This is a genomic window from Nocardioides abyssi (assembly GCF_030412915.1).
Lineage (GTDB): Bacteria > Actinomycetota > Actinomycetes > Propionibacteriales > Nocardioidaceae > Nocardioides > Nocardioides abyssi.
The window spans coordinates 226,988-284,658 of sequence record NZ_JAUHJR010000003.1 but is presented as its reverse complement, the minus strand read 5'-3'; the positions used below and the strand labels follow the sequence as shown (position 1 = coordinate 284,658).

Sequence of the window (57,671 nt, the reverse complement as noted above, 5' to 3'; positions counted from 1 at the left end):
CGCAGGTGCAACGAGGGCCCCGGCGATGCCGGGGCCCTCGTGCTCGTGCGCTGGGCTCGAGCCCTACGCGCTCCTGTGGATCAGATGTCGTAGTACAGCTCGAACTCGTGCGGGTGAGGACGGGCCTGGACCGGCGCGATCTCCTGCGTCCGCTTGAAGTCGATCCAGGTCTCGATCAGGTCCGGCGTGAAGACGTTGCCGGCGGTGAGGAACTCGTGGTCGGCCTCGAGGGAGTCGAGGACCGTGTCCAGGCGCGTGGGCACCTGGGCGATGTCGGCCATCTCGTCCGGCGGGAGCTCGTAGATGTCCTTGTCGATCGGGGCCGCGGGCTCGATCTTGTTCTTGATGCCGTCGAGGCCGGCGAGCAGCAGCGCCGAGAAGGCGAGGTACGGGTTCGCCGACGGGTCGGGGCAGCGGAACTCGATGCGCTTGGCCTTCGGGTTCGAGCCGGTGATCGGGATGCGCACGCAGGCCGACCGGTTGCGCTGGGAGTAGACCAGCGAGATCGGGGCCTCGAAGCCCGGGACCAGGCGGTGGTAGGAGTTCACCGTCGGGTTCGTGAACGCGAGCAGCGACGGCGCGTGCTTGAGGATGCCGCCGATGTAGTAGCGCGCCATGTCCGAGAGGCCGGCGTACCCGGTCTCGTCGTAGAAGAGCGGCTCGCCGTTGTTCCAGATCGACTGGTGGCAGTGCATGCCCGAGCCGTTGTCACCGAAGATCGGCTTCGGCATGAAGGTCGCGGACTTGCCGTTGCGCCAGGCGACGTTCTTGACGATGTACTTGAACTTCATGACGTCGTCGGCGGCCTGGAGCAGCTCGCTGAAGCGGTAGTTGATCTCCGCCTGGCCGGCGGTGCCGACCTCGTGGTGGGCGCGCTCGACCTGCAGGCCGGCCCGCTCCATCTCGATGACCATCTCGTCGCGCAGCTCGCCGAAGTGGTCGGTCGGGGCGACCGGGAAGTAGCCGCCCTTGTACTTGACCTTGTAGCCACGGTTGTCGTTCTCGAACGCGTCACCGGTGTTCCAGGCGCCGGCCGAGGAGTTGATCTCGTAGTAGCCGGCATTGGCCTTGGTCTCGAAGCGCACGTTGTCGAAGACGTAGAACTCCGCCTCGGGAGCGAAGTACGCCGTGTCGCCGATGCCCGTGGTCGCGAGGTAGGCCATCGCCTTGCGCGCGATGTTGCGCGGGTCGCGGGAGTAGGCCTCACCGGTGAGCGGGTCGTGGATGAAGAAGTTCACGACCAGCGTCTTCGCGGTGCGGAACGGGTCGAGGTAGGCGGTGGTCGGGTCCGGGAACAGCGACATGTCGGACTCGTGGATGGCCTGGAAGCCGCGGATCGAGGAGCCGTCGAAGCTGAGGCCGTCCTCGAAGACGCTCTGGTCGAAGGCCCCGGCCGGCACGGTGAAGTGCTGCATGATGCCGGGCAGGTCGCAGAAGCGGACGTCGATCATCTCGACGCCCTCGTCCTTGATGTACGCGAGCAGCTCGTCGCTGTTCTGGAACATTCGTCCTCCTGTGGCTGCGACGTGGGCCGCCAGCCGGCGAAATCTCTCGGGTCGTGACGGCCGGGGCGGCACTGCACCGGACGACTGCCGCCACCCTCGTCGGGGGCGGTTTCTCGACCATATCCAGATTGTTTCAGCCGTGTAACAGGTGTCCCGCGGTCCAGCCCACCGCCGTCGCCACCTAGGCTCGCACCGTGACGAGCGCACCCGCGGGCATCCCGTTCGAGACCGCGTCGTGGGCGCGCCGCATCGCCGCGCTGCTGGTCGACTGGCTCGCCTCGACGCTCGTCGTCATCGCCTTCATCGGCCTCGACGACTACGCCGCCACGGGCAGCCCCGCGCCGGCGTACGTCCTGGGCGTGTACGTCGTGGAGTCGGCGCTGCTGACCTGGGCGGCGGGCGGCAGCTTCGGCAAGCTCGCGACCCGGCTGCGCGTGGTGCGTGCCGACCTGCGCACGACGCCGCTGAACCCGCTCGTGCTGCTGGCCCGCCAGGTCGGCATCGCCCTGGTGATCCCGCCGCTGGTCTACCGCGCCGACGGCCGCGGCCTGCACGACGTCCTCGCCGGCACCGCCACCGTCACGCTGCAGACCTACCGCTCGCTGGGCCGCTGACCCGGACCCGGACCCGCGATCCGCGGGCGTGACCGGGTCGTGACCCACGGGCAGGTTTGCGGGCCCGGTGCCGGGGGTCATCCTGGGAGGGACAGCTTCCCACCCGAAAGGCACCTCGTGACCCGTCGTCCCCGCACCCGCCGCCTGCTCGCCGCCGTCGCGGTGGCCCCGCTCCTCTCCGCCGCCCTCGTCGCCTGCGGCGGTGACGGCGACAGCGGCGAGGCCAGCGACCCGGCCGTCGAGAGCAGCGCCACCACCGACGCCGACGAGGCCGCCGAGACCGAGGGCGACGCCGACGCCGGCGACCTCGAGGAGGGCCAGGAGGTCACCGCCGAGGAGTTCGTCGCCATCGTCACCGCCGGCGTGGAGGAGTCCACGACCGCCACGGTGACGACGAGCACGACGTTCGGCGGCACCGAGCTCTCCGGCACCGGCGTCATCGACTACACCCAGACCCCGGTCGCCATCGAGATGGACCAGGACCTCGGCGGCAGCAGCACCAAGGTGATCTCCGTCGACGGCATTGCCTACATCAACCTCGGCGAGCTCAGCCAGGGCAAGTTCTGGAAGGTCGACCCCTCCGACCCCGACGGCCCGTTCGCGGCCCTCGGCATGGGCGAGGTGCTCCAGCAGAGCGACCCGGTCGCCTCGCTCCAGGCGATGGAGGACGGCATCGAGAAGGTCACCTACGTCGGCGAGGAGGACGTCGACGGCCGCGACCTCGACCACTTCGAGATGACCGTCGACCTCGCCTCGGCCATGAAGAACCTCGGCAGCGACATCCCGAAGTCCGCGACGAAGGGCATGCCCGAGGCCCTGACGTACGACGTGTGGCTCGACGAGGAGGGCCGCTTCGGTCGCATGGTGATGGACATGCCCGTCATGGGGCAGTCCTCGCGCACCGAGATGACCATCGACGACTGGGGCAGCGACGTCAGCATCGAGGCCCCGCCGGCCAGCGAGGTCACCGACATGCCCGACCCGAGCCAGATGATGGGCCAGATGGCGCCGTCGCCGACCGCCTGACGGCTGCGCGACGAAGGCCCTCCCGCTGGTGCGCCTGTTCGGCTTTTAGTGTGGGTTCACGGCGCGCCTGTGGCGCATCGAAGCGCCCCCCGGTCCGATCGGACCGGGGGGCGCTTTCGCGTCTGCGCCTCCGAGCCGATGGCTCCAGCCTGCACGCGATGGGCGGAGCTCGGGGGCAGGTAGCGGTCGGGCGGCGTGTCGGCGAGCGCTACTCGAGCGTGACCGGCGCGCGGAGGAGCGTTCTCCTGTCGAGGGTGACGGCGACTAGGCCCGCGCTACCTGCACGTGCTCGACCGCTGGCCAGGCGAAGCATCAGAGCCCGAAGGCTCCGCCGCTGTAGAGGATGACCAGGCCCAGGCCGATGAGGACGACCGGGAACAGGATGTGCTCCCAGCGTTCGAGGACTTCGTCGATTCCTGGTCGGGTGGCGACGAACCTGGCTGCGACCACCAAGGCGGCGACGAGGACGAGGAAGACGACGCAGTAGGCGGCTGTCGCGGCGGGGCCCACGTTCAAGAAGACGGGGACGTAGACGCCGATGTTGTCGCCGCCGTTGGCGAAGGTGACGGCGGCGACGGTCCACACTGCGACGGCCTTGCCGGCGACTTTGGCGTCGTCGTCATCATCATCATCGCGCCATGCCTGCCATGCAGCCCAGAGGCCGAGGACGAGCGGGATGAGGCCGAAGTAGGGGATCGCGGCCTCGGGCAGGAAGGCTCCGGCGCCGAGCGACACGAGCACTGCCGCGGCGAGGATGCCGGCGAACCCCAGGTACTGCCCAGCCAGGATGCGCGACGTGGTTCCGGGCCGTCCAGCTCCTCGGGCGAAGAACAGCGACAGCACGATGATGTCGTCGATGTTGGTGGCGATGAACAGGCCGATGGCCTGCGCTGCGGAGGTCAGCATCAGGCGCCGGCCCCTTGGGTGCCACACCCGGGCAGGACACATTGCTGGTCGATGCAGGGTGCGCTCTCGTCGACGGCGAGGGTGACGTCGATGAGCGCAGTGAGAGCCCGGGTGAGGTGCGGGTCAGCGACGGCGTAGCGCGTGTGTCGGCCTTCGGGTTCGGCTACGACGATGCCGCAGTCGCGCAGGCACGCGAGGTGGTTCGACACGTTGGACCGGGTCAGGTCTAGGTCGCGGGCGAGGTCGCCGGGGTAGGCGGGGCCCTCCAGAAGGGCCATGAGTAGGCGGGAGCGCGTGGGGTCGGCCATCGCCCGACCCAACCTGTTCATCACGTCAAGACGGCTAGCAGTGGTCAGCATGTGCTGAATAGTACAGCGTGCGCTGAACATTTCTTTCATCGCGGTGGGAGAACGGGGGCGCGCGCTTCAACGCCGGCTGGGATGTCCGACTGGTTCGTCCATCAGCGCGGCAGGTAGGGGTTCGGGTTCACGCGCCCTTCGGGGCGGGCGAGGCGCCGGTGGGTGATGGTGCGCGGCTGCTGGGCCCGGGCGGTGGCGACCGCGGCCTGCTCGTGCCAGGTCATCCACAGTTCGAGCTCATCGTAGGCCGGGTCGGTCGTGCGGCCGGCGAGCACCGTCCCCGCGGCCTCCTTCGCTGCGGTCAGCCCGCGGGTCTCCGCGATCGACTGGCACGCGATCCGGGCCAGCCGCGGCTCGTGCAGGTGGAGGTCCTTGCTCATCGCGGCGGCGAGGTAGTCGTTCGCGGCGAGGACCCGGTCCTCCTCGACGGTGAAGGTGAACACCATCCAAGCCATGTACGCGGTCTCGCGCGGGTGGGTCGGTGACCAGCGGTTGATGCGACGGTCCTCGCGCTTGCCGAAGAGGCGGTCTCGGATGCCGGTCTTGGTGAGCCTGCCCTGCTCGCCGAGCACCGCGATCCGGGTCACCGGCTGGTACAGCGTGTCGCGGGGGCAACCGTGACCTTCCCAGCAGTCGGGGCAGGAGGGAGACCCGGACGGCTCGCACGGGGTGGAGGCTTCGACCTGGGGCCGCTGCTTGGCCCACCAGCGCAGCGCCCGGGTGTGCGCGAGCGCGGGCGCGGCCGCGGGCGGGTCGGCACCAGGGCTGGAGGCGGTGATGAGCGCGGCGACGGCGCCGAGCAGGGTGCCTGCCTGGCCGGGCTCGGTGACGGTGGCCAGCAGCGCGACGAGTGGGTCGAACAGCGCGGCGCCGTTCTCCTGGGCGGCGAGGGTGGCTTCGGTGCGCAGGTGCGGGCAGCGCAGCCGCACGCACTCCACGGCCAGCTCCAACCACGCCTGCTGCTCGGCCGGAGTGCCCGCGTGGGTGAGCGGGGAGTCGTGGCGGACCAGGTGCTCGGTCGGGACGACGGGCGCTTCGCGGCGGCTGCGGATGTAGCCAGGAAGCTTCGGGTCGTGGGTAGTGCCCCGGGCGTGATCTTCGAGCAGCGCCTCGAGGCTGTCGTAGGCGAACGCCCCGGCGGCGTGAAGGAGCAGCTTGACCAGGGCGTCGGCGGTGGCGCGGGCGTCCGCGCGGGCGTGGTGCGCCTCGGCGTTGGCGACCCCGACGAGCTGGCACAAGGTGGCGAGGCTGACGACGCCGCGCTGACCGACGCCGGGCAGCCGGAGCAGTCGCGGCAGGAGGCTGGTGTCGATGATGGGCAGCTCGGGCAGCTGCTCGAGGCCGACGGTCACCGTCGCGTCCCCGGTTGCCCTCGCCTCGTCGAGCCGCTCCAACTCGCGGCGCAGCACCCGGATGTCGCTGCCGGTGTGGCAGACCAGCACCGCGTCGGGGACGGTGAGGGCGTCGAGCACCGCGGGCGCGTAGTAGCCGAAGCGGCGCTTGCGGGCCACGGCCTCGGTGGTGAAGCCGTGCACCGCGGTGGAGCGGGGGTCGACGGGCACGCCGGGATTCATCTCGACGTACAGCTCGCCGTCGCGAACCCGTTTCCCGCCGACAACCGGGGTGATGGCCAGGGAGATGATGCGGTCGCCATCCCCGTCGGGGTCGCGGGTGTACTCGGTGTCGAGCACGAGGAAGGTGCGGGCGGTGAGGTGCTGGAACAGCTCGAAGCCGGCGTCGGTGAGCGTCACGGTCGCCCTCCGCTCTGCTGCCCGCCCTGCTGCCGAACGGGTGGTTGGGTGAGCCGCTGCTCGGCGAGCGCGGCGACCAGCAGCGGGTTCAACAGCGAGGAGTACACCGGTGGCGGCTCACCCTCGGCGCGCGGTGGCGGTTGAGCGTCGGCGAGGGTGCGCGGGGCGGGTGCCCACCCGCCGGCGGCCTCGTTGTCTTCGCGCAGCAGCCGGGTGACCTCGTCGAGGTCGGTGAACGCGCCCTGGGCCCGGGCGACCGCGAGATCGAGCAGGAAGTTCGTCCGGGCGAGGTTGCGGTACAGCTGCTTGCGGTTGTCCAGGAACGGCTCAAGCGCGTGCCGGATCCGGTTCTCGACCGCGGCGTTGGACGCCGGCAGCTGCGGCTGTCGGGCCAGGATGGGCAGCGCGGCCGCGACCCGGGGTTCGTAGATGCGGCGCTGCTCCAGCACTCCGGTCACGGGCGCCGGCAGCGTGGCGACGGCTCCGATGAGGTCGTCCCACCACCGTGTCCAGTCGGCGGGGCCGAGGTTGAGCAGCTCGTCGCGAGCGAGCACGTCGAGGTGCTTGGCCAGTTCGGGGACCAGCACGGTGCGCCCCTCGAGCTTGGTGGTCGCCCCTGGCAGCTTCCTCAGTGCGTCGCGGAGGTTGCGCTGGATGTGGAACAGGCTCGGGACCAGTCCGACGACCCCTGCGCCGTACTGCTTCGTCACCGCGTTGCTGATGGCTTCGGCGTTGTCGGCGACGATGAAGTCCGGGCGTTCGCCGAGCTCGTCCAGCACCAGCCGCCACGCCTGTTCGTTCGCGCGCGGGTAGGCGCGCGCCAGCCGGAGCCGGTACTCCCGACGCGGGTAGCTCATCGGGTCCTCGGCCGGGTGCCAGCGGACCTCGACGACCACCAGCAAGCTCCACTGGTTCCGCTCCAGGCGCCGCTGCTGGCCGCGCCGGCGACGGCCGGACAAAATGACCGGCTGCTCGTCGAGCAGCCAGGTGATGGGGGTGGCGAGCGCGGCGTTCGGTGCAGCGGCGAGCTGCTGGTCGTTCGCGGCGCGCTGCTGCCGGTCGCGGTCGCGCATCTGCTGCTCGACGGGGCGCCACAGCAGCGGTGCGTACTGCTCCACCAGGTCGGCGGCGAGGTGCCAGGCGGACTTGCCCTGCGCGGCGGTGTACGACTGCGCGGCCCCGGTCGCCTGCCCGTCGAGCAGCGCGCCGCCGCCATGGTGCTCGAGCAGGTGGCGGCTGGCTCGGTCGCGGTACTCGCGCATCATCAGCGACACCGCCGCGTAGCTGGCGCCCATCGAGAGCTCGTTCAGCGCCCGGGCGTACAACGCGAGCGTCCACGGGGTGTGCCGGGCGCCGGTGAGCGCGCCGCGGTGCGGGGAGAGCAGTTCGTCGCAAGTCGTGCAGCTCTCGACACCGACCTCGACGGCCTCCCGTGCCAGTGGCGGGGTGAAGGTGTGTGGCGCCGTGCCGTCGGCGGGGACACAGCGGTAGCGCTGCCGCTTCGTGGCGCCGCGGCCGTACACGCCCTGCCGGGTCACCTTCGAGACCGCGTGCTCGGGGCACCCCGGCGGGCGGTCGAGCGAGGTGAGCTGGGTGCCGGCCGCCGAGGCGAGCACCTGGAAGAAGTGCGAGCTGCCGTCGGGCCGGGTGCACCGGAACCGCCGCCAGGTGCCCGCCTTCGTCGTGCGCGTGCCTCGTCCCTGGACCCGGGCGTCGGCGTGCCACGGGTCAGGGCACCGCTGCCTCGGTGAGCGTCCAGCCTCGACCGCTCCGGCGGCCGGGGTGGTGAAGAAGTGCCGCTTTCCGGTCTCGGGCAGGCACTCGAACCGCTGCCGCGTGCCGGCCGCGGAGGCCCTGAGCCCACGGCGGCGCACCCGGCTCCCCGCGTGTGACGGGTCCGGGCACTGCGGTGCTGCTGCGTCGGTCAGTTGTCCTCCTGGCGGGACGTCTCCGCCAGACAGCGTGCCGGCGCCGGTCCCACCGGCAGTGCCGTCCTCGAGGTCGCGGGCGGCAACCACCAGCGACCCCCTCCGAACGCGAACCGGCCCTCCCGGGCCCTGACCGAAGGGTCAAGGCTACCGGGAGGGCCGGACAAGGCGCGCCCAAAACCACACTAAAAGCCGAACAGGGCTGGTGCGGGAGGGCCTTTCGTCGTCGTGGGGGTCGTGCGGCCGCTGGCGCGGCGGGCACTGGCAGGTCAGCGGGTCAGCGACCGCGCAGGTTGCCGCGCATGCCCTTCATCGAGGTCGGGACCGGGCCCTTGGGCAGCGGGATGTTCGAGCGGGTGGCGTCGAGCGCCTTGAGCCGGCTGATCACGTCGGTCATCTGGGCGGGCTTGACGTTGCGGCCGAGCTTCTGGACGTGGCGCACCAGCTTCGGCAGCGGCACCTGGCCCTCGCCGTTGCCGCAGACGACCTCGTGGATCGGCACCTCGGAGGCGACGCGCTCGTGCTTGCGGTGCTCGTTGACGAGCAGCTGCTTGATCCGGGTCGGGCTGGTGCCCTCGCCGATGAGCACGATGCCCGGAGGGCCGACGACCCGGTGGACGACGTCCTGGTTCTTGTTGAACGCGATGACCGGGTCGGACTTCCAGCCGCGGCGCAGCATGCGCAGCGCGGCCGCGGCCGCGCCGGGCTGCCCCTCCATCTGGCGGTACGCCGCGGTCTGGGCGCGGCGGCCGAAGACGATCATCGCGGCGAGCGAGCCGGCGAGCAGCGAGCCGACGACGGCGAGGATCCAGCCGATGACGCCGGAGCCGGGCAGCACCCAGAAGACGAGGAAGCCGAGCGCACCGGCGACGAGCGCGGCACCGAAGGTGAGCAGCCCGACCTTCGGGTCGTTGCGCCGCGTCATCTTGTAGGTCTCGACCAGCTGCTGCCGACGGTTCATGTCGGCGGTCGCGACCGGAGCCTTCGCGGCGTCCTTTGCGGCGTTCTTGGAAGCGTCCTTGGCCATGGGGGAGGTTCGTGCCCTTTGCTGTCGTGCCGAGGTGAGGGAGCCGCCGGTCAGGCGGTCGCGACGCCTGCGCGGGCGTCCATGGCCTGACGGTACAGCCGCCCGGCGCGGTAGGACGAACGCACCAGCGGGCCCGAGAGGACGCCGGAGAAGCCGATCTCCTCGGCCTCGGCGGCCAGCTCGACGAACTCCTCGGGCTTGACCCAGCGCTCGACGGGGTGGTGGCGCACCGAGGGGCGGAGGTACTGGGTGATGGTGATCAGCTCGCAGCCCGCCGCGTGCAGGTCGCGCAGCGCCTGGCTGACCTCGTCGCGGGTCTCGCCCATGCCGAGGATGAGGTTCGACTTGGTGACCAGGCCGAAGTCGCGGGCCTGGGTGATGACGTCGAGGGAGCGCTCGTAGCGGAACGCGGGGCGGATCCGCTTGAAGATCCGCGGCACGGTCTCGACGTTGTGGGCCAGCACCTCGGGCCGCGACTCGAAGACCTCGGTCAGCAGGTCGGCCTTGCCGTTGAAGTCGGGGATGAGGTTCTCGACGCCCGTGTCGGGGTTGAGCTCGTGGATCGCGCGCACGGTCTCGGCGTACAGCCAGGCGCCGCCGTCGGGCAGGTCGTCGCGGGCGACGCCGGTGATCGTGGCGTAGCGCAGCCCCATGGTCTGGACGGACTCCGCGACGCGACGCGGCTCGTCGCGGTCGAGCGCCTGCGGCTTGCCGGTGTCGATCTGGCAGAAGTCGCAGCGGCGCGTGCACTGGTCACCGCCGATGAGGAAGGTGGCCTCGCGGTCCTCCCAGCACTCGAAGATGTTGGGGCAGCCGGCCTCCTGGCAGACCGTGTGGAGTCCCTCGGACTTCACCAGGCTCTGCAGGTGCTTGTACTCCGGGCCCATCTTCGCCCGGGTCTTGATCCACTCCGGCTTGCGCTCGATGGGGGTCTCGGCATTGCGGACCTCGAGGCGGAGGAGCTTTCTTCCTTCGGGAGCGGGAGCCTGCGTCACGTCGTTCACTGTACGCCGCGGGGGTGCGGCGCCCCGACTCGGCGGCTGGGCCCGTCCGGCACGTGCCGCGGGTGCACCATGGGGCCATGCCCACTCCCACCGGCCGCGTCGTCGGCGGCACGCTGATGCTCACCCGCCACCTCCCGTTGCCCGCCTCGCAGGTGTGGGCGGCGCTGACCGAGCCCGAGCGGCTCGAGCGGTGGATCGGGACGTGGACCGGCGACCCGGCCGAGGGTCGGGTGATGTTCACGATGACCGCCGAGGGCGAGCACGCGCCGGCCGAGCAGATGACGATCACGACCTGCGAGCCGCCGCGGCGCCTCGTGCTGGTCTCCCGGGTCGGCGACGACTGGTGGGACCTGGAGGTCGAGCTCGGGGCGGAGACCGACGGTGGCACGCTGCTGACCTTCAAGCAGCCCGGCCTCGACCCGGCCGCGGCCGCGAGCGTCGGCCCCGGCTGGGAGTACTACCTCGACCGGCTGGTCGCCTCGCTCACCGGCGGCGACGTGGCCGCGATCGACTTCGACCGCGACTACTACCCGGCGATGGCGGGGCACTACGGCGCGCTGGGCTGAGCCCCGCCCGCTCGCCCCCGCCCGCCCGCGCGCGGGTCAGGGCACGTCGCGGCGGCGGAACGAGAGCACGCTCGCGGCGCCGACGAGCACGACCGCGCCGCCGTAGTACGTCGCGCCCCGCCACAGCGGGAGCTCGCGGGTGTCGTCGCACTCGGCGCGCCCCTGGGCGTAGCGCCCGTCGTAGCACGACGGCGGGATGTCGACGTAGTACTCGGTCCCGTCGTTGAGCACCGCGGCGATGTTCTCCAGCGGTTCCCACTGCCCGCTGACCGGCAGCGAGCCACCGAGGACCAGCGTGGCGAAACCGAACGCCAGCACCACGCCCAGGGTGGCGACCGTGCTGCGCAGGAGCATGGTGAGGGCGTAGCAGCCCAGCGCGGCGGCGGCCGCGAGGCCGGCGCCCCGCAGTCCGAACCCGAGCGAGGCGGTCAGCCCGCCGTCGGCCACCGGCAGGTCGCGCGCCTGCATCACGCCCCACAGGGTCAGCCAGTACGCCGTGCTGACGGCGACGGCGGTCAGCAGCGCCACGCCCGTGACGGCGACCGCCTTCGCCGCCCAGACCCGGGCGCGGCGGGGGCGGAACAGCAGCTGGTTGCTCATCGAGCCGCTGTTCCAGTCGTGCCCGGCGAAGGTGGTGGCGGCCAGCATGAGCAGCACCACCAGCGCACCGGCGACGCCGATGCCGGAGCCGGCGCGCTCCCGCGCCAGGCTCAGGTCCTGGCGGCTGGTCTGCCACTCCACGACCAGCTCGGCGCAGCGGGTCTCCGCCCGCGCCGGGGACACGCCGTACTGTCGCGGCCTCCGCTCGCAGCGCGCGATCTCCGGCGCCGCGGTGGCCTGGATCTCCACGATCTCGGCCTCGGAGACGGGGCGCGTGTCCCAGATGGTGCCGGCCGCGATGAGCGCGGGCACGACCACGCAGGCGAGCAGCAGCAGCACGACGGCCCGGCGCCACCGCAGCCGGGTGAGCTCGACCCGGACGAGGGAGGTCATCGGGTGGCCTCCTGGTCGGCCGCGGTCAGGTCGAGGAAGAACGACTCGAGGTCGGCCCGCAGCGGGCTGAGCTCGCTGAGCCAGATGTCGCGGGCGCCCAGCAGGCGGGTGACCGCGACGGGGTCGTCGGTCTCGACGCGCAGCGCCCCGTCCTCCTCGCCCACGGTGAGCCCGGCGGCGGCCAGCGCCTCCCGGGCGGCGGCCTGGTCGGGGACGACCAGGCGGTACGCCGTGCTTCCGCCCAGCAGCTCCTCGACCGTCCCGGAGGCCAGCAGCCGCCCGTGACCGACGATGGTGGCCGAGGTGCACACCTGCTGCACCTCGGCCAGGATGTGCGAGCTGAGCAGCACGGTCACCCCGGACGCCCCGAGGCCGCGGATCGTCTCGCGGATCTCCCGGATGCCCGCCGGGTCGAGCCCGTTGGTCGGCTCGTCGAGGATCAGCAGGTCCGGCTCCTTGAGCAGGGTGGCCGCGATCGCGAGCCGCTGCTTCATGCCGAGCGAGTAGGCCTTGTAGCGGTCGCGGTCCCGGCCGCTAAGCCCGACCGTCTCGACCACCGCGTCGACCCGGGTGTCGGGGACGCCGATGGAGCGGGAGAGCAGCAGCAGGTTCTGCCGACCGGTGAGGTTGGGGGAGAACTTCGGCGACTCCACCACCGCGCCGACCCGGTCGACGACCGCCGGCAGGCGCTCGGGCACGGGTTCGCCGAGCAGTCGCATGGTGCCGCTGGTGGGCCGGGCCAGGCCGAGGAGCATCCGGATCGTCGTGGTCTTGCCCGACCCGTTGGGGCCGAGGAAGCCGTGCACCCCGCCCGCGGGGACGGCGAGGTCGAGGTCGGCCACCGCGACGCGGGTGCCGCGGCGGGTGCGGAACTCCTTGCGGAGCCCCTGGGTCTGGATGGCCAGGTCCGGCATCCGTCGATCCAAGCATCGCCGGCGGTCCCGGGACCGGGGGCGCGCCGGGCGGCTGCTAGCGGGGAGCGAGCACCTCGACGCGGGGGCCGTGGCCGGGCTCGGGCCGGGGGTCGTAGTCCGGCGTGGCGGCGTACGGCTCCCAGGCGAGGTACGTCGTCAGGTGCTGCTCGACGAGCGGCAGCACGTCGGCGGTGGTCACGCGGCGGCCCAGCTCGGCCGTGAGCGTGGTGACGCCGGCGTCGGCGATGCCGCAGGGGACGAACCGGTCGTACCAGCCGAGGTCCACGTCGCAGTTGAGCGAGAAGCCGTGCATCGTCACGCCCCGGCTGACCCGGATGCCGATGGCCGCGATCTTCCGCTCCGGGCCGCGGTCGTCGGCCCGCAGCCACACCCCGCTGCGGCCGGGCACGCGGGCGGTGGTGACGCCGAGCGCGGCGCACACCTGGATGAGCGCCTCCTCGACGCGACGGACGTAGTCGACGACCTTGACGTGGTCGGGCAGCGCGACGATCGGGTAGCCCACCAGCTGCCCGGGCCCGTGGAAAGTGATCTTGCCGCCGCGGTCGACGTCGACGACCTGCGCGCCGCCAGGGTCGAGCGGCCGCTCGTGGGGGTCGGTGCGCTTGCCGGCGGTGTAGACGGGCGGGTGCTCGAGGAGCAGGACGGTCGGCGGCAGGTCACCATCGACGACCTGGGCGTGGACCTCGCGCTGGAGGTCCCAGGCGGCCAGGTAGTCGAGCGCGTCGTCACCGAGGCCGACCGTGCGGAACGTCAGGCTGCTCACGCTCCCGACTGTACCTGCGGGCAACCGGCGCCGACCTCCCCGTGCGGGACGGGAGCGGCTCGTCACCGGGGTGGGCCGAAACTCGATTGGCGGGTGGGACGGCCGTCGTCGAGGATGGCGCCATGAGCGAGCTGCGACTGCGACCCCTGCGAGCCGACGACGAGGCCGAGGCGGTGCAGGCGCACCAGGAGCTGGCCGCGGACGACTTCGAGCTCCTGCTCGGGTGGACGCCGGAGCGGTCGTGGGCCGACCTGCTGGAGCAGTACGAGCGCGAGCGGCGCGGCGTCGACCTGCCCGAGGGGCGGGTCCCCGCGGTGTTCCTCGTCGCGGAGGTCGACGGGGCGCTCGTCGGGCGGGTGTCGATCCGGTTCGCGCTCAACGACTGGCTGGCGGCGTACGGCGGGCACGTGGGGTACGGCGTGCGCCCGGCGCACCGACGTCGCGGCCACGCCACCGAGATGCTGCGCCAGGCGCTCGTCGTCGCCCGCGCCGGCGGGGTGGACCGGGTGCTGGTGACCTGCGACGACGACAACGCGGGGTCGGCGGCGACGATCGAGCGGTGCGGGGGAGTGCTCGACGGGCTCGTCGACGAGCCCGGGCAGACGGTGCCGAAGCGCCGCTACTGGATCGACTAGCGCAGGCCGCTGGCGAGCACGGCCGCGACGTCGCGGTCGCGGAACTCGAAGCCGGCCGCCTCGAGCGCCGCCGGTCGGACGTTGAGCGAGCCGAGCAGCTCGGGTGCCATCGCGCCGGCCCCGGCCCGCAGCGCGAACGACGGCACCGGGAGCACGGCCGGGCGGTGCACGGCCCGGGCCAGGGCCCGGGTGAACTCCGCGTTGGTCGGGGTCTCCGGGCAGGTCAGGTTGACCGGGCCGCTGACCGTGTCGTGCTCGGCGAGGAAGACCACCGCGGCCAGCCAGTCGCGCAGCGAGATCATCGCCATGTGCTGTCGGCCGCTGCCCAGGCGCGCGCCGAGGCCGGCCTTGAAGAGCGGCAGCAGGGTCTTCAGCGGCGCGGCCCGCCGGTCCATCACCGGCGCGGTCCGCAGGTAGCAGACCCGCGCGCCCGCCTCGACCGCCCGCTGCGCCGCCGCCTGCCACTCCCGCGTCACCTCGGTCAGCAGCGCGTGGCCCCGGCTGTCGGAGTCCTCGGTCAGCACCTGGTCGCCGTGGTCGCCGTAGTAGGAGATGCCGTTGCCCGCGAGGTACGCCGGCGGGCTCGCCGCCGCCGCGACCGCCTCGGCGAGGACGCGGGTCGAGGTCACCCGGCTCTCCCGCAGCTCGCGGGCCCAGGCGCTCGAGTGGGGGTTGCCCAGCGTCGGCGACCCGGCCAGGTTCACCACGACGTCCGCGCCGGCGACGACCGAGGCGTCCACCTCGTCCCGCTCCGGCGCCCACGTCGACTCGTCCGGTGCCGCGGACGGCCTCCGTACCAACCGGGTGACGTCGTGACCCCGCTCCCGCAGCGCGTCGACGAGGTGGCTGCCGAGGAAGCCGGACGACCCGGCGATGACGATCCGCATGACCCGAGCCTCGCAGGACGCGCAAGGGCCCCGGACCGAGTCGGTCCGGGGCCCTCGAGGAGCGCTGGCGGTCAGACGTCGAAGACGCCGGCCTCCAGGCGCTTCTTGACGTCCTGCAGGAAGCGGCCCGCGTCGGCGCCGTCGACCAGGCGGTGGTCGTAGGTCAGCGCGAGGTAGACCATGTGGCGCACCGCGATCGTCTCGCCGAGGTTCGGGTCGTCGATGACGACCGGGCGCTTGACGACCGCACCCGGGCCGAGGATCGCGACCTGCGGCTTGTTGATGATCGGGGTGTCCCACAGCGCGCCGACGCTGCCGAGGTTGGTGATCGTGAAGGTGCCGCCGGACAGCTCGTCGGGACCGATCTTGTTGGTCCGGGTGCGCTGTGCGACGTCCGCGATCTTCTTGGCCAGGCCCGCGATCGACAGGTCGCCCGCGTCCTTGATCACCGGGGTGATCAGGCCCTTCTCGGTGTCCACCGCGATGGCGAGGTTCTCGCGGTCGTAGTAGGTGATCTCGCCCGCGTCGGTGTCGATGCCGGCGTTCAGCTTCGGGTGCTGCTTGAGGGCGTCGATGGCCGCCTTGGCGAAGAACGGCAGGTAGGACAGCTTGACGCCCTCGCGGGCCTGGAAGTCGGCCTTCGACGCGTCGCGCAGCCGCGCGATGTTGGTGACGTCGACCTCGATGACCTGGGTCAGCTGCGCACCAGTCTGGAGCGAGTCGACCATCCGCTCGGCGATGATCTTGCGCAGGCGGCTGATCTTCTCCGTCGTCCCGCGCAGCGGCGAGGGAGTGACCGACGGGGCCTGCTGCTGGCCGGCGGCGGGAGCCTGCTGGGCGGCCGGCTGGGCCGGTGCCTGCTGGGACTCCTTGGCCTTCGCGGCAGCCTCGAGCACGTCCTGCTTGCGGATGCGGCCGCCGACGCCGGTGCCCTCGACGGTCGAGAGGTCGACGTCGTGCTGCGCGGCGAGCTTGCGGACCAGCGGGGTGACGTAGCCGGAGCCGTCGGGCGTCTTCTCCGAGCGGGCCTGCTCCTTGTCGCGGCTGCCGCTGTCGCTGCTGCTGCGCTCACCGGTGCTCGGGGACTGCGAGCTGGGGGCCGGGGCGGTCTCCTCGGCCTGCTCGTGGTCCTTCTCCGGCTCGGGCTGCTCGGTCTCCGCCTCGCCCTCGTCGGTCGGCTGGGTCGGCTTGGTCGTCTCCTCGGCCGGGCTCGGCTCGGCTGCCTCGGGCTCGGCCTCGGGCTCGGCGGGCTTCTCCTCCGACGACGACGACGGGGCGGCGCCCTTGTCGCCGATGATCGCCAGCTCGGCGCCGACCTCGACGGTCTCGTCCTCGTCGGCCTTGATCTCGAGCAGGGTGCCGGCCACCGGGGAGGGGATCTCGGTGTCGACCTTGTCGGTCGAGACCTCCAGGAGCGGCTCGTCGACGGCGACCTCGTCGCCGACCGACTTCAGCCACCGGGTGACGGTGCCCTCGGTGACGGACTCGCCGAGCGCGGGCAGCGTGACCGCCGTACCGCCACCACCACCGCCACTGCTGCTGCCACCGCCGGAAGAGGCCGCGGGGGAGTCGGACTTCTCCTTCTCGGGAGTCTCGTCACCGGGAGGCAGGTCGCCGGTCTCGTCGGCGATCTCCTCCTCCTGCTCGGCCTTCTTCTCCGCCTCGGCGTCGTCCTTCGGCTGCGCCTCGGGCTCGGCGGTGTCGTCGGCCGAGTCGTCGGAGCCGCCGCCCTCGCCCTCGTCACCGATGACCGCGAGCACGGCACCGACCTCGACGGTGTCGTCCTCCTCGGCCTTGATCTCGAGCAGCGTGCCCGCGACCGGCGAGGGGATCTCGGTGTCGACCTTGTCGGTCGAGACCTCCAGCAGCGGCTCGTCGACGGCGACCGAGTCACCCACGGACTTCAGCCAGCGGGTGACGGTGCCTTCGGTGACGGATTCGCCGAGGGCCGGGAGGTTGACTTCGGTGGCCATGAGTTCCTTCGCTCTTCGGTGGTTGCGGTGGTCAGGAGTGCGTGTGGAGGGGCTTGCCGGCGAGGGCGAGGTGGGCCTCGCCGAGCGCCTCGTTCTGCGTGGGGTGGGCGTGGACGAGCGGGGCCACGTCCTCCGGGTACCCCTCCCAGCCGTAGATCAATTGGGCCTCGCCGACCAGCTCGCCGACGCGCTCGCCGACGAGGTGGATGCCGACGACCGGGCCGTCCGTGCGACGCACGAGCTTGACGAAGCCCTGCGTCCTCAGGATCTGGCTCTTGCCGTTGCCGCCGAGGTCGTAGGTGACGGTCTCGATGCCGTCCGCGCCGAACCGCTCCGCGGCGGTCCGCTCGTCCAGCCCGACCGATGCGACCTCGGGGGAGGAGTACGTCACCCGCGGGATCGCCGACTCGTCGACCGGGCGCGGGTCGAGCCCGGCGATGTCCTCTGCGACGAAGATGCCCTGCTGGAAGCCGCGGTGGGCCAGCTGCAGGCCGGGGACGATGTCGCCGACGGCGTACACGCCCTCGACGCCGGTGCGGCAGCGCTCGTCGGTGACCACGAACCCGCGGTCCATCGCGATGCCCTGCTCGTCGTAGCCCAGGCCGTCGGTGACGGGACCGCGGCCCACCGCGACGAGCAGGAGCTCGGCCTCGATGGTGTCCTGCTTCCCGTCGCCGTCCTCGACGGTCACGGCGACGCCGCCGTCGGTGTGCGCGACGGACTGGTAGCGGGTGCCGGTGCGGAAGACGATGCCGCGCTTGCGGAACGCCCGCTCGAGCGCCTTGGAGCTGGCCTCGTCCTCGGCCGCGACCAGGCGGGGAAGGGCCTCGACGATCGTCACGTCGGCACCGAAGCTGCGCCAGACGCTGGCGAACTCGCAACCGATCACGCCGCCGCCGAGCACCACGACGCTGCGCGGCACGCGGTCCAGCCGCAGGGCGTGGTCGGAGGTGAGCACCCGCTCGCCGTCGACCTCGAGTCCGGGGAGCGTGCGGGCGTAGGAGCCGGAGGCCAGCACGACGTGCCGGCCGGTGTGCGTGGTGCCGCCGACGGTGACCTCGCGCGGACCGGTCAGCCGGCCCTCGCCCTCGATCACCGTGATGCCGCGGCTCTTGACCAGACCGGTGAGGCCCTTGAAGAGGCGGCCGACCACGCCGTCCTTGTAGCTGTTGACGCCGGCCATGTCGACGCCGTCGAGCGTGGCGCGCACGCCGAACTGCTCGGCGTGGCGGGCGCTGTCGGCGACCTCGGCGGCGTGCAGCAGCGCCTTGGTCGGGATGCAGCCGACGTGCAGGCAGGTGCCGCCGACCTTGCCCTTCTCGACCAGGCCGACCGTCAGCCCCAGCTGGGCCGCGCGCAGTGCGCAGGCGTACCCACCGGAACCCGCGCCGAGGATCAGCACGTCGTAGTCGGCGTCGGCCACCGTGGTCCTTCCTGTCGCCTCGGCACCCCTGGATCGCAGGGGAGCGCCCGACCATCTTTGCACCCTTTCCGGGCGTGTCCACACCGGGTCGGGACCTCCCCGGCAGACTGGTGCCATGGCATGGACCGACCGATTCCGACGCCGCCCGCGCAGCAGCAAGCCCGCGGCCGACGGCTACCGCACCGGCTCGACGCGGGTGCGTGCGTCGGACAAGGTGGACGAGCAGCACCTGCGCACCTGGGTCGAGGCACGCCGCGGCGTCGAGGGGTTCGTCGAGCCCCGCACCGCGGTCAGCGACGTCACCCTCCTGCTCGTCGCCCACGACGGCGAGTGGACCCGCCGCCGCGTCCCCTCCATCGAGTGGGCCCACCGGTTCTGCAACAGCTACCAGATCCCCTCCTACGACGCCGCCGTCGTCGGCATCCCGCAGCGCATGCGCGACTACAACCGCCGTCGCAAGCAGCAGGGTCTGTAGCCCTTGTCCGCCACCGCCACCGCCACCGCCACCGCTTCGGCTGGTTGAGGAGCTTGCGCTGGCAAGCGTCTCGAAACCTGCCCACCGTTGGTCGAGCAGCGAAGCGCCAGCGAGCGTCGACGAGACCCCTGGCAGCCGAACTAAGGCCTGCGGACCACGGGTGGTTGCGGCTGATGAGCAGTTATGAGGACCGGTACGCCCTGGGTCGCGGTCGGCTCCCGGCTCGCTGACCGCCGCCTCGGCTGGCTCGGCTATCCATCGGCTGGTTGAGGAGCTTGCCCTGGCAAGCGTCTCGAAACCCGCCCCACCGCTGGTCGAGCAGCGAGCCCTCGCGAGCGTCGCCCGGTGACCGTGGTTGCGGCCCTGCGCCCCTTGCCGGGTCTCGTCACCGGTCGGGCCTGGCGGCCCTCCCTGCTCGACCAGCGGGGATCCGCTGGTCGAGCAGCGAGCCCTCGCGAGCGTCGACGAGACCCCCGGCGGCCGGACTTCGGCCTGCGGGCCATGGGTCGTTGCGGTGGGGGCAATTATGAGGACGAGGTACGCCGTGGGTCGCGGTCCGCTCCCGGCTCGCTGGCCGCCACCCCGGCTGGTTGAGGAGCTTGCGCTAGCAAGCGTCTCGAAACCCGCCGACGAACCCTCCCGAGAAGCGGGTCGAGACCTTCCATACGAACACGTGTTCGAGTAGAATGAGGCCATGACCCTGGCCCACCTCGCGACACCCGAGACCCCGCTGGATGACCCAGCCGAGGTCCTCGCTGCCGCGCGGGCCAGCCAGCGCGAGGCCGACGCCGCAGAAGTCCGCGTGCTGCAGGCCGCCGTCGCCTGGTGCGTGATGCACCCGACGGAGTCGCTGGACGACGCAGCCGCCTGGTCGACGCTGCGCGGGTACGGCGACAAGCCCGTCCCGCTGGCCGGTGACGGGGCACCGATGGTCACCGAGTTCGCCGTCGTCGAGCTCGCCGCCGCCCTCGGCAAGACCCTCGACGCAGGCCGTGCCTACCTCGCCGAGGCGCTCGAGCTGCGCTACCGCCTCCCCAAGACCTGGACCGCCCTGACCAGCGGGGTCCTGCCGGCGTGGAAGGCCCGCTCCATCGCCCGCCGCACCCTCCACCTCCCCGAGAAGGGCGCGGCGTTCGTCGACACCCACGTCCACCACTGCGCCGCCTCCATCGGCCCCGCCGCCCTCGAACGCGTCGTGGAGGAAGCGCTCGTGCGGTTCGACCCCGACGAAGCCGAACGCATCCGGTTCGAGCGCACCGAGACCCGCCACGTCACCATCCAGACCCGCCAGGTCTCCTTCGACGGCCACGTCGACTGCTGGGCCACCCTCGACCTCGCCGACGCCCTCGACCTCGAGGACGCCCTGACCAAGGGAGCCGACCGCCTCGCCGCCCTCGGATCCCGCGAAGCCGAAGGGTCCCGTCGGGCGACCGCGCTCGGCGACATGGCCCGCCGCCAGCTCGTCCTCGAGTTCGACACCGACCCCAAGCCGCTGGTCGTCCACGTCCACCAGACACCCGACGGCACCGTCGACCAGGTCGTCCGGGTCGAGAACACCCGCGGGTTCGTCCTGACCGGCCAGCTCGCCGACTGGTGCACCCGCGCCACCACCACCCCCACCGGCAAGATCACCATCAAGCCGGTCATCGACCTCGCCGAACGCATCCACGTCGAGGCCTACGAGGTCCCCGACCGCCTCAGCCACCAGACCCGACTCCGCGACCACCACTGCGTCTTCCCCTGGTGCACCCGACCCGCGTTCCAGCACTCCCAGGTCGACGACGACCACGTCATCCCCCACAGCCGCGGCGGACCCACCACCACCGACAACATCGGACCGTTGTGTCGCAGGCACCACCGAGCCAAGACCCACGGCGGCTGGCACCAGACCTCACCCGACCCCAGCACCTACCAGTGGACCAGCCCCTGCGGCACCACCTACACCGTCGACCACCACGGCACCGTCGACCACGACACCGGTCCACCCGAGCACTGACCACCCCGCCCCACACCCCGCCGAACCACCAGGTCGGCGGGGCACAGGCACGTCAGCCGTCGAGGTCGAGCACCACGACGCTCCAGTTGTCGGGCGCGCCCGCGGCCTCGACGGCCTGGGCCACGGCGTCGACGACGGCCTGCGGGTCGGCGTCGGCGGTGAGCAGCCCCGCGAGCTCGGCGGCGTCGAGCACCGAGTGGACGCCATCCGTGGTGAGCACGAAGCGGTCGCCCGGCTCGGCGACGCGCACCGCCAGGTCGGGGTCGGAGGACGTGCCGGCGCTGAGCGCGCGGTTGATGAGGACGCGGCGGTTGTCGAGGAGGGCCTCGTCGGCGGTGAGCCGCCCCTCGTCGACGAGCGTCTGCACGAGCGTGTGGTCGCGGGTCAGCCGTTCGAGGCGCCCTCGACGCACGAGGTGGACGCGCGAGTCGCCGAGGTGGGCCATCAGCACCTCGCGGCCGGTGACGACGAGCGCGGTGAGGGTGGTGCCGTCCTCCGGCGACGCCGAGGTCGCGACGACGGCCTCCGCGGCGCGGCGCACGGCGTCGTCGAGACCGGCGACGGATCTGGCCGGCCCGAGCGCCGCCAGGGCGGCGGACGCGACGTCGGGGGTCCGGCCGAACCCGTCCGCGACGGCAGCCAGCGGCCCGTCGAGCCGCACGGCGTCGAGCTGGGCGTCGCGGCCGCCGGTGCCGGTGCGTGCGGCACCGGTGAAGGCCCCGGCGGGTGGGACGGTGGACGGGGTGGGTGCGTGGGGCACGGCTTCCTCCTCGGGGGACAGCTCCTCGACGAGGTCCGCCACGACGCGGCGGGCGGTGGCGGTGTCGGCCTCGACCTGGCGCCAGTACGACGTCAGCTCGGCCGCCGCAGCGGGCGGCGGCAGGTCGGCGACGACCCGGATCCGGGCGAGCGGCATGCCGGCCAGCCGGAGCCGGGCGACCAGCCGGGCACGGTCGAGCTGCGCGGCGGCGTACCGCCGGTAGCCGGTGGTGGCGTCGACCTCCGCCGGCGCCAGCAGGCCCATCTCGTCGTAGAGCCGCAGCGCCTTGACGGTCAGCCCGCTGGCGCGGGCGAAGTCACCGATCGGGAGCAGCGGCTCGTCGGACATCTCGCCTCCTCGTCACCGGCGCGGGTGCGCCGGTGAGCAGCACCGTGGTGCCTGCCGCAGGGGGAGGGTCAAGGCCCGCCCGGGACGGATCAGCCGGTGACGAATCAGCCCTTCGCGACCAGGGCCCGGGCGTAGTCGACGAGGGTGGCCACCGCGACGCCGGTGCCGCCGGAGGTGACGTGGCCCGAGGGGCCGCCGGAGGCGAAGGACGGGCCGGCGATGTCGAGGTGGGCCCACGGCAGGCCGGCGGTGAACTCGCGCAGGAACGCGGCGGCGTACAGCCCGCCGCCCCAGCGGATCCAGTCGTGCTGGGCGAGGTCGGCGATCTTGCTGGAGGTGATCCGCTCGCGCATGTGCTCGGGGATCGGCATCGGCCAGAACTCCTCGCCGGCCGCGAGCGCCGCGTCGAGGACGTCCTGGACGACCGCCTCGGTGCCCATCACGCCGGCGACCTTGTCGCCGAGGGCGACGACCATGTGGCCGGTGAGGGTGGCGACGTCGAGGATGGTGTCGGGCTCCTGCTCGGTCGCGCGGACGAGCGCGTCGGCGAGCACGAGGCGGCCCTCGGCGTCGGTGTTGAGGACCTCGACGGTGGTGCCGCCGTAGATGCGGAGCACGTCGCCGGGGCGGGTGGCGTTGCCGGAGACCATGTTCTCGGCCATCGGGACGAACGTGCTGACCTTGATCGGCAGCCCGAGCGCGGCGATCGCCAGCGTCGCCTGGACGACGGCGGCGGCGCCGGCCATGTCGGACTTCATCTCGTGCATGCCCTGGGCCGGCTTGATCGAGAGGCCGCCGGAGTCGAAAGTGATGCCCTTGCCGACCAGCGCGAGGTGGTGCTTCGCGCCGCGGGGGGAGTAGGTGAGCTCGACGAGGCGCGGCGGGGCGTCCGAGCCGGCGCCGACACCGAGGATGCCGCCGCAGCCGAGCTCGGCGAGCGAGGCCTCGTCGTGGACGGTGATGCCGATCTTGGGGGCGCCGCGGCCCTTGGTGGCGGCCTTGGTCGCGGCCGCGACGGCGTCGGCGAACGCCGGCGGGCGGAGGTCTCCGGGAGGGGTGTTCACCCAGTCGCGGGTGGTGGCGACCGCGTCGGCGACGACCTGCGCCTCATCCAGCGCGGTGGCCGCGTCCTTCTTGCGGGCGGCGGGGGAGAGGACGACGACCTCGGCGGGTGCGGAGTCCTTGGGGTCCTTCGCGTCCTTCTTGTACGTCGTGAACGCGTAGCCGCCCAGGCGGTGGCCCTCGACCACGGCGCGCACGAGGTCGGGCGTCGAGGCCGGCAGCGCCAGCGCGACCGAGGCGGCGTTGGTGACCGCTCGAGCCGAGGCGCCGGCCGCGCGGCGGACGCCGGCGGGCGTGACCTCCTTGCCGAGCCCGACCAGCACGAGCAGCGGCGAGGCGACCGTGTCGCCGGTCGGCACCTTGGTGACCTCGCCGGCCTTGCCGGTCACGCCGAGCGTCGAGAGCAGCGGGCGCAGCTTGCGCCCGTAGGCCTTCGCGACGTCGTCACCGCCGTCGGCCAGCTCGGGGCCGTCACCGCCCTGCAGGACGCCGACCACCACCGCGTCGGTCTTGGTCTTGGCAGGGCTGGCGTTGCGCAGGGAGTACGACGTCACCCGAGGAAGGATAGACACGTGCTGGGGTAGGTTCCGGTCATGGCTGAGGACCCCACCCTGCTGCGGTCGCCCCTGCACGAGCGCCACGTCGCGCTGGGCGCGAAGATGGCCGAGTTCGGCGGCTGGTCGATGCCGCTGGAGTACGCCGCCGGCACGGTCAAGGAGCACACGGCCGTGCGCGAGGCGGTCGGCATCTTCGACGTCAGCCACCTGGGCAAGGCGCTCGTGTCGGGCCCCGGCGCCGCGGCGTACGTCGACAGCACCCTGAGCAACGACCTCGGCCGGATCGAGCCGGGCAAGGCGCAGTACACGCTGTGCTGCGACGAGGAGACCGGCGGCGTCGTCGACGACCTGATCGTCTACCTCCACGACGACGAGCACGTGCTGCTCGTGCCCAACGCGGCCAACACCGCCGAGGTGGTCCGCCGGCTGCAGGCGCAGGCCCCCGACGGCGTGACAGTCGAGGACCAGCACCGCGACCACGCCGTGCTGGCCGTCCAGGGCCCGCTGTCCGACGAGGTGCTGACCGCGGTGGGGCTGCCGGCGGGCCACGACTACATGTCGTTCGTCGTCGCGCCCTTCGCCGGCGCCGAGGTGGTCGTGTGCCGCACCGGCTACACCGGCGAGCGCGGCTACGAGCTGGTCGCGCCGACCGACGTCGCCGTGGCGCTGTGGGACGCGCTGGTCGAGGCGGGCGAGCCGCACGGGATGCTCGCCTGCGGCCTCGGCTCCCGCGACACGCTGCGCACCGAGATGGGCTACCCGTTGCACGGTCAGGACATCTCGCTGGACGTCACCCCCAACGAGGCGCGGCTCGGCTGGGCCGTCGGGTGGGGCAAGCCGGCCTTCTGGGGTCGGGAGGTGCTGCTCGCCGAGCGCGAGGCCGGCCCGCGCCGCGTGCTCCGCGGGCTCGTGGCCACCGGCCGCGGCATCCCGCGCCCGGGCATGAGCGTGTCGCTGACCGCCGACGTGCTGCTCGGCGAGGTCACCTCCGGCACCTTCAGCCCGACCCTGCGCAAGGGTGTCGGGCTGGCGCTGGTGCCGGCGTTCGTCGACCCCGAGGCCGAGGTGGGCGTCGACGTGCGCGGCCGCCGCGAGATCTTCCAGCTGACCAAGCCGCCGTTCGTGCGCAGCAACGTCCGGAGCAGCCAGTGAACCTCCCCGAGCAGCCCAGCACCTTCCGTCCGGCCACCCCGGCCGAGCGCCCCTGGTGGTGGCGGATGGAGAACGCCGCCGGCGAGGAGGTCACCGTCGACGGCGACCTCGGCTCCGAGCGGTTCAGCAACCAGTCCGACGCGGAGTCGTGGGTGGGCGAGGTCTTCGCCGAGCTCGCCGCCGAGGGCGTCGACGCAGTGACCCTCTTCGAGCTCGACCGCCGGGTCTACGGCCCGATGTCGCTGCACCCCTAGCAGTCGTGGCGGGGAGGACCGGGTGCGCGCGGCGGACGACTTCCCCGACTACCTCGCGGCGCGGTGGGCGCCGCTGGTCCGCGTCGTCGTGCTCCTCGGCTGGCGACGTCCGCTCGCCGAACGGGTCGTGGCCGCGACGCTGGGCTCCTGCCGCCGCGACTGGGGCGAGCTGAGCGAGACCGGCGACCTCGACGGCGAGGTGCTCGACACGCTCCTGGCGACCACGGTCGAGGCACGACGCCACGGGCTCGGACCCGACGGGCCGGAGGACCCGGCCGACCCCGACGACGACGAGGCGGTCGAGCACCACGCCGCCACGTACGCCGCCCTCGACGCGCTCCCCGAGCACACCCGCTCCCGGCTGGTGGTGGCCGCGCTGCTCGGCCGCGGACCCGTCGAGCACGCCACCCTCGCCGACGACGTACGCCGCGTGGCGACCGCCGTGCGGGTCGACCCGCCGCCGGCGGCCGCGGACCTGCCGACCCGGCTCCGGCCGCGGCGCACCGGCCTGCTGGTGCTCGTCGGGGCAGCCGTCGTCGGGGCGCTGGTGGCGGCGACGTACGCCCTGGGGGTCCTCGGCCCCGGCGACAGCGACGACCCCGACGACCCCACCCGGCCCGAGCGGCTGGCCCCGGTGGAGGTGGTGGAGGTGCCCAACCCGCTCCCGCTGTCCTGGTGGATGGGCGGCACGCTGCACCTGGCGGAGGTGTCGTTGGCGGTGCCGTCGGTGGTCGACCTGGTGGCCGTCGACGACGGGGCGGTCCTCACCGACACCGCCGGGCGGGTGGTGCACGTGCGCGCCGACGGGGAGCGGACGGTGCTCGGACGGCACGTGCCGGGGTCGGGCCTGGTCGCGCGGGCGGAGGACGCAGTCGCTGCGTGGATCGAGCCGGGCGGCACCGTGGTGGTGCGCGACCTGCTGACCGGCGCGGAGGTCGACCACCGCCGCCTCGACATCGTCGACCTCGCGTCCGTGCGCTTGGTCGCGATCGACGTCGGCGCGGTGCACCTGACCTCGTCCTATGGCGACGTCCGATGGGAGCCGGGGGACACCTCGACGACCGTCGAGCAGCCGCCCGACCTCGTCGACCGCGAGGCGGGGACGACGCTGAGCCGGGTCGACCGGACGACCCTGCGGGTCGAGCAACCGTTCTTCAGCGTCGGCTACACCCGGCCCGGGCGGGACGGGTCGGTGTCGCCGGACGGGACGTACGTGGTCGTCACCGTGGCCGACGACCGGTCGGCGTACGGGACCGTCCGCGTCCTCGACGCCCGCACGGGTGAGCGGCTCCCCACCGGCCTCGGCTCCGAGGACGTCGCGCTGGTCTCGCGGGCCGGGGCGGGCGGCACCCTGACCCACGTCGTCGTCGACCGTGACGCGCTGCCCGGCCTGGCCGCCGGGGCCGACACGGTCCAGCTCGAGCTGCGCGCCTGCCGGGTCGCCGACGGCAGCTGTCGCAGGCTGGTGTCCCTGCCCGCGGCCGCCGGGCTGCCGGTGCTCGCGGACCCGTCCTGAGAGCCGTATCTAAAATTTTGCCGATCGTCGGAAGTTCCGCCCGCCCGGCCGCTGGTCGTGGCCATCCTCGTGGTGCACAGTCGTGCACGGCCGCGCTCGGACGGCCGCCGGGGGGACCAGCGGGCCGGATGGAGGCGCATGGGCATCGACGCGCGGGACGAACCATTGAGGGTGCTCGCCGACCAAAGCGCAGTGGGGGACGCGCTCGCCGCGGCGCTCAGCATCCGGGGCCTGGCCGCCATGGCCGACGACTGCGCGGAGCACCTCGGCCCGGCGGACGGGCCGCTGGCGCCTGGCCGGCCGGGTCGCCTCGCGCCCCCGACGACGGGCGTCGTCTCGTGCACCGTCGACGACGGCCTGTCCCTGGCCAGCGTCCAGGCCTTCCTGTGCAGCTCGCCCGGGTGCTGGGTGGTCGTCACGGACCCGCCGGTCGACGCACGCTGGGGTGCGCTCCTCGTGGCGGGCGCTGCCGAGGTCGTCGGCACCGGGCGCGACCTCGACGAGCTCGTGTCGGTGCTGCGACGCGTCGACGGTGGAGCCCTCGAGGCGCCCGGGTCCCGCGAGGACACAGCCCGGGCGGCGTTCCTGTGCTGGGCCGACCTGCATCCTCCGGAGGAGGCGACCCTCGCCGCCCTGAGCCGCATCGACCGGCGCGAGCTCAGCCGGCTCCGGCGGTTGCTGCGCACCGGTGCCGACGCGGGAGGGGCGGAGGAGGGCTGCACCGCGGCGGTGCTGCACGAGCTGGGCGTGGCTGACGACCTCGCCGCGGTCGCCGCGGTCCGCGCGCTGGACACGGCGTTGCTCGAGCGCTGACCGCGCCGGGGCCGGTCACCGGTTGGGCGGCACCCACCCCACGTGGTGCGCCAGCCCGGCCGCCGCGAGCTGCGAGGAGACTTCGAGCTTGGCCAGGATCGACTTCACCTGGGTGCGGACGGTCGCCTCGGAGACGACCTTCGCCGCGGCGATCTCGCGCACCGGGTGGCCCCGGACGAGCATGGCGAGCACCTCGCGCTCGCGCTGGGTGAGGCGGTCCAGGCGCTCGCGGGCCAGCTGCTTGTCGCTGCGCTCCTGGTGCCACAGCTGCAGCAGCTCCTCGCGCTCCTTGACGTCGGTGACGGGCAGCCCCTGCACGAGGCGCCGCACGGTCGCGAGGATCTCGCTGAGGGGGCGCGACTTGCTGATGACCTTGCGGGCGCCGAGCCGCAGGCACTCGCCCCACCGGCCGCGGTCGGGGCTGGCGGTCACCACGACGACGTTGACGCCGGCGCGAGCGATCGGGCCGATCAGGCGGGTGGCGTCGCCGAGCCGGCCGAGGTCGAGGTCGAGCAGGACGATCCGGGGGTGCGCGGCGAGGATCGCCGAGAGGATGGAGGCCATCGACCCGCCCTCGTCCGGGATCGACACCCGGCGTACGTCGTAGCCCTCGACGGTGAAGACCATGTCGAGGGAGTCGGCGAAGAGCGTGTGGTCCTCGACCAGGACGATGCGGGTGGTGTGGCGCGCGGCCGCGTTCGTCATGGCCGCCGCCCGGCTCCGCGGTCGTCGGTCCTCGTCCGGTTCCTTGCCTGCATCCCCAGCCCCCTTCGGTACGGACCGCCGGGGCGGGACGGTCCCGAGATCGCAGTCGACGCGTGGGACCGGCAAAGGTCCGTCGTCGTGCCCCCGGCGGCGATCGGTGTGCTCATGTCGAGCACCGTCTTCGCGCCGGGGCGGACCCGTCCTCGGATCCGCTGCGATATACCGCAATGTGGGGAATCTAACACCTCGGACCACCCCTCGGGGGGTGCACGAGGCAGGTAAGGCCCGCCAGTCGTGACCGCGAGCGCCTGTCGCATGGGGTCGACGGGCAGCCAGCGGGGCAGGGGGCCGCCGAGCCGGGACGTCGCTGAGGACGGTCTCGGCCCCACGACTGGCGGGACGTACGCCGAGCGGCTGGGCCCGACGTCCCACCCAGGATGCGGCCGGCCCCGGCTGCTGCCCATCCCCAACATCGGTGAACCGGTGGAGACGTCCCCAATACCGGGGAAGAAGGCGGTGCGAACCCGGGGCCACCGCCGCGGGTTGCCCACGATGACGGCTCCGCCTCGAGAGGAGTCCCCTCGTGCACGACCAGGTCAACGGTGTCCCCGCCACGTCCGGCGACGCCACCCCGCGTCGCACCACCGACCCCGCTCGACGGGGCCGCCGCCTGGCCGCCCTGCTGGTGGTGGTCTGCGCGCTGGCCGGTGCCGGCGCCGGCCTGTGGTGGGGGCTGCAGCAGCAGTCGGTCCACCACGCCACGTCCGTCGTGCTGGTCAACCCGCTGGAGGGCAACCCGTTCAGCCCCAACGGCCGCGGCGACGAGCTGGTGAACCTCGAGACCGAGGCGCAGCTGGTCCGCTCCGACACCATGGGCGACCTCGTGGGCCGTGCGCTCGGCGAGGACCCGACGTCGCTGCTCGCCGACATCTCGGTCTCCGTCCCGCCCAACACCCAGCTCCTCGAGGTCTCCGCCGCGGGCGCGACCGCCGAGCAGGCCGCGCTGCGCGCCCAGGCCTTCACCGAGACCTACCTGGCGTTCCGCCGGACGCGCGCGGAGTCGACGAGCTTCCGCCGGGCCGCCGAGCTCGAGGAGCAGATCCGCGACCGCGAGGACCAGCAGGAGGCGCTGTCGAAGGAGCTGGATCGAGCGACGCCCCGCTCCTCGCGGGCCGCCGTGCTGACCCAGCAGGTCGTCAACCTCAACGTGCAGGCCGACGAGCTGCGGGCCCAGCTGGGCGCGACGCGCGTCGCCGCGCCGAACCCCGGCCAGGTGGTCACCCCGGCCGTGAGTGCGCGCGCCGGCCTGCCCGGCGGCGTACCGACCGCGGTCCTCGCCGGCCTCCTGGCCGGTGCGGCCCTCGGCTGGGTCGGCGGCTCCGGCCTCCCGCGACGTGACGGGGGCACCCGTGACGACGACGAGGACGGCGCCCCCGCACCCCGCGAGCGCCTCGCGGTCTGGCCGGCCCCGGTCCTCGGCACGCTCCCCGCGGTCGCACCGGCACGCGCGCTGACGACGGTCCGCGCCGCGCTCCTCGCCGCCGAGCACGCCCGTCCGCTCACGGTGCTCGTCTGCCACCCGGCCGACGCCCCGGGCTCGGCGAGCGCCGTCGGTCTCGCGCGGTCCCTCGCGGCGGCCCGCCTGCGCACCGTCCTCGTCGACGTGTCGCGCCCCCTCGGTCCTCCCGGACGCGGCCTGTCCGACGTGCTGCGCGGCGACGTGCGGCTCGACGACGCCGCGCTGCCGGAGGGGTCCCACCTGCGCCTGCTCGGTGCCGGCGCGCACGCCGCCGACCTCGACGACGCCCTGGCCGGCCCGGCCGCGGCACAGCTGCTCGCGCAGCTGCGCGCCGACGCCGACGTCCTGCTGCTGGTCGGCGGCGCCGCCGACGACGCACGCGCCCAGGCGCTCGCCGGCGGGGCCGACACCGTCCTGCTCGAGGCACCCGCCGAGCCCGGCAGCGGGGACCGCACGGCGGCCGCGCTCGAGGTGCTGGCGCGCGTGGGTGCGCCCACGGCCCACCTCGTGCTGCTCGAGCGACCCGCGGCGGCACCCGTCGCGCCCCCGGTGGCGGAGCCGTCCCGTGCGCCGGCCGCCGGCGCCGGCCCGCAGCCGGTGCCCGACGTCCGCGGGCTCCGGCCGCGGCCCGCCCTGCGGCTGCGGCTGCTCGCCACGCGCCTGGTGCTCGGACGCCCGGCCGCGGTCCCCGCCGTACCGGTGTGCGGGAGCCCGCACCATCGCCAGGGCGGGGTCGGGTGACCAGCGCGGCCGCGACGGGGGAGCGGACGGGGGAGCACCTCGACCACGTCGCGCGTCGGGGCGTCGTCGGTCTTGCAGGATCCGCCTTCGCAGCCGTCTGCGGCCTGGTCTCCACCGTCCTCGTCGCGCGGGGCCTCGCCGCCGGTGACGCCGGCACGTTCTTCGCCACGACGGCGCTGTTCAGCACCCTCGCCGTGGTCTCCACCCTCGGCACGGACTCGGGCCTGGCCCGCTTCCTGCTGAGGCTGGAGGCCGACGGCCGGGGAGACGACGTACGCCGCGCCGTGCGCACCGCCGCCCTGCCGGCCGCCGCCGTGGCCGCCGTCGCGGTGCTCGTGCTGCTCCTCCTCGCCGAGCCGCTCGCCTCGGGGCTGGGCCTGGGGGAGGAGGGCGCCCGCGTCCTGCGCTGCCTGGCGCCGGCCCTGCCCTGCTGCGTGCTGGCCGAGGTGATGCTGTCGGCCACCCGCGCGGTCGGGCAGATGCGCCAGACGGCCGTGGTCGACCGGGTGCTGCGCGCCGGCGCCCAGGTGGTCGCGGTGGCCGCGGTGCTCGCGGCCGGGGGAGGGCCCGCCGTCCTCGGCCTGGCGTGGGCGGCGGCGTACGTCGTCTCGTTGGTCGTCTCCGCCGTCGCGCTGCGCGCCTGCCTCCGCTCGCGGCCGCCGAGCCCGCCGCGGACCCCGGCCCGGCGCCCGGACGCACCGGGCAGCGGCTCGCTCGCCGTGGAGTTCTGGTCCTTCACCTGGCCGCGCGGCGTCGCCGGGCTGGCCCAGGTCGCGGTGCAGAAGGCCGACATCGTGCTGGTCGCGGCGTTGCTCGGCCCGGGCCCCGCCGCCCTCTACACCGCGGCCACCCGCTTCGTGGCCGTCGGGCAGCTCGCCAACCAGGCCGTCCACCAGGTCCTGCAGTCGCGCTTCACGCTGCTGCTCATCGGCGGCCAGACCGCCGAGCTGCGGCGGACCTTCGCGGTGACCACCGCGTGGGCGGTGCTCCTGGTCTGGCCCCTCTACCTCGTCGTCGCCACGGCGGCCCCGACCTACCTCGCGGTCTTCGGCGCGGACTACGTCACGACCGGCGCGATCGCGACGGTCGCGGTCATGGGCGCGGCCATGCTCCTGGCCGTCGGGTCCGGCCCGGTCGACACGCTCCTGCTGATGTCCGGGCGCAGCGGCCTGAGCATGACCAACGGCCTGGTCGCGCTCGTCGTCGACGTCGTCGCGTGCCTCGTGCTCGTGCCCCGCACGGGCATCGTGGGCGCCGCGCTCGCGTGGGCGCTCGCCCTGGCGGTCCGCTGCACGCTGGGGATCTGGCAGGTCCGCCGCGTGGTCGACCTCGGCAGCGGCGTGTGGGGCGTGCCGGCGCTCGCCGGCGGCGTCGCCCTCGCCTGCTTCGGCGTCCCCGGGCTGCTCGTCGCCCTCACCCTCGACCCGTCCCCGGCGGTCGTGCTGCTGCTCGCGGCCCTCGGCACCGTCGCGTACGTCGCCGCGCTGGCCGCCCTCGCCGACCGGCTCGCCCTCGCCACCGCGGTCGGGGCGCTCCGGCGCCGCCGGGCCGCCGCACCCACCGCCGCCCCCACCACCGCACCCACCACAGCTCCAGTGCGCGCCGCCACGACGCCGCCGGCGTCCGACGCCCACACCCGTCCGAAGGAGAGTGACGACCCGTGCTTGCTCGAGACCTGACCCGCCAGCTGGGTGAACGCCTGCCCACCCGTGCCACCGACGGTCTCCGGTCCGTCGTCCGGGGATGGGGGTGGCTGACCGCGTCGTGGCGGATGAGCCCCGACGTGATCGTCGTCGGCGCCCAGCGCGCCGGCACGACGACGATGTTCCGGCTGCTCTCGGAGCACCCGGACCTGGTGCGGCCGACGACGGCGAAGGGCACGAGCTACTTCGACGACGAGTACGGCCGCGGCGAGCGGTGGTACCGCGCCGCCTTCCCGCTGGCGCCGCTCGCCCGGCTGACCCGCCCGGGTCACCGGCCGCGGGCCTTCGAGTGCAGCGGCTACTACCTCTTCCACCCGCTGGCGGCGGGGCGGATCGCCCGTGACCTGCCCGGCGCCCACGTCGTCGTGCTCGTCCGCGACCCCGTGGAGCGGGCGCGGTCGGCCCACCGGCACGAGACGGCGCGCGGCTTCGAGTCGCTGCCGTTCGAGGAGGCCGTGCGCTGCGAGGAGGCACGGCTGGCGGGGGAGCACGAGCGGCTCGTGACGCGCCCGCACAGCACCAGCTTCGAGCACCGCCACCACGGCTACGTGGCCCGCGGGCGCTACGGCGAGCAGGTCGAGCGCTTCGTGGCCGCCCTCGGCCCGGACCGGGTGCACGTCATCGACGCCGACCGCTTCTTCGCCGACCCGGTGGCGCAGTTCGCCACGCTGCAGCGACGCCTCGGGCTGAGCCCCTGGACGCCGGCCACGGTCGAGCGCTGGAACGCCAGACCCGCGGATCCCCTGCCGCCGGACGAGCACGCGGAGCTGCTGGGCCTCTTCGCGGACTCCGACGCCGTGCTGGTCCGCTACCTCGACGAGGCGCCCTCGTGGCGGGTCGGGGCGGTGGCCCGATGAGCGCCGTCCTCACCGGTCACCGGTCCCGCGTCCGCGACCTCCGGCACCGGCTCGGTCGCCGGGTCCACGACGGCGTCGCCGCCGGGACCAAGGCGGTCGGCCAGGCCCCGATGCCGCCGACGCTGCGCAAGGCGCTGTCGGTGGCGGTCTGGCACCAGGGCACCGCGCGGATCGCGCTGCCCAAGGTGCTGGTGGGCGGCCAGAACGGCCTGCCCGCCTCCGTCATCGCCGAGGCGACCGGGGACCTGCTGTGGGGCTCGCGCAGCATCGCCGACGGGCCGCACGTGGCCCTGCTGCGCGCCGGCGCGCAGCGTCCGCTGACCGACGAGGAGATCCTGGCGTCGGCGTACGCCGACCTGGCCCGCGCGTGCATCGCGGTCTCGGGGCAGTACTTCGGCGTCACCGACGAGGCCGGGATCCTGCGGCTCTCGCGCGACTTCCTCGCCCGGGCGGCCGCCCCGGTCGGCATGACGTTACCGCAGGCGGGCCCGGTGCGGCCGCACCAGAGCGAGCCGGGCGTGCCGATCCTGCTGGCCCCGGTGCGCGACTCCGACTGCTACCAGGTCGTGGACGGCCACCACCGGCTCGCGATCCAGGTCGTGCAGGGCTCCGTCGGGGTCCGCGCCAAGGTCCGCCGCCTGTCGGTGACCACGCCGCTGCAGGACGTGCTCGACGAGATGTCGTGGATCGGCGGCGAGCGGGAGCTCTACCAGCCGGTGGACGCGCCCGAGGTGCGCCACGGCTACCGCGTGGTGCGCCGCTGCACCGACCGGCTGGCGATGATGGCGCCGCTGCTCGAGGAGGTCGCGGCCGAGGTCGACCGGCCGTCGTACCTCGACGTGGCCGCCTGCTACGGCTGGTTCGTCGACGCGGTGGGCCGCGCGGGCTACGACGCCGAGGGCGTCGAGCGGGACCCGGCGGCGCCGCGGGTGGCCGCCGCGCTGCACGGCACCGACCCCACCCGCATCCACGTCGCCGACGCCGTCGACTTCCTGGCCGGGGACCGGACCTGGGACGTGGTGTCCTGCTTCAGCCTGCTCCACCACTTCGTCCTCGGCCGCGGGCCCTGCCCGCCCGAGGAGCTGGTGCGGCTGCTGGACCGGGCCACCGGCCGGGTGCTCTTCCTCGACACCGGGCAGGCGCACGAGCGGTGGTTCCGCGACTCGCTGCCGGAGTGGGACGCCGAGCACGTGCGGTCGTTCCTCGCCGAGCACACGACCTTCGACCGGATCATCGACCTCGGCACGGACAGCGACGCGGTCGCGCCCTACGAGGAGAACTACGGGCGCCACCTCTTCGCCTGCGTGAGGGACCGGTGACCACCGTCGGCGTCCACCGCGGCGACGACCCCCTGGTCACGGCGTTCCGCTCGCTGTGGCCCGAGGCGGTCGTCGCCGAGCAGGCGGGCGGCGGCTACGCGCTGGTGCCGAGCGCCCGGCACCCGCGCCTGGTCGTGCCCGTCGCCTCGCGGCGGGCGGCCGGCCGGTCGCTGTGCCGGTTCAGCGCCGACTCCTCCTTCGGTCAGGTCGTACGCCGGGTGGCCGGCGCGGCCGTGGTCAGCGCGACCCGCGGGTCGGTGCTGGGCACCCGGGTGGCCGTCCGCGGAGGGTCGGTCGACTCCTTCGCCCGCCACCTCGGCGACCTGCTGGGCCAGCCGGTCGACTTCTCGGTCGCCGTCGGCTCGGAGCGGGTCAACCGCAAGCCGGTGCTCCAGGTCTTCGACGAGCGCGGCCGGACGGTCGCGTGGGTCAAGCTCGGCGACTCGGAGGTCTCCCGTGCCGACGTCGCCGCGGAGGGGGCGCACCTGCGCCGGCTGGCGTCGGTCCCGATGACGCACGTCGTCGCGCCGCGGGTGCTCCACGAGTCGTGCTGGCACGGCCGGGTGGTGCTGGTCCTCGAGCCGCTGGTCACCCACCACGCGGGCGTGCCGCGTCCGCGCAGCACCCGGACCGCGCCGCCGGTGGCCGCGATGGCCGAGCTCGCCCGGGCCTTCGCGGAGCCGGCCACGCCGCTGCGGGCCCTGCCGTGGTGGGCCGAGCAGCGCCGGCTGACCCGGCGGATGTCCGACCCCGCGTGGGGCGGGCGGGTCCGGGTGGCGATGGACCGCCTCGAGCGCCTGGCCGGGGGCCACCCGTGGCCGGTGGGCGCCTGGCACGGTGACTGGACGCCGTGGAACATGGCCCGCCGGGGCGACGTGGTGCACCTGTGGGACTGGGAGCGGTTCGAGACCGGCGTGCCGCAGGGGCTGGACCGCCTGCACCACGCGGTCAACGTCGCCACCGCCCGCCGCGGCACCTCGACCGCGACGATCCTGCGCGCGCTCGCCACGGAGGTCAGCGCCGTGGACCGCGTGCTGGCCGGGGCGTACCTCGTCGCGGTGACGAACCGCTACCTGCTGCTGGCCGCCACCGAGCGTGGCGCCGACATCCGCGACCGCGGGCTGTGCACGCTCGCCGCGCTGGAGGAGGTCAGCGCGTGAGGCGCGGGCTGCTGCGCAGCGTCGAGCGGAACGCCCGGCGCTTGACGGGGGTCGAGAGCTTCCAGGAGCCGTAGGCGTTGAGGTGGGTGTCGAAGTAGCTGAGCGCGACCCCGCCGTGACGCACCAGCGACCGGTAGGTCGCACGGATCCAGCCGGGGTAGGCCGCCGCGGCCTCGTGGGTCAGGCCGGTCTCGGCGATGCCCCAGGCGACGTCGTGGCGCTTGGCCCAGCGCGAGAACGGACGGAAGTACTTCGCACCCATCTTCGGCCACTCGCGGATGGTGCGGCCGTCCTTGGTGACGCCGTACTCGTTGTAGACGTCGAAGCCCGCGACGTCGACCTTCACCCCGCGCGGCCAGATCTTGCCGAGGCGGTACGCCGGGTCGCCGTAGAGCTGGTTCCAGCCGGTGGTGATGACGGTGAAGCCGACGTTGTCGGCGGTGCGGCGCACGATCGGGGCCAGCCGCTCCTGCATGCGGCGCCAGGCCTGCACGTCCCCGTCGCCCTCGGGCTCGTGGTGGAAGGCGACCCAGACCGGGCCGGGCACCTTGTCGAGGCGACGGACCAGCCCGCGGGCCCAGCCGTCACCCGCACCGGCGACCATCTGCTCCCACGAGTGCGGCAGCTTGAGGCTGATCCACGGCAGGCGGCCACGGCGGACGTCGCGGCGGGCCGTGCGCACGGCGTTGTCGACCTGCGTGGCGGTGTAGTAGGTCCGGCGGACGCCCAGCGGGCGGCCGGGCTCGAGGGTCGCGGGCTCGGTGTTGGCGCCGTGGGCCGCGCCGAAGAACGCGCCGCAGCGCGGGACGCCTCGCCGGCTCACCCGGCAGCCGTCGCTCGTGCGCCGGGCGGCGGTGGTGGCGTGGGTGGCCCGGTCGGTGGCCCGGTCCGTCGCCCGGTCCGTCACTGCGCCGACCGCCGAGCGGCTCACGGTCGCGCCGTCGGCGCGCGGGGCGTCGACGGAGACGACCAGCAGCGCGAGCGCGACCACGCCGACCAGGCCGGCGACCACCGAGGCCCAGGTGGACGCGGACGAGCGGGCGGGGGCGAGCCCCGGCACGGACGAGCGGGCAGGGGCATCGGTGGAGTGGTGGTGCACGGATCCTCGAGACGTCGCGGGATCCCCCAGGTGGGGGACGGCCGTCGAGGAACGTAGGGGCGCGCCGGACCGACCGACGCCGCGGCGTACCCCAGATGGGGGACGGGCGCCGGGATGGCGTCGGTCACGCGGACCGGGTCAGATGCCTCGTCCGCGTCGGTTGGCGAGGTCCAGCACGCGGTCGGCCGAGAGCAGGTGGAGGGCGACGGCGCCGGCCAGGTAGGACCGTCGTTCCCAGGGCCAGGTGCGCACCGCGTGGGCGGCGGCCGCGAGCGCGCCGGGGTCGCGGGAGGCGGCGAGCGCGAAGGCGCGCTGACCCTGGAGCCGGCCGAGGGCGCGCGGGTCCTCGCCGAAGGCGGCGTGCTTGGAGAGCAGGTGGTCGATCGCCGCGACGATGACCGACCACTGCCGGGCGAACTGCGAGGCGCCCCAGCGGACCAGCACGAGGCCCATCTCGACCACCGCCACGTCGCCGACGGCCGCGGCGCGCAGGATCCAGTCGTAGTCCTCGGCGTAGCTGCCGGGCAGCTCCTCGTCGACGAGCCCGATCGGACCCTCCAGGGCGGTGCGGCGGACCATGACGGTCGAGGGGTGGGCGGCCATCACCCGGTGGCGGGCCAGGGCGCGGACCGTCATCTCCTCGGGGTGCGGGATCCGGGTCGTGCGCCGGTCCTGGTAGTCGACGACGATGCCGGTGACCGAGGTCGCCGCCCCGCTCCGCTCGAGCAGGTCGACCTGGCGGCTCACCTTGTCCTCGAACCACACGTCGTCGTCGTCGCAGAACGCGACCAGGTCGCCGTCGCCGGCGAGGATGCCGGTGTTGCGGGACCCCGCGAGCCCCGGCGTGCGCGTGTTGGTCAGCACCTCGACCCGTCGTCGCCGGCCCTCGCGCACCAGGGTCGGGTCCGGCTCGCAGCGGTCGTGCACGACCAGGCAGCGCAGCACCCCGGGGTAGTCCTGGGCCATCACCGCGTCGATCGCCGTGCGCACGAGCTCGGGCCGGTCGTGGGTGGCGATCACGACGTCGACGGCGGGCAGCCGGCCGGGTCGGCGGGGGGTGGGGCTGGGTCCGGTCATGACGGCTGCTCCTGGTGCTCGGGTCGGGTGGTGGGGTTCAGGGCGGACCGCCGGCGGGCGCGGCGGGCGAGCGGGACGCCGACGAGGAGGCCGAGGCCCGCGCCGGAGGCCACCGGGACCTCGGCGCGGTCGCTGAGCCGGGTCGCCGGCTGGGCGGCGATGACCTCGCCCACGCTCGGGCGGGAGGTCTCGAGGTAGTCGATCTCGCGCAGGATCCGCTCGCGCTCGGCCCGCACGGTGGTCAGCACGGTGTCGAGCTGGGAGAGGCGTCGGGTGAGGGCGCGGACCAGGTCGTCGCGCCGCTGGACGAGGAACTCCTCCCGGGCCTGGAGGTACGACGCGGCGACGGCCCGGGCGGCGCGCTCGGCGTCGCCGCGGTCCGGCAGGTCGACGGTCAGCCGGAGCACCTGCGAGCGCGGGGCGGCCGTGACCGCGACGGCGTCGCGCAGGGTGGCGATGTCCTGGCCGGTGGCCGCGGAGGCGCGGCGCAGCGAGCGCTCGGAGACCAGCAGCGCCGCCTCGGTGTCGACGGTGATGTCGCCGGGCGGGTCGACCCGCCCGTCCGGGGTCAGCACGACCTCCTGGGCGCCGGTCGCCAGGTAGACCGGCGCGGGCGTGACGAGGATGACCGCCCCCGCGCGGTGCACCGCCTGCGCGGGGGCGGCGGCCAGGGCCCCGCCGGCGAGCGCGCCGACGAGGGTGGCGCCGGCGACGACGGGCGCGGCTCGACGCACCGTGCGGCCCAGGTCGGCCACGGCGACCCGCCGCCGGGGGCCCACCCCGGCCGCGGCCTGCTCGCGGGCCACCAGGCCGGCGGCGATCATCACGATGTAGAGCGGCAGCCCGAGGGTGTCGTAGACCGGCAGCTGGACCACGAAGAAGAGCAGGACGAAGGTGCAGGTCGTCTCGTTGGTCGTCCGGCACCGCCGGCTGCGGGACAGCGCGGCCGCCAGGAAGGCCAGGAACAGGCCCAACCCGATCCACCCCTGGGAGAACAGCACGAGCCACAGCTGGCCCTGGGTGCCGAGCGGCGGGACGCCGCAGGCCGGGCACTCCGGCGTGGCGGCGCCGCTGATCGAGGCGAAGCTGCCCTGCACGTCGCGGGTCGTGCCGAAGCCGGCGACCGGCGAGCCGGTGGTGACCGAGGTCGTCGTCGTGACGAGCAGCTGGCCGCGCCGGCTGTTGCTGTGCTGGTTGTCGAAGCGGTCGGAGTAGATGTCGGCGAGCGGGCTCGCGACGAGTGCCCCCAGCCCGACCAGCACGGCCAGGACCAGGCCGACCACCGCCCGCGGGTCGCCGCGGCGGGCCCGCAGCACGACGAGGGCGAGCAGGCCGATCGCCAGGCTGCCCCACAGGCCGCGGTTGAGCGAGTAGACCACCGGCCAGGCCGCCACCACGAGGACGGCCGGCACCAGCAGCCGCAGCCACGGCCGGCGTCGCCGGTCGAGCGCGACCAGGAAGACCAGGGCCAGCGACAGGCAGCTGCCCCACGTGTTGGTGAACGCGAACGGCGCCTTCGGCCGCGGCTCGGGGCGACCGAGCACGTCCTGGACGTCGGCGACCTGCGGGTGCACCAGCGACGCGACGAACGCGTTGCCCCGCAGCCCGGCCGGCAGCAGCGACTCGACCAGCGAGGTGACCTCGAGCTCGGGCACGAGCAGGCCGACGATGCCGCCGGCGGTGCAGAGCACGAACAGCCAGGCCAGCAGCGCGCGGACCCGGCCGTCGGGGAGGTCCTCCCGGCGGGTGTTGGCCACCCAGACCAGGACGACCCCGCACGCGGCGTACCACGCGAGGCGGAAGGCGAAGACGACCAGCCGCGAGGAGTCGCCGCCCGGCACCGCGTCGGGGGCGTCGGTCCACAGCAGCGCGGCGCCCAGCAGGACCCAGCAGCAGAAGAGCAGCCACCAGCCCAGGCCCTGCGGCAGCACCACCGTGCGGCGCTGCCGGAGCTGGCGGAGCATCGGGATCGCCAGGGCCAGCGGGAGGAAGGAGTCCACGCCGAGCAGCCACCACACCGGGTAGCCCGCGAGCAGCAGCGTCAGCGGCCAGCCCGGACCCACGCCGGAGCGGGGGAGCGGGCCGTCGGGCCGGGCGGCGGGCGCCGGTCGCGGAGGCGCGGTGAGGACGGCGTGGGACATGTCCACCACCCAAGCGGTGGGCGACCGCGGAACCCTCACCAATGTTGAGGAACTTGCCGGGCGGGCGGCCGGGGCCGACACGCCGCGCTCCTACGGTCCTGGCACGGCGGCCGACCGGCCCGCCCTCGCCGAGAGTCAGGGATCCTCATGCGTGCACGTCCCGGGGTGCTCGTCGCGACCGTGGCAGCCTGCCTGGTCACCACGGTGCTCGGCGTCCCCGCGGCCTCCGCGGACGGCCTGGGCGACCGCACCGTCGCCGAGCAGCCGGCGACGGGCACGCCGCAGGTGCTCGACGGACGGGTGTACGCCGTCGTGCAGGTCGGCGGCACGATCGTCCTCGGCGGCACGTTCAGCCGGGTCCGCGACGCGGGCACGGGGCCGGTCCTGCGCCGACGCGGGCTGCTCGCCTTCGACGCGACCACCGGCCGGATCGACCGGTCCTTCGACGCCCGCGTCGTCGGCGAGGTCCGGGCCCTCGAGGCCGCCGCCGACGGGCGCTCGGTCTACGTCGGCGGGACCTTCACCCGCGTGGCCGGCAAGCCCCGCGCCCGGCTCGCGCGGGTCCGGGTCGCCGACGGCTCGGTCGTCGGGTCGTTCCGCCCGGGCCGGGTCGCGGGCAAGGTGCGCGACCTCGCCCTGCGCGACGGCCGGCTGTGGGTCGGGGGCGCCTTCACCCACATCGGCGGGCGCCGGCAGGTCGCCCTCGCGACGCTCGCGCCGGCGACCGGCCGCGCGACGTCGTACATGTCCCTGCGCGTGCGCGGGAACCACCGGCGCGGCGTCACCCAGGTCCTCAAGCTCGACCTGACGCCCGACGGGTCGCGGCTGGTCGCCGTCGGCAACTTCGCCCGTCTCGGGGACCGCCGCTCCCACCAGCTCCTCGTGCTGCGGCTCGGCGGCTCCCGCGCCCGGCCCGCCGGCTTCCGGACCCGGTTCTTCGAGGCCCCGTGCTCGCGGGCCTACGACTCCTACCTGCGCGACGTCGACGTCTCCCCGGACGGGCGCTTCTTCGTCGTCACGACCACCGGGGCCTACGGCGGGCCGGACGGGCCGTGCGACTCCGCGAGCCGGTTCGAGACCCGTGCGCAGGGCTCCCGGGTCCAGCCGTCGTGGGTCGACCGCACCGGGGGCGACACGTCGTACGCCGTCGAGGTCACCGCCACCGCGGTCTACGTCGGCGGCCACCAGCGCTGGTGGAACAACCCCTTCGCCGGCAACCGGCCCGGACCCGGCGCGGTCCGGCGCGAGGGCATCGCCGCGCTCGACCCGCTCAACGGGCTGCCGCTGTCGTGGAACCCCGGCCGCACCCGGGGCGTGGGGGTCTTCGACTTCCTCGCCACCGACCAGGGCCTGTGGGTCGTCTCGGACACGACCTGGATCGGGGGGCTGCGACGGGCGCGGGTCGCCCTGCTGCCCGCCGCCGAGCCGGCGGTGCCGTCCTCGCGGACCACGACCGTCCCGACCGAGGTGTACGTCGCCGCGCCGGCCGGCCTGGACCGGCTCGTGCGCCGCAGCCTGACCGCGACCGCCGCAGGCGCACCGTCGGACGTGGCCACCGACCCCGCCGGCGCGCAGGACTGGCGCGCGGTGCGCGGGGCGTTCATGGTCGACGGCTGGTTGCACGTGGCGCACCGCGACGGCACCTTCACCCGGCGGACCTTCGACGGGACCACCCTGGGCCCGGAGCGGGCCGTGGCCGCCCAGGACCGGCTGCGGCCGCTGACCTCGTGGCGGGCCGACGTGCGCGCGGCGACCTCGATGGCCTACCAGGACGGCCGGCTCTACTTCACCCGCGCCGGGGCCGCCGCGTTGTACTACCGGTACTTCTCGCCCGAGAGCGGCGTCGTCGGCGCCCAGCGGCGCGTGGCCTCGAGGGGCGTGCCCGGCTTCCGGCCCGGGCGTTTGCGCGGGCTGGTCCTCACACGCGACCACGCCTACGTCGTCGGCGCCGACGGCGTGCTCCGCCGCACGGGATGGCGGAGCGGCCCGATCTCCTCGGCGCCCGTCGGCGGCACCGCCCGCCGCGTGAGCGGCTCGGGCGACGGCTGGCTGGGGCGCGCGGTGTTCGCGTTCCAGGGGCCGGACGGGGCGCCGCTGCCGGCCGCGCCGACCGCGCCGACCGGGCCGACCGAGCCGACCGAGCCGACCGGGGCGGCCGACACCGGGACCGGAGCCACTCGCGCGCCCGTGGCCGCGGCGTCGACGATCGACCGCGCCGGGTCGAGCGACCCCGACCTCCTGCTGGGCTTCGACGAGGCGACCGGCGCCATGGGCTCGGTGATCGGCTCGGTCGAGAACGCAGGCAGCCTGCCGGTCGAGGTCTCCGTGGCCACCGGCAACGGGGGCCGCGTCCGGCGCGACGTCGGCACGCTCGCCACCGGCGCCCGCTTCCCGGCGGTCGACGCCCGCACCGGCCCGGCCGCCGCGGTCGTCGTGCGGCCGGCGATGGAGGCTGCGGACGACGGCCTGAGCCCGGGCGGCGGCCGGTTCACCTTCGGCGCCGACTTCGCGATCGACGCGGAGTCCGAGGGGACGTCGACCGACAACGGCGACAACGTCGTGCAACGCGGCCTCTACCAGGACGACGCGCAGTACAAGCTGCAGGTCGACCACCGCCGTGTGTCCTGCCGGGTGGCGGGCGACCGGGGCCACGTGGTGGTCGTCGCGACCACCCGCGTCCGGCCGGGTACGTGGTACCGCGCCACCTGCTCCCGGCGCCTCCGCGTCGTCACCCTGACCCTCGCCCGCGTGCGCGCCGACGAGCTGACCTGGGCACGGTCGCGATCACGGCCGCGGAGGTGGACCGGGACCGGGCGGATCGGCCGGGTCGTCTTCGACCGGTCGGTGCCGCTCGCCGTCGGTGCGAAGGTGCTCCCCGAGGGCGCCGTCGCGGTCTCGGACTCCGACCAGCTCAACGGCGTCGTCGACAACGTCCACCTCGACAGGCCGGGCCGATGACCCGCCCGCACGCGCTCGCGCCACGGGCCCAGGAGCCCGCGACCGGGGCCGGGTCCGCTCCCGTCGAGGCGTCGACCACCCGCCGGCGCCTGGTGCTGATGGCCGAGGAGCGGCTGGTGGGCGACACGGTGCGGGTGGCGCTGCGCAGCCGCGGCTTCGACGCGGTGGCGATGCCCTGGCCGCCGCCGCACCGGCCACCCGCCGAGCACCGGCGGCAGGTGCGGCTGACCCGCTCGCGGGTCGGGGTCATCTTCGGCGACCTGGAGACGACGCGGCGCCGGTCTGAGGCCCGCGCCGTCGTCGAGGCGGCGCCGCTGCGCTGGCTGCTCGTCGTCAGCGACCCCGGCGACGCCGTGTGGGGCGGGATGGTCCACGCCGGCGCGGCGGGCGTGCTGCCCACCTCGGTCGGCCTCGACGACCTCACGCTCGCCCTCAGCATGCTCTTCGGCGGGCAGGACCTGCTCTCGGCGGGACGACGTCGCGCGATGGTCGAGGCGTGGCGCCGCAGCGAGAGCGACGACCGCCGCTCGCTCGAGCTGACCGCCCGGCTGAGCACCCGCGAGCGCGAGATCCTCGCCCTGCTCTACGAGGGGGTGACGGTCGCGGAGATCGCCGCGCGCACCGGCGTGAGCGAGCAGACCGTCCGCAGCCAGGTGAAGGCCGTGCTGCGCAAGCTCGAGGTCAACTCCCAGCTCGCCGCGGTCGCGGTCTACCGCCGGGTGGTCGACCGGCGCTGACCGGGCCGCTGCCGGGGGTGGAAATCGGCACGGGGCCGGCCACCGTCGGTGGCCGGCCCCGCGCTGAGGAGGGAGGTGCTGGTCGTCAGGGGCGCGGCAGTGCCGCGGAGCCCTGCAGACCGTTGGCGAAGTCCTGGCGCTTCGACGCGCTGCCGAGCAGCCAGGAGCCGTAGGCGTTCAGCTCGGTGTTGAAGTACGCCGCGGCGACGCCGCCGCGGGCGACGAGCTGGTCGTAGGTGCGGTCGATCCAGCGCGGGTCGAGCGCGTGGCCCTCGTCGGTCAGGGCCCACTCGGCCATGCCCCAGGCGACGTCGTGCGAGGCGGCCCAGGTCTGGATCTTGGCGAAGTAGTCGGTGTCGAAGTCGGCCATCTTGCTGATCTTCTTGCCGTTCTTCACGACGCCGTACTCGTTGTAGAGGTCGAAGCCCGCGACGTCGATCTTGGTGCCGCGCGGCCAGAGGTTGTCCAGGCGGTACTGGCTGGCGCCGTAGAACTGGTTCCAGCCGGTCAGCACGATCGTGTAGGCCACGTTGGGGGCCGCGGCGCGGACGATCGGCGCGAGGCGCTCCTGCATGCCGCGCCAGGCGTCGATGTTGCCGTCGCCCTCCGGCTCGTGGTGGAAGGCCACCCAGACCGGGCCGTCGAGCGCGGCGAACCGGGTGGCGATGTCCTTGGCCCACGCGTCGCCGGCACCGGCGACCATCTGCTCCCACGAGTGGGGCAGCTTGAAGCTGATCCAGGGCAGCCGGCCCGCGGCCAGGTCGGCCTTGGCGGTCTTCGCGGCCGAGGCCACGCCGGTGGCGGTGTAGAACGTGCGCCGCACGCCGAGCCGGCCGCCGGCCTGCTGCTCGAGCGTCGCCGGGTCGGTGTTGCCGCCGTACGCCGCGCCGAAGTACGCGCCGCAGGACGGGATGCCGCGGGCGCTGTAGGTGCACCCGTTGGTGAGCTTCCCGGCACCGGCGGGGGCCGGCGTGCTCACCGGCGGGGCGGTCGGCGCGGGGGTGGTGGGCGCGGGGGTGGTGGGCGCGGGCGTGGTGGGCGCCGGGGTGGTGGGCGCCGGGGTGGTGGGCGCCGGGGTGGTCGGTGCCGGCGCGGCGGGGGCCGACGCGGGGGTCGTCGTCATCGCGACGTCGTCGACGAGCACGTCGTGCTTGGCCGTGGCGCGGGGCAGCACGATCCGGACGCGCAGGGTGGAGCCGGCGCGCGTGGTCGTGAGCGGCACCTGGAGCGAGGTCCAGGCGCGGGCGGTCGCGGTGGTGCTCGTGCGCTGGCTCTGCACCCACGCACCGGAGGCGGTGACCTCGCGGGCGATGAGGATGACCTTCTGGCGCGCGGAGGTGCGGAACCACGCCTGGGCGCTGCCGGCGGTGCCGAGCGGCGCGCCGGTGACCGCGGCGGTGGCGTTGCTGTCGACCTGGACCTCGGCGGGGCGGTCGGTCCGGACGCGCAGCGAGCGGGCGCCGGTGCGGGCGGTCGTCGAGCTGCTGAGCCGGGCTCCGGCGCCGCCGGAGACGGTGAAGCCGGTCGTGCCGCTCTCGACGCTGCTGTTGCGCACGCCGGGGTCGGAGCTGGTGGTGGGGGCGGCCGCCGACGGGCTGCCGAGGGGGACGGTGGAGAGGAGCAGGGCCGCGGTGCTGAGTGCGGCCGCTGCTGTGGCGGTGGTACGGATGATCGTCTGCCTCTGCGTGTGGGGGGACGCCCACACCGGTGTCGGCGGGGCGCGTCACCGTAGGCCGGCGAGGACGCCGGACGCCCCGCTGTCATCCCCCATATTCGGTATCGGGTGGCATACCCCACATGAGGTACGCCCGTCCACCGAGACACGCCGAAGGCCCCGTCCGGGCGCGCCACAGCGACCGGCCGCGCGGCCGCTCAGGCGGCGGTCGGGCAGCCGGTCGCCCGGCCGACCGGAGGTCGGCCGGGCAGGCCGGTCAGTAGGCGCCGTCGTGGCGCAGGACGGCCCGGACGGTGCGGCAGAGGATCCGCAGGTCCAGGCCGAGCGACCAGTTGTCGACGTACCGCAGGTCGAGCCGGACCGTCTCCTCCCAGGAGAGGTCCGAGCGGCCGGAGACCTGCCAGAGCCCGGTGATGCCGGGGCGGACGGCGAGGCGGCGCCGGGTGTCGGCGTCGTACCGCTCCACCTCCTCGGGCAGCGGCGGCCGCGGTCCGACCAGGGACATCTGGCCCCGCACGACGTTGACCAGCTGGGGCAGCTCGTCGAGGGAGTAGCGGCGCAGGAAGGCACCGACCCTCGTGATGCGCGGGTCGGCCCGCACCTTGAACAGCACGCCGTCGGACTCGTTGAGCGCCTCGACGGTCTCGCGGCGGGTCTCGGCGTCGACGACCATGCTGCGCAGCTTGAGCATGGAGAACGCCCGGCCGTTGCGACCGACCCGGGTCTGGCGGAAGAACGCCGGGCCGGGGCTGTCGTGGCGCACGGCGAGCGCGAGCACGGCGAGGAACGGCGCGAGGAGCACGAGCGCCACAGCGGCGACCACGCGTTCGGCGCCGGCCTCGAGCAGCCGCCGGGCGCCGGTCAGCTCGGCGTGGCGGACGTGGAGCAGGGGCAGGTCGCCGGCGTAGCCGATGCGCGCCCGGGCCGCCGCCACGTCGAAGAGCCCGGACGCGACGAGCATGGAGGTCCCCGACCCCTCGAGCTGCCAGCCGAGGCGGCGCAGCGTCATCGGGTCGAGGTGGCGGCAGGGGACGACGATGACGGCCCGGGCCCCGTGCTGGACCGCGACCGTCGGCAGCCGGTCGAACCCGCACGTCTCGGGGACACCGAGGTCGCGGCCGGCGGCGGTCGGCACGCACACCCCGGCGATGCGGTAGCGGTGGCCACGGCTGCGGTCGAGCTCGGACATGACGCGGGCGACCTCGCGGCGGTGGCCGGCGACGACGACGGGGATCCGCTCCTGGGCGCCGCGGCCCCAGTGGTCGACGAGCAGGCGCTGGGCGGCGCTGATCGCCGTCGCGGTCAGCGCGAGGACGAGCAGCTGCCGCGGCCGGATCGCGGGCTCGAGCAGGGTGGCTCCGACGGCGCACGCCGCGACGAGCACGGTCCCGCAGCGGGCGACGCGGCGCACGCGGTCGAGGCGGGAGGCGACGTGCCGGTCGTAGCAGTGGTCGGCGGAGAGCAGCAGCAGCCAGGTCGCCACCAGGAGGAGCAGCACCGGGAGCCGCGGCACCCCGTGCGAGGACGCGGCGGCCGCGGCGCCGGCGGCGAGCACGTCGCCGGCCGCCAGCAGCAGGGGCGGTCGCCAGCGCTGGTCGCCGGCGCCGGTGACGTCGCGGGCCAGCAGGGCCGAGATCGGGCTGCGGGTGGGGCCCTGCGCGGGTGCGGGCGGTGCCGTGGTCGACGGCTCCGGGGTGGACGGCTCGGGCACGCCCCCGGCCGGGGCGGGCTGGGTGACGGGGGTGAGCCGGTCGGGCAGGCCGGCGGGCGCGGTGGCGGTCACTGTCCTGGGGCGTCCCGTCTCAGGCCCGGCGGACCAGGTCGTCGATGAACCGTGCGAACCGCTCGGCGGCCGGTTCCGCGGCCGCGGTGGCCAGGGGCGAGGTGGGCAGTGGCGAGGTACCTGGGCCCGCGGCGGACGAGGACGCGGGGGAGGGGGCCGAGGAGCCGAGCGCCCCGGCTCCGAGCGCCAGCGCGACGGCCCGGCGGAACGTCGCGAGCTGCGGCGCCGCCGCGACCAGGCCGCTGCCGGCGATGTGGGCGACGAACCGCAGCTGGTGGTCGTCGACGTGCTCGCCGAGCCGCGGGTCCCGCGGGACGACGACGGGGACGTGGCCCGCGACCCGCGCCTCCATGATCAGCCCCGGCCCGCCGTGGGTGACCACGACGGCCGCCCGCTCCAGCAGCGCGGAGAGCTCGGCCGAGCCCAGCATCGGCGCACCGGGCAGGTCCGCCGGCAACCGCGTGGCGCCGTGCTGGACGAAGACGTCGGCGCCGGTCGCGCGGCGTACCTCCGCGGTCCAGGTGACGAGCCGGTCGAAGGGGTGGTGGTCGGTGCCGAGCAGCACCGCGACCAGCGGCGGGGCGGTCACCAGACGCTCCCGAGGAGCACGCTGGAGCGGTAGAGCCGCTGCTGCTCGGGCCACTGCACGAGGAACAGGTCGGTCGCCGGCCGGCACAGGCGGCCGGTCAGCGTCGGCGTCTCGATCCGGTCGAAGACCTCGAGGTAGACGCTGCGCGCCCCGAAGACCCGGTGCAGCCAGAAGAACGGGACGGCCACGCCGGCGCCCGTGCTGACGACGACGTCGGGTCGGACCTCGGCGAGCAGGCGCCGGGCGAGGAGGGTGTTGCGCGCCAGGTTGCGCACGTTGCGGGTCGTCGGGTGGTGCGCCCACGTGACGTCCTCGTCCGCCAGCTTGCTGACCGCGTCGGGGGTGTCGAAGGTGACCCAGTGCCGTTCGTGCTGGCTCCACCACGGGCGCAGGCACAGCAGCTGTGCGAGGTGCCCTCCGGACGAGCTGACGAGCAACACCTTCACGGACGGCTCCTCACAGCGGTGGGTCAGGGACGACGCTCACGCTAGGAAGGGCGGCCAGGGGCGGCATGACCAAATCTGGGGACCTGGTGCCCGCAGCGGGAGGATTACCAAATTTGGGCATGTGGCCCCCGCCCGGCGAGCCGACGATTCGGGACAGGCCGCAGTCCTGCGGCCATCTCCTCCGTGGATGGGTGAGCCCGTGTCCCAGCACCTCCTCCGGCGTCGGGCGACGCCGGCCCCCGCGCCCCGCACCTCCTCGACCCGGCGCCGCACGTCCGCCGGTCGGTTGCTGGCGGCCGTCGTCACGGCCCTCGTGACGATGCTCCCCGTCCTGGCCGTGACCGCCCTGAGCGCGGCGCCCGCCCAGGCGGCCCCCGGCGTGGTCGGGTTCGTCGCCGCCGACAGCACCGCCGGCAACCGGACGGCCCACACCGTCCGCGTCCCCGCCGCCGTGCAGGCCGGCGACGCGCTGGTCATGGTGCTGACCACCAGCTCGACCACCGACACGCTCACCGACACGGTGCCGGGGTGGACGCTCCTGGAGTCGCGCAACGGCAACGGGATCCGCGGCCGGGCCTGGACCCGCACCGCGACCGCCGCCGACGCGGGCGCGAACGTGACCGTCACGTCCAGCGCGTTCGTGAAGTCGGTCATCAGCGTGGCCGCCTACCGCAGCACGGGTGCAGCGGCCGTCGTCGAGAGCACGATCGGCGGCAGCGACACCGGCGGCACGAGCCACACCACCCCGAGCGCGCCGGTCACCGGCGCCGGGTCGTGGCTGGTGAGCGTCTGGTCGGAGAAGTCCTCCTCGACGCTGGCCTGGACCGTCCCCACCGGCACGACGACGCGCACCACCGCGGCTGGCACCGGCTCGGGCAAGATCAGCGCGGTCCTCGGTGACTCCGCCGGACCGGTCGCGGTCGGCTCGCCCACCACGCGCACCGCCACCACCGACGTGTCGGCCTCGCGCACCGCGCTCTTCTCGCTGGTGGTCGGCCCCGGCGAGGTCGACGAGCCCGTCAACACCGCTCCGACCGCCGCCTTCACCTCCACCTGCGACCAGCTCACCTGCACCTTCAACGCGTCCGGCTCCGCCGACGCCGACGGCGACGACCTGACCTACGCCTGGACCTTCGGCGACGGCCAGACCGGCACGGGCGCCACCCCGTCCCACACGTACGCCGCCGACGGCACGCGCACGGTGACGCTGACCGTCAGCGACGGCACCGCCACCGGCACCGTGTCCCAGCCGGTGACCGCGTCCGCGGCCGTCGCCCAGGGCCAGGTCAGCTTCGTCGCGGCGGCCAGCACCAACGGCTCGCGCACCAACCACCGCGTGGTCGTGCCGAACGCCGTGCAGCCCGGCGACGTGCTCGTCGCGTTCCTCACCACCAACGACAGCGTCGCCACCATCGCGTCCCCGGCCGGCTGGACCCAGCTGCAGGCCCGGGACGGCAGCGGCATCCGCGCCCGCACCTGGACGAAGGTGGCCACCGCGGCCGACGCCGGGGCCGACCTGGTCCCGACGACCAGCGCGACCGTGAAGGGCGTCGTCGGCGTGGCGGCGTACCGCAGCACCGGCGGCGGCGACGTCACCGCCTCGGCCATCGGCGGCAGCAACACCACCGCCACCAGCCACACCACGCCCGCCGTCGCGGTCGCCCGCCCGAACTCCTGGCTGGTGAGCATCTGGAGCGAGAAGTCCTCCACCACCGCCACCTGGACACTGCCGGCCGGCGCCACCCAGCGCACCACCAACGCGGCGACCGGCACCGGCCGCGTCAGCGCGGTCCTCGCCGACTCCGGCGCAGCGGTCCCGGTCGGGACGGCCGCCGGCCGGACGGCCACCACGAGCGTCGGCGTCTCGCGCTCCGCGCTGTCCTCGATCGTGATCGGCCCGGAGCAGGAGGCGCCCAACCAGGCCCCGACCGCGTCGTTCACCTCGAGCTGTGACGCCCTCACCTGCACCTTCGACGCCAGCGCCAGCAGCGACCCCGACGGGGACGAGCTCACCTACGCCTGGACCTTCGGCGACGGGGCCACCGGCACCGGCCGCACCGCCCAGCACGCCTACACCGGTCCCGGCTCGCGCACCGTGCGCCTGGTCGTCAACGACGGCACCACCACCGACGACGCCGAGGGCACGGTCGACCCGCAGCCCGAGGTCGTCCAGGGCGACATCTCGTTCGTCGCCGCCGCCAGCTCGCAGGGCGCCCGGACCAACCACAGCGTCCGCATCCCGACCTCCGTGCAGGCCGGGGACGTGCTGGTCCTCTTCCTCACCACCAACGACACCGTCCCGACGGTGACCGCACCGGCCGGGTGGACCCAGCTGGGCGCGCGGGACGGCAACGGCATCCGCGGCCGCACCTGGACCAAGGTGGCGACCGCCGCCGACGCCGGGGCGAACGTCATCCCCACCACGAGCGCGACGGTCAAGGCCGTCGTGGGTGTGGCGGCGTACCGCGGCGACGACCTCTCGGTGGCCGGCTCCGCGATCGGCGGCAGCAACACCACCGGCACCAGCCACACCACGCCGTCCGTGGCGGTCCCCGCCGCGAACTCCTGGCTGGTGAGCATCTGGACCGAGAAGTCCTCGACCACCGCCACCTGGACCCTCCCCGGGACGGTCACCCAGCGCACCACCAACGCCGCCACCGGCACCGGGCGGATCAGCGCGGTGCTCGGCGACTCCGCCGGGCCTGTCGCGGTCGGGACCGCCGCGGGCCGCACCGCCACCACGAGCGTCGGGGTGTCCCGCACGATCCTCGCCTCGGTCGTCCTCAGCCCCGGCCAGGCGCCGGACAACCAGGTCCCCACCGCGGCGTTCACCTCCAGCTGCGACGCGCTGGTGTGCAGCTTCAACGCCGCCGGCTCGACCGACGCCGACGGTGACCCGCTGACCTACAGCTGGGCGTTCGGCGACGGGCAGACCGGCACCGGGCAGGCGGTCCAGCACACCTACGCCGCCGCGGGCAGCCGCACCGTCACCCTCACCGTCAGCGACGGCGAGGACACCGACACCGAGTCCGCGACCGTCGCGCCGACGGCGACCGTCGTCCAGGGCGACATCACGTTCGTGGGCTCGGCCAGCACCGCCGGCAACCGCCCCTCCCACACCGTCCGGATCCCCGCGACCGTCAAGCCGCTGGACCGGCTGGTGCTCTTCCTGACCACCAACTCCACGACCGTCGCGCTGCCGACCACCATCCCGGGCTGGACCCTGCTCCAGTCGCGGGACGGCACCGAGATCCGGGGCCGGGTCTGGACCCGCAGCGCGACGCCCGCGGACGTCGGCACCGACGTCTCGGTCACGACCGCCTCGTGGGTGAAGTCGACGATGTCCGTGGCGGCGTACCGCAGCACCGGTCCCGCGGTGGTCTCGGCCTCGGCGATCGGCGGCAGCAACACCACCGGCACGAGCCACACGACGCCCAGCGTCCCCGTCGCCCACGCGAAGTCCTGGCTGGTCAACGTCTGGAGCGAGAAGTCCTCGACCGACGGGGTCACCTGGACCCTGCCGACGGGCACGACCCAGCGGGCCGCCTCGACGGCTACCGGCTCGGGCAAGGTCAGCTCGGTGCTCGGCGACACCGCCGGCGCCGACCTGCCGGTCGGCACCGCGTCCGGGCGCACCGCGACGACGAGCTCGGCAGGTCGTTCGATGCTCTTCTCGGTGGTCATCGACCCCGGCACCGACGCGACCGGCACCAACGAGGCGCCGACCGCGACGTTCTTCGCCGGCTGCTCGGGCCTGACCTGCGAGTTCGACGCCAGCAACTCCTTCGACCCCGACGAGGACCAGCTCACCTACACGTGGGACTTCGGCGACGGCACGACCGGTGACGGCGTCGACCCGGCGCACACCTACGCGACCAACGGCTCCCGGCTGGTCCGGCTGACCGTGAGCGACGGCACCCTGTCGGACGAGGCGACCCAGACCGTCCAGACCTCCCCAGTCGGTCCCGCCCCGGGCCACACCCGGATCGTCCCGGACACCCCGCGGACCAACATGCCCTACATCGGCACCGGCGAGATCTGGGACATCGAGTTCGTCGGCAACCGCGCGTACGTCGCCGGCACCTTCACCTCGATCGCCAACCGCGCCTCGGGAAACAACACGACCTACCAGCAGAGCCAGCTCGCCGCGTTCGACGCCAACACCGGCCTGGTCGACCCGAACTTCCGCCCGGTGTTCACCAACGGCGGCGTGGAGGCGGTCGAGGCCTCGCCCGACGGCACCAAGCTCTTCATCGGTGGCAGCTTCGGCACGGTCAACGGCGTCCGCCGCGCGGCGATCGCCCGGATCAACCCCACGACCGGCGCCCCGATCGACGCCTTCGTGGCCAACGGCAACGGCAAGGTCCAGGAGCTGGCGGTCACCAACACCACGGTGTACGCCGGCGGCCGGTTCACCCTCATCAACAACGTGCCGCGCAGCGCGCTCGTCGCGCTCGACGCCACCACGGGCGAGGTCCGGTCGGACTTCGTCAACAACCTCTCCGGCGGCATCGGCACCAACGGCGACCTGACCGTCCAGCGGCTCAAGCTGACCCGTGACGAGGGCCGGCTGCTGGTCGTCCACACCGGGCGCCAGGTCAACGGCCAGGACCGCTACGGCGTCGCGATCATCAACACCCGCACCAACCAGCTCACCCCGTGGCGCAGCCGGCTGTGGGAGGACAACCTGCAGTACGTCGGCGGCATCCAGCGCATCTACGGCGGCGACATGTCGCCCGACGGCACGTGGTTCGCGGTGAGCAGCGGCTCGGGCGGCGACCGCCCGCCGATCAACGACACGATCATCGCCTACCCGATCGAGGGTGGCGACAACGTGCAGCCGATGTGGATCTCCCGTGCCTTCGACAGCGTCTACTCGGTCGCCATCTCCGAGCAGGCCGTCTACATCGGCGGGCACTTCGCCTGGAACGAGTCGCCGACCTCCCCGCAGCCGTGGCCCGGCCTCGACGACCAGGGCTACGGCACCGGCCAGGGCCTCTCCGGCTACGGCCTCGGCGACGCCGTCGTCAAGCGCGAGCACCTCGGTGCGCTCAACCCGGTCGACGGCACCTCGCTGGAGTGGAACCCGCTGTCGAACTCCTTCGAGGGCAACAAGCACATCGAGCTGACCCCGCGCGGCCTGTGGACCGGTGGTGACGCCACCACCCAGGGCGAGTACAACGTCGGCCGGCTGGCGTTCTTCGACTTCCAGTCCGTGCCCAACGGCAACGGGGTGGAGACGACGATCGTCGACCCGATCGAGGGCCGGATCAAGCCGGTCGCGGAGTCGTTCACCGTCAGCGGCACCGCCTCGGCGGCCAACGGCGTGCGCAGCGTGCAGGTCGAGATCATGGACCGGCAGTCGCGCCGCTACCTCAACGACGACCTGACGACCTGGGGCAGCACGACCAGCAACACGATCGACGCGACCCTGGCCAATCCCGGCACCCCCTCGACCGCGTGGACGCTGCCGCTGACGGTCGCCAACAACCGCGAGCTGACGATCACCGCCCGGGCGGTCTCGAGCAGCGGTGGGCAGGACCCCTCGAAGGCCACGAAGAAGTTCGAGACCTTCGGCACCGCCGACCAGGCTCCCAACACGACGGTCAGCGGCCCCTCGGGCAGCCTCATCAACACGCGGACCTTCACGATCACCGGCAGCGCGACCGACGACGTCGGGGTGAACTCGTTGACCCTGGCGATCAAGGACTCCCAGAACCGCTACCTGCAGGCCAACGGGACCGCCTCGACGACCTACAACGCTTTCCGGGTCACTCCGGACGTGGTGGGCGGCCTGTCGACCACCTGGTCCTACGAGGTCACGCTCCCGCACGAGGACACCTGGATGGTGCAGGTCCGCGCGACCGACACCGCCGGGCAGGGCGACCTCGACACCGCCGACCGGTCCTGGCTGGTGGCGGAGAACGCCGTCGCGCCGACGGTGACGATCAGCCAGCCGGTGTCGATGACGCCGCCGACCGCGGTCGGCACCGTGCAGGTGACCCCGGGCCAGCCGCTGACCTTCAGCGGGACCGCCACCGACGACGAGAACCTCGCGTTCGTCGAGATCACGCTGCGCAACTCCACGACGCGCGAGAGCCTCGCGGCCGACGGCACGTGGGGCGTGGACTCGATCGCGGGCCAGTACCGCATCTCGCCGGTCAACATCGCGGGCTCGACGTACACGTGGAGCTACACGACCCCGTTCACGCTCAAGCCGGGCTCCTACTCCTTCTCGGTCTCCGCGCAGGACGACCTGGGCCTCAGCACGTCGAGCTCGATGCAGGGCCGGCTCAACCTGGCCGCCCAGATCGCGGGCGACGCGCCGCCGAACGGACTGCTCACCACGACCGGCACGATCACGGGTGGGCAGTCGCTCCAGCTCGACCTGACCGGTACGGCGACGGACGACCTCGGGGTCGCGGAGGTGCGGATCGCCCTGGAGGACCAGGACACCAACCGGTACCTCCAGCCCAACGGCTCGATGGGCGCGGCGTTCGCGACGCGCAACGCCGTGCTGGCCACCCCGGGCGGGACGAGCACGACGTTCTCCCTCCCCGTGACGCTGCCGACCCAGGGCGACTGGGCGGTCACGGCCTTCGCCTACGACACGGCCGGCCAGCAGGACACCTCCACGTCGGGCGCGACGGCGCGCTACCGGATCTACCCCGGTGACCAGCCGCCGACCCTGACGGAGAACCTGTTCGCCCCCGTCGAGGGCGCGACCTTCCCCGACGGCAAGATCTTCATCAGCGGCCGCGCCGAGGACGACCAGGCGATGCAGCGGGTGGAGGTCGCGGTCGTCAACGCGGCCGGGCAGTACATGAGCAGCTCGGGCACCTTCACCAGCACGAACCAGAGCTGGCGCGCGGCGTTCCTCAACAGCCCGGGCACGCCGGGGTCGAACTTCTCCTACACGACCCCGGTCATCCCGGCCGGCGCCTACACGGTCCGTGCCCGCGCGATCGACCAGCACGACTTCGTCACGGCGGTGCCCACCGAGCGGCACGTGACGGTCACCGTCCCCGACGGCAACCTGCCGCCGGTGCCGAGCTTCACCGTCGCCTGCAACCAGAACGTCTGCACCTTCGACGCCCGGAGCTCGACCGACGAGAACCCGACGGCGCTGACCTACTCGTGGAACTTCGGCAACGGCAGCGGCTCGGGAGCGGTGGTGACGCGGACCTACACCGCGGCCAACACCTACACCGTGACGCTGACCGCCCGCGACGAGTGGGGCACCACCGCCACGACGACGCAGACCGTCACGATCACGGAGCCGACGACGAACCAGCCGCCGACCCCCGTGCTCAACACGCCGGCCTGCACCAACCTGTCCTGCAACTTCTCCGCCAGCGGGTCGAGCGACCCCAACACGGGGGACACGCTGGCCTACCGCTGGAACTGGGGTGACGGCACCGCGGACTCCACGTCGTCGAGCGCGACCCACGCGTTCGCAGCGGCGGGGACCTACACGGTGACCCTCACCGTGACCGACGGCTGGGGCAAGGCGACCAGCGTGACCCGCGTGGTCACGGTCGCAGCGGCAGCCGCCCTGGTCGCACCGGCGGCGAGGACGGCGGCGCCGTGACTGCGGTGAGCTAGCGCCAGGACGCGCCCGACGGACACGCCCCCGGCCCCTAGGGTCGGGGGCGTGACCCGTCCTGCTGCTGACCCTGCTGTTGATCTCGCTGCCGCGTCCCACGTGTTCCGCCAGGTCGACGTCTTCTCCACCGAGCCGCTGCTGGGCAACCCGGTCGCGGTGGTGCACGACGCCGATGACCTGACCGACGAGCAGATGGCGGCCTTCGCGCGGTGGACGAACCTGTCGGAGACGACGTTCCTGCTCGCGCCCACCGACCCGGCCGCGGACTACCGGCTGCGCATCTTCACCCCCGGCGGCGAGCTGCCGTTCGCCGGCCACCCCACGCTCGGCAGCGCCCACGCCTGGCTCGAGGCCGGTGGTGTGCCCGCGCGGGAGGGGATCGTCCAGGAGTGCGGCGCCGGCCTGGTGTCCCTGCGCCGCGGTGACGTGCTCTCCTTCGAGGGGCCGCCGCTGGTCCGCTCCGGCCCGGTCGACGACGCCGACGTGGACGCCGTGGCGGCCGCGCTGCGGGTGCGCCGCTCGGACCTGGTCGACGCGGCCTGGATCGACAATGGCCCCGGCTGGGTCGGCGTGCTGCTGCGCGACGCCGCCGCCGTGCTGGCGCTGGAGCCCGACTTCGCGGCGTTCGGGGACCTGAAGATCGGCGTGGTGGGGGAGCACCCTGCCGGCTCGGCCGTCGGCTCGGCTGCTGGTGCGGCGGTGGAGGTGCGCGCGTTCTGCCCGCAGTACGGCGTCCCGGAGGACCCGGTCACCGGCAGCCTCAACGCCGGGATCGGCCAGTGGCTCGCGGGCAGCCGCCTCCCGGCGGCGTACGTCGCGGCGCAGGGGACCGCGGTCGGCCGGCGGGGCCGCGTCCACGTCTCCCGCGACGGTGAGGCGGTGCACGTCGGCGGCGCCACCCGCACCACGATCGTCGGCACGCTGGACCTCTGACCGGAGCCTGCGCCGAGCAACTAGGCTCGCCCTCGTGCAGCAGTACCTCGACCTCCTCCGGCGCGTGCTCGACGACGGCGTGGAGAAGAGTGACCGCACCGGGACCGGCACGCTCAGCGTCTTCGGCCACCAGATGCGCTTCGACCTGCAGGCGGGCTTCCCGCTCGTGACGACGAAGAAGGTGCACACCCGCTCGGTCTTCGGCGAGCTGCTCTGGTTCCTGCGCGGCGACACCAACGTGCGCTGGTTGCAGGAGCGCGGCATCTCGATCTGGGACGAGTGGGCCGACGAGCAGGGTGAGCTCGGGCCCGTCTACGGCCACCAGTGGCGCTCGTGGCCCACACCGGACGGCCGCACCGTCGACCAGCTCGCGCAGGTGGTCGAGCAGATCCGGCGCGACCCGGACTCGCGCCGCCACATCGTCTCGGCGTGGAACGTCGCGGACATCCCCGACATGGCGTTGGCGCCGTGCCACACGATGTTCCAGTTCTACGTCGCCCCCCAGGCCGACGGCCCGGGCCGGCTCTCCTGCCAGCTCTACCAGCGCTCGGGCGACGTCTTCCTCGGCGTGCCGTTCAACATCGCCTCCTACGCGCTGCTGACCCACATGGTCGCCCAGGTGACGGGGCTGGAGGTCGGCGACTTCGTGCACACGCTCGGCGACGCGCACCTCTACCTCAACCACCTCGACCAGGCCCGCCTGCAGCTGACCCGAGAGCCGCGCCCGCTGCCGCGCCTGGTGCTCGACCCGACGGTCACTGCGATCGACGCCTTCGAGCTCGAGCACATCGAGGTCGCCGGCTACGACCCGCACCCGGGGATCAAGGCGCCGATCGCCGTATGAGCACCGGCGGTCGGCCGTGACCCCCGGCGGCAAGCGCGTCGTCCTCGTCGCCGCGGTCGCCGACAACGGCGTCATCGGCGCGGCCGGCGGCATCCCGTGGCACCTGCCCGCGGACTTCGCGCACTTCAAGCGCACGACGCTCGGCCACACGCTGCTCATGGGCCGCGCGACGTACGACTCGATCGGCCGGCCGCTCCCGGGCCGCACCACCGTGGTCCTGACCCGCGACCCCGACTGGGCGGTCGACGGGGTCCTCGTCGCGCACGACCTCGACGCCGCGATGGCGCTGGCCGACGGTCTCGACGGCGACCTGATGGTGGCCGGGGGAGCGCAGGTGTACGCCGCGGCGCTGCCGCACGCCGACGAGCAGGTGATCTCCGAGGTGCACCTCTCGCCCGACGGCGACACCCGCTACCCGGCGTTCGACCGCGCCGACTGGGAGGAGACCTCCCGCGAGCGCGGCGAGGAGTTCGACGTCGTCCGGCTGCGCCGCCTCGGCGGCTGACCCGGCTCCGGGCGTCAACGATCGTTCAATTGCGGGGTTGTGGACG

Annotated in this window: 44 protein-coding genes; 21 read left to right on the top strand and 23 right to left on the bottom strand. The window is 74.1% G+C overall.

What is annotated here, in order from left to right; genetic code table 11:
* Window positions 1-80: 80 nt before the first annotated feature.
* Window positions 81-1,505, bottom strand: coding sequence for a type I glutamate--ammonia ligase (gene glnA, locus QWY29_RS10310; protein ID WP_300960649.1), 1,425 nt, complete (start codon window positions 1,503-1,505; stop codon window positions 81-83).
* A gap of 194 nt (window positions 1,506-1,699) precedes the next feature.
* On the opposite strand from glnA, the gene QWY29_RS10305 reads away from it, so the two are divergent.
* Window positions 1,700-2,119 carry an RDD family protein gene (locus QWY29_RS10305; RefSeq protein WP_300960648.1) on the top strand — a complete coding sequence of 140 codons (420 nt, stop codon included), beginning with the start codon at window positions 1,700-1,702 and terminating at the stop codon, window positions 2,117-2,119.
* Window positions 2,120-2,236: 117 nt separating this feature from the next.
* The gene (locus tag QWY29_RS10300; RefSeq protein ID WP_300960646.1) at window positions 2,237-3,145 is read left to right on the top strand and encodes an SCO4651 family lipoprotein; all 909 of its coding nucleotides are present in this window, start codon (window positions 2,237-2,239) and stop codon (window positions 3,143-3,145) included.
* A gap of 312 nt (window positions 3,146-3,457) precedes the next feature.
* On the opposite strand, the gene QWY29_RS10295 is transcribed toward QWY29_RS10300, so the two are convergent.
* The 6 genes from QWY29_RS10295 to lipA all read right to left on the bottom strand — a co-directional run bounded on the left by QWY29_RS10295 (window position 3,458) and on the right by lipA (window position 10,111).
* The gene (locus tag QWY29_RS10295; RefSeq protein ID WP_300960784.1) at window positions 3,458-4,054 is read right to left on the bottom strand and encodes a cadmium resistance transporter; all 597 of its coding nucleotides are present in this window, start codon (window positions 4,052-4,054) and stop codon (window positions 3,458-3,460) included.
* Window positions 4,051-4,410, bottom strand: coding sequence for a Cd(II)/Pb(II)-sensing metalloregulatory transcriptional regulator CmtR (gene cmtR / locus QWY29_RS10290; protein WP_068123217.1), 360 nt, complete (start codon window positions 4,408-4,410; stop codon window positions 4,051-4,053). Before cmtR ends, QWY29_RS10295 begins: the two co-directional genes overlap by 4 nt.
* A gap of 101 nt (window positions 4,411-4,511) precedes the next feature.
* Window positions 4,512-6,161, bottom strand: a complete 1,650-nt coding sequence (locus QWY29_RS10285) for a 3'-5' exonuclease (protein ID WP_300960645.1) — start codon at window positions 6,159-6,161, stop codon at window positions 4,512-4,514.
* The gene (locus QWY29_RS10280; protein WP_300960644.1) at window positions 6,158-8,035 is read right to left on the bottom strand and encodes a hypothetical protein; all 1,878 of its coding nucleotides are present in this window, start codon (window positions 8,033-8,035) and stop codon (window positions 6,158-6,160) included. The genes QWY29_RS10285 and QWY29_RS10280 overlap by 4 nt, the downstream gene beginning before the upstream one ends.
* A 331-nt stretch (window positions 8,036-8,366) precedes the next feature.
* Window positions 8,367-9,116, bottom strand: a complete 750-nt coding sequence (locus tag QWY29_RS10275) for a DUF4191 domain-containing protein (protein WP_300960642.1) — start codon at window positions 9,114-9,116, stop codon at window positions 8,367-8,369.
* Window positions 9,117-9,166: 50 nt separating this feature from the next.
* Complete coding sequence (gene lipA, locus QWY29_RS10270) at window positions 9,167-10,111, bottom strand: lipoyl synthase (protein WP_300960641.1); 945 nt, start codon at window positions 10,109-10,111, stop codon at window positions 9,167-9,169.
* A gap of 86 nt (window positions 10,112-10,197) precedes the next feature.
* On the opposite strand from lipA, the gene QWY29_RS10265 reads away from it, so the two are divergent.
* Window positions 10,198-10,686 carry an SRPBCC family protein gene (locus QWY29_RS10265; RefSeq protein WP_300960640.1) on the top strand — a complete coding sequence of 163 codons (489 nt, stop codon included), beginning with the start codon at window positions 10,198-10,200 and terminating at the stop codon, window positions 10,684-10,686.
* Between the two features lie 36 nt (window positions 10,687-10,722).
* On the opposite strand, the gene QWY29_RS10260 is transcribed toward QWY29_RS10265, so the two are convergent.
* From QWY29_RS10260 to lipB, 3 genes are read right to left on the bottom strand one after another with little or no spacing between them, the layout of a single operon-like run.
* The gene (locus tag QWY29_RS10260; RefSeq protein WP_300960638.1) at window positions 10,723-11,679 is read right to left on the bottom strand and encodes a hypothetical protein; all 957 of its coding nucleotides are present in this window, start codon (window positions 11,677-11,679) and stop codon (window positions 10,723-10,725) included.
* Window positions 11,676-12,593 carry an ABC transporter ATP-binding protein gene (locus QWY29_RS10255; protein WP_300960637.1) on the bottom strand — a complete coding sequence of 306 codons (918 nt, stop codon included), beginning with the start codon at window positions 12,591-12,593 and terminating at the stop codon, window positions 11,676-11,678. The genes QWY29_RS10260 and QWY29_RS10255 overlap by 4 nt, the downstream gene beginning before the upstream one ends.
* Before the next feature lie 55 nt (window positions 12,594-12,648).
* Window positions 12,649-13,377 carry a lipoyl(octanoyl) transferase LipB gene (gene lipB / locus QWY29_RS10250; RefSeq protein ID WP_300960636.1) on the bottom strand — a complete coding sequence of 243 codons (729 nt, stop codon included), beginning with the start codon at window positions 13,375-13,377 and terminating at the stop codon, window positions 12,649-12,651.
* Between the two features lie 122 nt (window positions 13,378-13,499).
* Between lipB and QWY29_RS10245 the strand changes: the two genes are divergently transcribed.
* Window positions 13,500-14,012, top strand: coding sequence for a GNAT family N-acetyltransferase (locus tag QWY29_RS10245; RefSeq protein WP_300960634.1), 513 nt, complete (start codon window positions 13,500-13,502; stop codon window positions 14,010-14,012).
* Here QWY29_RS10245 and QWY29_RS10240 read toward each other — a convergent pair.
* The 3 genes from QWY29_RS10240 to lpdA all read right to left on the bottom strand — a co-directional run bounded on the left by QWY29_RS10240 (window position 14,009) and on the right by lpdA (window position 18,295).
* The gene (locus QWY29_RS10240; protein WP_300960633.1) at window positions 14,009-14,899 is read right to left on the bottom strand and encodes a TIGR01777 family oxidoreductase; all 891 of its coding nucleotides are present in this window, start codon (window positions 14,897-14,899) and stop codon (window positions 14,009-14,011) included. The two genes, QWY29_RS10245 and QWY29_RS10240, sit on opposite strands and share 4 nt — an antisense overlap.
* 71 nt (window positions 14,900-14,970) lie before the next feature.
* On the bottom strand, window positions 14,971-16,872 hold the full coding sequence (gene sucB, locus QWY29_RS10235; protein ID WP_300960631.1) for a 2-oxoglutarate dehydrogenase, E2 component, dihydrolipoamide succinyltransferase: 1,902 nt from the start codon (window positions 16,870-16,872) through the stop codon (window positions 14,971-14,973).
* 31 nt (window positions 16,873-16,903) lie between these two features.
* Complete coding sequence (lpdA, locus tag QWY29_RS10230; protein ID WP_300960630.1) at window positions 16,904-18,295, bottom strand: dihydrolipoyl dehydrogenase; 1,392 nt, start codon at window positions 18,293-18,295, stop codon at window positions 16,904-16,906.
* Window positions 18,296-18,410: 115 nt separating this feature from the next.
* Between lpdA and QWY29_RS10225 the strand changes: the two genes are divergently transcribed.
* Together QWY29_RS10225 and QWY29_RS10220 are read left to right on the top strand one after the other, a co-directional pair.
* Window positions 18,411-18,770 carry a hypothetical protein gene (locus QWY29_RS10225; RefSeq protein ID WP_300960629.1) on the top strand — a complete coding sequence of 120 codons (360 nt, stop codon included), beginning with the start codon at window positions 18,411-18,413 and terminating at the stop codon, window positions 18,768-18,770.
* Between the two features lie 694 nt (window positions 18,771-19,464).
* Window positions 19,465-20,766: an HNH endonuclease gene (locus tag QWY29_RS10220; protein ID WP_300960627.1), complete on the top strand. Its 1,302-nt coding sequence runs from the start codon at window positions 19,465-19,467 to the stop codon at window positions 20,764-20,766.
* A 52-nt stretch (window positions 20,767-20,818) separates the two neighbouring features.
* Here QWY29_RS10220 and QWY29_RS10215 read toward each other — a convergent pair whose 3' ends face one another.
* Complete coding sequence (locus tag QWY29_RS10215) at window positions 20,819-21,874, bottom strand: MerR family transcriptional regulator (protein ID WP_300960626.1); 1,056 nt, start codon at window positions 21,872-21,874, stop codon at window positions 20,819-20,821.
* 104 nt (window positions 21,875-21,978) lie between these two features.
* A complete protein-coding gene (locus QWY29_RS10210; RefSeq protein WP_300960625.1) occupies window positions 21,979-23,490 on the bottom strand; it encodes a leucyl aminopeptidase in 1,512 nt (503 codons plus the stop codon).
* 39 nt (window positions 23,491-23,529) lie between these two features.
* On the opposite strand from QWY29_RS10210, the gene gcvT reads away from it, so the two are divergent.
* From gcvT to QWY29_RS10190, 4 genes are all read left to right on the top strand, one after another.
* Complete coding sequence (gene gcvT, locus QWY29_RS10205) at window positions 23,530-24,645, top strand: glycine cleavage system aminomethyltransferase GcvT (RefSeq protein ID WP_300960624.1); 1,116 nt, start codon at window positions 23,530-23,532, stop codon at window positions 24,643-24,645.
* A complete protein-coding gene (locus tag QWY29_RS10200; protein ID WP_300960623.1) occupies window positions 24,642-24,899 on the top strand; it encodes a hypothetical protein in 258 nt (85 codons plus the stop codon). The genes gcvT and QWY29_RS10200 overlap by 4 nt, the downstream gene beginning before the upstream one ends.
* A gap of 22 nt (window positions 24,900-24,921) precedes the next feature.
* Window positions 24,922-26,415, top strand: a complete 1,494-nt coding sequence (locus tag QWY29_RS10195) for a hypothetical protein (protein ID WP_300960622.1) — start codon at window positions 24,922-24,924, stop codon at window positions 26,413-26,415.
* Between the two features lie 171 nt (window positions 26,416-26,586).
* A complete protein-coding gene (locus QWY29_RS10190; RefSeq protein WP_300960621.1) occupies window positions 26,587-27,228 on the top strand; it encodes a hypothetical protein in 642 nt (213 codons plus the stop codon).
* A gap of 15 nt (window positions 27,229-27,243) precedes the next feature.
* Here the strand turns inward: QWY29_RS10190 and QWY29_RS10185 are convergent, their stop codons facing one another.
* Window positions 27,244-27,933 (bottom strand): LuxR C-terminal-related transcriptional regulator, encoded by a 690-nt coding sequence (locus tag QWY29_RS10185; protein ID WP_300960619.1) that lies wholly within the window; start codon window positions 27,931-27,933, stop codon window positions 27,244-27,246.
* Between the two features lie 583 nt (window positions 27,934-28,516).
* Between QWY29_RS10185 and QWY29_RS10180 the strand changes: the two genes are divergently transcribed.
* The 5 genes from QWY29_RS10180 (at window position 28,517) to QWY29_RS10160 (ending at window position 35,232) form a co-directional block, all read left to right on the top strand.
* The gene (locus QWY29_RS10180) at window positions 28,517-30,193 is read left to right on the top strand and encodes a P-loop NTPase family protein (protein ID WP_300960617.1); all 1,677 of its coding nucleotides are present in this window, start codon (window positions 28,517-28,519) and stop codon (window positions 30,191-30,193) included.
* Window positions 30,190-31,872 (top strand): lipopolysaccharide biosynthesis protein, encoded by a 1,683-nt coding sequence (locus QWY29_RS10175; protein WP_300960616.1) that lies wholly within the window; start codon window positions 30,190-30,192, stop codon window positions 31,870-31,872. The genes QWY29_RS10180 and QWY29_RS10175 overlap by 4 nt, the downstream gene beginning before the upstream one ends.
* 92 nt (window positions 31,873-31,964) lie before the next feature.
* On the top strand, window positions 31,965-32,753 hold the full coding sequence (locus QWY29_RS10170) for a sulfotransferase family protein (protein ID WP_300960615.1): 789 nt from the start codon (window positions 31,965-31,967) through the stop codon (window positions 32,751-32,753).
* The gene (locus QWY29_RS10165) at window positions 32,750-34,072 is read left to right on the top strand and encodes a class I SAM-dependent methyltransferase (protein WP_300960614.1); all 1,323 of its coding nucleotides are present in this window, start codon (window positions 32,750-32,752) and stop codon (window positions 34,070-34,072) included. Before QWY29_RS10170 ends, QWY29_RS10165 begins: the two co-directional genes overlap by 4 nt.
* Entirely contained in the window at window positions 34,069-35,232 is a 1,164-nt protein-coding gene (locus tag QWY29_RS10160) for an aminoglycoside phosphotransferase/kinase family protein (protein WP_300960613.1), read from the top strand. Before QWY29_RS10165 ends, QWY29_RS10160 begins: the two co-directional genes overlap by 4 nt.
* Here QWY29_RS10160 and QWY29_RS10155 read toward each other — a convergent pair.
* From QWY29_RS10155 to QWY29_RS10145, 3 genes are all read right to left on the bottom strand, one after another.
* A complete protein-coding gene (locus QWY29_RS10155) occupies window positions 35,222-36,331 on the bottom strand; it encodes a hypothetical protein (RefSeq protein ID WP_300960612.1) in 1,110 nt (369 codons plus the stop codon). The two genes, QWY29_RS10160 and QWY29_RS10155, sit on opposite strands and share 11 nt — an antisense overlap.
* 138 nt (window positions 36,332-36,469) lie before the next feature.
* Window positions 36,470-37,408: a glycosyltransferase family A protein gene (locus QWY29_RS10150; protein WP_300960611.1), complete on the bottom strand. Its 939-nt coding sequence runs from the start codon at window positions 37,406-37,408 to the stop codon at window positions 36,470-36,472.
* Window positions 37,405-39,549, bottom strand: a complete 2,145-nt coding sequence (locus QWY29_RS10145; protein WP_300960610.1) for a hypothetical protein — start codon at window positions 39,547-39,549, stop codon at window positions 37,405-37,407. The genes QWY29_RS10150 and QWY29_RS10145 overlap by 4 nt, the downstream gene beginning before the upstream one ends.
* A 147-nt stretch (window positions 39,550-39,696) precedes the next feature.
* Between QWY29_RS10145 and QWY29_RS10140 the strand changes: the two genes are divergently transcribed.
* Both QWY29_RS10140 and QWY29_RS10135 read left to right on the top strand, forming a co-directional pair.
* On the top strand, window positions 39,697-42,507 hold the full coding sequence (locus QWY29_RS10140; RefSeq protein WP_300960609.1) for a PKD domain containing protein: 2,811 nt from the start codon (window positions 39,697-39,699) through the stop codon (window positions 42,505-42,507).
* Window positions 42,504-43,244: a response regulator transcription factor gene (locus QWY29_RS10135; protein WP_300960608.1), complete on the top strand. Its 741-nt coding sequence runs from the start codon at window positions 42,504-42,506 to the stop codon at window positions 43,242-43,244. The genes QWY29_RS10140 and QWY29_RS10135 overlap by 4 nt, the downstream gene beginning before the upstream one ends.
* Window positions 43,245-43,329: 85 nt before the next feature.
* Here QWY29_RS10135 and QWY29_RS10130 read toward each other — a convergent pair whose 3' ends face one another.
* The 4 genes from QWY29_RS10130 to pssD all read right to left on the bottom strand — a co-directional run bounded on the left by QWY29_RS10130 (window position 43,330) and on the right by pssD (window position 47,737).
* Window positions 43,330-44,799 (bottom strand): cellulase family glycosylhydrolase, encoded by a 1,470-nt coding sequence (locus tag QWY29_RS10130; RefSeq protein ID WP_300960607.1) that lies wholly within the window; start codon window positions 44,797-44,799, stop codon window positions 43,330-43,332.
* A gap of 376 nt (window positions 44,800-45,175) precedes the next feature.
* Window positions 45,176-46,702, bottom strand: coding sequence for a sugar transferase (locus QWY29_RS10125; protein WP_300960606.1), 1,527 nt, complete (start codon window positions 46,700-46,702; stop codon window positions 45,176-45,178).
* A gap of 19 nt (window positions 46,703-46,721) precedes the next feature.
* Entirely contained in the window at window positions 46,722-47,291 is a 570-nt protein-coding gene (locus QWY29_RS10120; protein WP_300960604.1) for a glycosyltransferase, read from the bottom strand.
* Complete coding sequence (gene pssD, locus QWY29_RS10115) at window positions 47,288-47,737, bottom strand: PssD/Cps14F family polysaccharide biosynthesis glycosyltransferase (protein WP_300960603.1); 450 nt, start codon at window positions 47,735-47,737, stop codon at window positions 47,288-47,290. Before pssD ends, QWY29_RS10120 begins: the two co-directional genes overlap by 4 nt.
* Window positions 47,738-47,924: 187 nt before the next feature.
* Here pssD and QWY29_RS10110 point away from each other — a divergent pair, with 187 nt between their 5' ends.
* The 4 genes from QWY29_RS10110 (at window position 47,925) to QWY29_RS10095 (ending at window position 57,625) form a co-directional block, all read left to right on the top strand.
* The gene (locus QWY29_RS10110) at window positions 47,925-55,328 is read left to right on the top strand and encodes a PKD domain-containing protein (protein ID WP_300960602.1); all 7,404 of its coding nucleotides are present in this window, start codon (window positions 47,925-47,927) and stop codon (window positions 55,326-55,328) included.
* A gap of 63 nt (window positions 55,329-55,391) precedes the next feature.
* Window positions 55,392-56,276, top strand: coding sequence for a PhzF family phenazine biosynthesis protein (locus QWY29_RS10105; RefSeq protein ID WP_300960601.1), 885 nt, complete (start codon window positions 55,392-55,394; stop codon window positions 56,274-56,276).
* A gap of 34 nt (window positions 56,277-56,310) precedes the next feature.
* On the top strand, window positions 56,311-57,120 hold the full coding sequence (locus tag QWY29_RS10100) for a thymidylate synthase (protein WP_300960600.1): 810 nt from the start codon (window positions 56,311-56,313) through the stop codon (window positions 57,118-57,120).
* A 16-nt stretch (window positions 57,121-57,136) separates the two neighbouring features.
* On the top strand, window positions 57,137-57,625 hold the full coding sequence (locus tag QWY29_RS10095; RefSeq protein WP_300960599.1) for a dihydrofolate reductase: 489 nt from the start codon (window positions 57,137-57,139) through the stop codon (window positions 57,623-57,625).
* Window positions 57,626-57,671: the final 46 nt, after the last annotated feature.

Coding starts and splice junctions, on each gene's coding strand:
- glnA (WP_300960649.1), bottom strand. CDS start 1,505: ATGTTCCAGAACAGCGACGAGCTGCTCGCGTACATCAAGGACGAGGGC.
- cmtR (WP_068123217.1), bottom strand. CDS start 4,410: ATGCTGACCACTGCTAGCCGTCTTGACGTGATGAACAGGTTGGGTCGG.
- QWY29_RS10275 (WP_300960642.1), bottom strand. CDS start 9,116: ATGGCCAAGGACGCTTCCAAGAACGCCGCAAAGGACGCCGCGAAGGCT.
- QWY29_RS10265 (WP_300960640.1), top strand. CDS start 10,198: ATGCCCACTCCCACCGGCCGCGTCGTCGGCGGCACGCTGATGCTCACC.
- QWY29_RS10260 (WP_300960638.1), bottom strand. CDS start 11,679: ATGACCTCCCTCGTCCGGGTCGAGCTCACCCGGCTGCGGTGGCGCCGG.
- QWY29_RS10255 (WP_300960637.1), bottom strand. CDS start 12,593: ATGCCGGACCTGGCCATCCAGACCCAGGGGCTCCGCAAGGAGTTCCGC.
- QWY29_RS10245 (WP_300960634.1), top strand. CDS start 13,500: ATGAGCGAGCTGCGACTGCGACCCCTGCGAGCCGACGACGAGGCCGAG.
- QWY29_RS10240 (WP_300960633.1), bottom strand. CDS start 14,899: ATGCGGATCGTCATCGCCGGGTCGTCCGGCTTCCTCGGCAGCCACCTC.
- sucB (WP_300960631.1), bottom strand. CDS start 16,872: ATGGCCACCGAAGTCAACCTCCCGGCCCTCGGCGAATCCGTCACCGAA.
- QWY29_RS10225 (WP_300960629.1), top strand. CDS start 18,411: ATGGCATGGACCGACCGATTCCGACGCCGCCCGCGCAGCAGCAAGCCC.
- QWY29_RS10220 (WP_300960627.1), top strand. CDS start 19,465: ATGACCCTGGCCCACCTCGCGACACCCGAGACCCCGCTGGATGACCCA.
- QWY29_RS10215 (WP_300960626.1), bottom strand. CDS start 21,874: ATGTCCGACGAGCCGCTGCTCCCGATCGGTGACTTCGCCCGCGCCAGC.
- gcvT (WP_300960624.1), top strand. CDS start 23,530: ATGGCTGAGGACCCCACCCTGCTGCGGTCGCCCCTGCACGAGCGCCAC.
- QWY29_RS10185 (WP_300960619.1), bottom strand. CDS start 27,933: ATGACGAACGCGGCCGCGCGCCACACCACCCGCATCGTCCTGGTCGAG.
- QWY29_RS10170 (WP_300960615.1), top strand. CDS start 31,965: ATGAGCCCCGACGTGATCGTCGTCGGCGCCCAGCGCGCCGGCACGACG.
- QWY29_RS10165 (WP_300960614.1), top strand. CDS start 32,750: ATGAGCGCCGTCCTCACCGGTCACCGGTCCCGCGTCCGCGACCTCCGG.
- QWY29_RS10150 (WP_300960611.1), bottom strand. CDS start 37,408: ATGACCGGACCCAGCCCCACCCCCCGCCGACCCGGCCGGCTGCCCGCC.
- QWY29_RS10145 (WP_300960610.1), bottom strand. CDS start 39,549: ATGTCCCACGCCGTCCTCACCGCGCCTCCGCGACCGGCGCCCGCCGCC.
- QWY29_RS10140 (WP_300960609.1), top strand. CDS start 39,697: ATGCGTGCACGTCCCGGGGTGCTCGTCGCGACCGTGGCAGCCTGCCTG.
- QWY29_RS10135 (WP_300960608.1), top strand. CDS start 42,504: ATGACCCGCCCGCACGCGCTCGCGCCACGGGCCCAGGAGCCCGCGACC.
- QWY29_RS10110 (WP_300960602.1), top strand. CDS start 47,925: ATGGGTGAGCCCGTGTCCCAGCACCTCCTCCGGCGTCGGGCGACGCCG.